Origin of the sequence: Caulobacter endophyticus, assembly GCF_003116815.1 — a bacterium.
GTDB classification, from domain to species: domain Bacteria; phylum Pseudomonadota; class Alphaproteobacteria; order Caulobacterales; family Caulobacteraceae; genus Caulobacter; species Caulobacter endophyticus.
On the sequence record NZ_QDKQ01000074.1, the window covers coordinates 1 to 54,438 of the forward strand.

The 54,438-nt window shown below is 67.5% G+C and carries 59 protein-coding genes (1 of these 59 only partly in view); 48 read left to right on the forward strand and 11 right to left on the reverse strand.

Features of this window, described 5'->3' with window-relative positions; translation table 11 throughout:
- The first annotated feature begins 171 nt into the window (after positions 1-171).
- A complete protein-coding gene (locus DDF67_RS22770; RefSeq protein WP_109455071.1) occupies positions 172-1,584 on the forward strand; it encodes a helix-turn-helix domain-containing protein in 1,413 nt (470 codons plus the stop codon).
- 53 nt (positions 1,585-1,637) lie between these two features.
- Here the strand turns inward: DDF67_RS22770 and DDF67_RS22775 are convergent, their stop codons facing one another.
- From DDF67_RS22775 to DDF67_RS22790, 4 genes are all read right to left on the reverse strand, one after another.
- Positions 1,638-3,308: an MFS transporter gene (locus DDF67_RS22775; RefSeq protein WP_109455072.1), complete on the reverse strand. Its 1,671-nt coding sequence runs from the start codon at positions 3,306-3,308 to the stop codon at positions 1,638-1,640.
- Between the two features lie 181 nt (positions 3,309-3,489).
- A complete protein-coding gene (locus tag DDF67_RS22780; protein ID WP_332888341.1) occupies positions 3,490-3,630 on the reverse strand; it encodes a gamma-glutamylcyclotransferase family protein in 141 nt (46 codons plus the stop codon).
- Positions 3,631-3,658: 28 nt separating this feature from the next.
- Positions 3,659-4,366, reverse strand: a complete 708-nt coding sequence (locus DDF67_RS22785; RefSeq protein ID WP_109455074.1) for an alpha/beta fold hydrolase — start codon at positions 4,364-4,366, stop codon at positions 3,659-3,661.
- On the reverse strand, positions 4,363-5,571 hold the full coding sequence (locus tag DDF67_RS22790) for an MFS transporter (protein WP_109455075.1): 1,209 nt from the start codon (positions 5,569-5,571) through the stop codon (positions 4,363-4,365). Before DDF67_RS22790 ends, DDF67_RS22785 begins: the two co-directional genes overlap by 4 nt.
- A gap of 75 nt (positions 5,572-5,646) precedes the next feature.
- Here DDF67_RS22790 and DDF67_RS22795 point away from each other — a divergent pair, with 75 nt between their 5' ends.
- The 5 genes from DDF67_RS22795 to DDF67_RS22815 all read left to right on the forward strand — a co-directional run bounded on the left by DDF67_RS22795 (position 5,647) and on the right by DDF67_RS22815 (position 15,734).
- Entirely contained in the window at positions 5,647-6,531 is an 885-nt protein-coding gene (locus tag DDF67_RS22795; protein WP_109455076.1) for a LysR family transcriptional regulator, read from the forward strand.
- 88 nt (positions 6,532-6,619) lie between these two features.
- On the forward strand, positions 6,620-7,981 hold the full coding sequence (locus DDF67_RS22800; protein ID WP_109455077.1) for a glycoside hydrolase family 53 protein: 1,362 nt from the start codon (positions 6,620-6,622) through the stop codon (positions 7,979-7,981).
- 205 nt (positions 7,982-8,186) lie between these two features.
- On the forward strand, positions 8,187-10,907 hold the full coding sequence (locus tag DDF67_RS22805) for a TonB-dependent receptor (protein WP_109455078.1): 2,721 nt from the start codon (positions 8,187-8,189) through the stop codon (positions 10,905-10,907).
- A gap of 131 nt (positions 10,908-11,038) precedes the next feature.
- Positions 11,039-13,552: a beta-galactosidase GalA gene (galA, locus tag DDF67_RS22810; RefSeq protein ID WP_109455079.1), complete on the forward strand. Its 2,514-nt coding sequence runs from the start codon at positions 11,039-11,041 to the stop codon at positions 13,550-13,552.
- Positions 13,553-13,658: 106 nt separating this feature from the next.
- Positions 13,659-15,734 (forward strand): S9 family peptidase, encoded by a 2,076-nt coding sequence (locus DDF67_RS22815; RefSeq protein WP_109455080.1) that lies wholly within the window; start codon positions 13,659-13,661, stop codon positions 15,732-15,734.
- A gap of 205 nt (positions 15,735-15,939) precedes the next feature.
- On the opposite strand, the gene DDF67_RS22820 is transcribed toward DDF67_RS22815, so the two are convergent.
- A complete protein-coding gene (locus DDF67_RS22820) occupies positions 15,940-18,801 on the reverse strand; it encodes a TonB-dependent receptor plug domain-containing protein (RefSeq protein ID WP_109455081.1) in 2,862 nt (953 codons plus the stop codon).
- 345 nt (positions 18,802-19,146) lie between these two features.
- On the opposite strand from DDF67_RS22820, the gene fdhD reads away from it, so the two are divergent.
- The 5 genes from fdhD (at position 19,147) to DDF67_RS22845 (ending at position 25,333) form a co-directional block, all read left to right on the forward strand.
- Positions 19,147-19,962: a formate dehydrogenase accessory sulfurtransferase FdhD gene (gene fdhD / locus DDF67_RS22825; RefSeq protein ID WP_109455082.1), complete on the forward strand. Its 816-nt coding sequence runs from the start codon at positions 19,147-19,149 to the stop codon at positions 19,960-19,962.
- Positions 19,962-22,256: an FdhF/YdeP family oxidoreductase gene (locus tag DDF67_RS22830; RefSeq protein ID WP_109455083.1), complete on the forward strand. Its 2,295-nt coding sequence runs from the start codon at positions 19,962-19,964 to the stop codon at positions 22,254-22,256. The genes fdhD and DDF67_RS22830 overlap by 1 nt, the downstream gene beginning before the upstream one ends.
- A 51-nt stretch (positions 22,257-22,307) precedes the next feature.
- Complete coding sequence (locus DDF67_RS22835) at positions 22,308-23,471, forward strand: GNAT family N-acetyltransferase (protein ID WP_233247740.1); 1,164 nt, start codon at positions 22,308-22,310, stop codon at positions 23,469-23,471.
- Positions 23,472-23,484: 13 nt separating this feature from the next.
- Complete coding sequence (locus DDF67_RS22840; protein ID WP_233247741.1) at positions 23,485-24,390, forward strand: transcriptional regulator; 906 nt, start codon at positions 23,485-23,487, stop codon at positions 24,388-24,390.
- Positions 24,391-24,493: 103 nt separating this feature from the next.
- Positions 24,494-25,333, forward strand: a complete 840-nt coding sequence (locus DDF67_RS22845; protein ID WP_109455084.1) for a GIN domain-containing protein — start codon at positions 24,494-24,496, stop codon at positions 25,331-25,333.
- Positions 25,334-25,527: 194 nt separating this feature from the next.
- Here DDF67_RS22845 and DDF67_RS26290 read toward each other — a convergent pair whose 3' ends face one another.
- Complete coding sequence (locus DDF67_RS26290; protein ID WP_109455085.1) at positions 25,528-26,283, reverse strand: hypothetical protein; 756 nt, start codon at positions 26,281-26,283, stop codon at positions 25,528-25,530.
- Positions 26,284-26,909: 626 nt separating this feature from the next.
- Here DDF67_RS26290 and rpsJ point away from each other — a divergent pair.
- The 27 genes from rpsJ (at position 26,910) to rplQ (ending at position 41,374) form a co-directional block, all read left to right on the forward strand.
- Positions 26,910-27,218, forward strand: coding sequence for a 30S ribosomal protein S10 (gene rpsJ, locus DDF67_RS22855; protein WP_004616952.1), 309 nt, complete (start codon positions 26,910-26,912; stop codon positions 27,216-27,218).
- A gap of 14 nt (positions 27,219-27,232) precedes the next feature.
- Positions 27,233-27,997, forward strand: a complete 765-nt coding sequence (gene rplC / locus DDF67_RS22860; protein WP_058348431.1) for a 50S ribosomal protein L3 — start codon at positions 27,233-27,235, stop codon at positions 27,995-27,997.
- Positions 27,997-28,635, forward strand: a complete 639-nt coding sequence (rplD, locus tag DDF67_RS22865) for a 50S ribosomal protein L4 (protein WP_109455086.1) — start codon at positions 27,997-27,999, stop codon at positions 28,633-28,635. Before rplC ends, rplD begins: the two co-directional genes overlap by 1 nt.
- A complete protein-coding gene (locus tag DDF67_RS22870) occupies positions 28,635-28,931 on the forward strand; it encodes a 50S ribosomal protein L23 (protein ID WP_058348433.1) in 297 nt (98 codons plus the stop codon). The genes rplD and DDF67_RS22870 overlap by 1 nt, the downstream gene beginning before the upstream one ends.
- Positions 28,932-28,934: 3 nt before the next feature.
- The gene (gene rplB / locus DDF67_RS22875) at positions 28,935-29,771 is read left to right on the forward strand and encodes a 50S ribosomal protein L2 (protein WP_109455087.1); all 837 of its coding nucleotides are present in this window, start codon (positions 28,935-28,937) and stop codon (positions 29,769-29,771) included.
- Between the two features lie 3 nt (positions 29,772-29,774).
- On the forward strand, positions 29,775-30,053 hold the full coding sequence (gene rpsS, locus DDF67_RS22880) for a 30S ribosomal protein S19 (protein WP_029912294.1): 279 nt from the start codon (positions 29,775-29,777) through the stop codon (positions 30,051-30,053).
- Positions 30,054-30,055: 2 nt separating this feature from the next.
- Positions 30,056-30,436, forward strand: coding sequence for a 50S ribosomal protein L22 (rplV, locus tag DDF67_RS22885; protein ID WP_058348435.1), 381 nt, complete (start codon positions 30,056-30,058; stop codon positions 30,434-30,436).
- A complete protein-coding gene (rpsC, locus tag DDF67_RS22890) occupies positions 30,436-31,185 on the forward strand; it encodes a 30S ribosomal protein S3 (protein ID WP_058348436.1) in 750 nt (249 codons plus the stop codon). Before rplV ends, rpsC begins: the two co-directional genes overlap by 1 nt.
- A gap of 12 nt (positions 31,186-31,197) precedes the next feature.
- Entirely contained in the window at positions 31,198-31,629 is a 432-nt protein-coding gene (gene rplP / locus DDF67_RS22895) for a 50S ribosomal protein L16 (RefSeq protein ID WP_109455088.1), read from the forward strand.
- A gap of 5 nt (positions 31,630-31,634) precedes the next feature.
- Positions 31,635-31,826 (forward strand): 50S ribosomal protein L29, encoded by a 192-nt coding sequence (gene rpmC / locus DDF67_RS22900; RefSeq protein ID WP_058348438.1) that lies wholly within the window; start codon positions 31,635-31,637, stop codon positions 31,824-31,826.
- A 10-nt stretch (positions 31,827-31,836) separates the two neighbouring features.
- Positions 31,837-32,076 (forward strand): 30S ribosomal protein S17, encoded by a 240-nt coding sequence (gene rpsQ, locus DDF67_RS22905; protein WP_058348439.1) that lies wholly within the window; start codon positions 31,837-31,839, stop codon positions 32,074-32,076.
- 18 nt (positions 32,077-32,094) lie between these two features.
- Entirely contained in the window at positions 32,095-32,463 is a 369-nt protein-coding gene (rplN, locus tag DDF67_RS22910; protein ID WP_058348440.1) for a 50S ribosomal protein L14, read from the forward strand.
- Positions 32,463-32,777, forward strand: coding sequence for a 50S ribosomal protein L24 (gene rplX, locus DDF67_RS22915; protein ID WP_101719241.1), 315 nt, complete (start codon positions 32,463-32,465; stop codon positions 32,775-32,777). The genes rplN and rplX overlap by 1 nt, the downstream gene beginning before the upstream one ends.
- A complete protein-coding gene (gene rplE / locus DDF67_RS22920) occupies positions 32,770-33,327 on the forward strand; it encodes a 50S ribosomal protein L5 (RefSeq protein ID WP_109455089.1) in 558 nt (185 codons plus the stop codon). The genes rplX and rplE overlap by 8 nt, the downstream gene beginning before the upstream one ends.
- A gap of 23 nt (positions 33,328-33,350) precedes the next feature.
- On the forward strand, positions 33,351-33,656 hold the full coding sequence (rpsN, locus tag DDF67_RS22925) for a 30S ribosomal protein S14 (RefSeq protein ID WP_101715816.1): 306 nt from the start codon (positions 33,351-33,353) through the stop codon (positions 33,654-33,656).
- A gap of 10 nt (positions 33,657-33,666) precedes the next feature.
- Complete coding sequence (rpsH, locus tag DDF67_RS22930) at positions 33,667-34,065, forward strand: 30S ribosomal protein S8 (RefSeq protein ID WP_058348444.1); 399 nt, start codon at positions 33,667-33,669, stop codon at positions 34,063-34,065.
- Between the two features lie 18 nt (positions 34,066-34,083).
- Entirely contained in the window at positions 34,084-34,617 is a 534-nt protein-coding gene (gene rplF, locus DDF67_RS22935) for a 50S ribosomal protein L6 (protein ID WP_101719243.1), read from the forward strand.
- A 3-nt stretch (positions 34,618-34,620) separates the two neighbouring features.
- A complete protein-coding gene (rplR, locus tag DDF67_RS22940) occupies positions 34,621-34,971 on the forward strand; it encodes a 50S ribosomal protein L18 (RefSeq protein WP_101715818.1) in 351 nt (116 codons plus the stop codon).
- A 10-nt stretch (positions 34,972-34,981) separates the two neighbouring features.
- Positions 34,982-35,587 (forward strand): 30S ribosomal protein S5, encoded by a 606-nt coding sequence (rpsE, locus tag DDF67_RS22945; protein ID WP_058348447.1) that lies wholly within the window; start codon positions 34,982-34,984, stop codon positions 35,585-35,587.
- Between the two features lie 3 nt (positions 35,588-35,590).
- The gene (gene rpmD, locus DDF67_RS22950) at positions 35,591-35,776 is read left to right on the forward strand and encodes a 50S ribosomal protein L30 (RefSeq protein ID WP_058348448.1); all 186 of its coding nucleotides are present in this window, start codon (positions 35,591-35,593) and stop codon (positions 35,774-35,776) included.
- A 128-nt stretch (positions 35,777-35,904) separates the two neighbouring features.
- On the forward strand, positions 35,905-36,390 hold the full coding sequence (gene rplO, locus DDF67_RS22955; RefSeq protein WP_109455090.1) for a 50S ribosomal protein L15: 486 nt from the start codon (positions 35,905-35,907) through the stop codon (positions 36,388-36,390).
- Between the two features lie 294 nt (positions 36,391-36,684).
- On the forward strand, positions 36,685-38,043 hold the full coding sequence (secY, locus tag DDF67_RS22960; RefSeq protein WP_109455091.1) for a preprotein translocase subunit SecY: 1,359 nt from the start codon (positions 36,685-36,687) through the stop codon (positions 38,041-38,043).
- 123 nt (positions 38,044-38,166) lie between these two features.
- The gene (locus DDF67_RS22965) at positions 38,167-38,736 is read left to right on the forward strand and encodes an adenylate kinase (protein WP_058348451.1); all 570 of its coding nucleotides are present in this window, start codon (positions 38,167-38,169) and stop codon (positions 38,734-38,736) included.
- 172 nt (positions 38,737-38,908) lie between these two features.
- Positions 38,909-39,277 (forward strand): 30S ribosomal protein S13, encoded by a 369-nt coding sequence (gene rpsM / locus DDF67_RS22970; protein WP_058348452.1) that lies wholly within the window; start codon positions 38,909-38,911, stop codon positions 39,275-39,277.
- A gap of 13 nt (positions 39,278-39,290) precedes the next feature.
- Positions 39,291-39,680: a 30S ribosomal protein S11 gene (gene rpsK / locus DDF67_RS22975; RefSeq protein ID WP_058348453.1), complete on the forward strand. Its 390-nt coding sequence runs from the start codon at positions 39,291-39,293 to the stop codon at positions 39,678-39,680.
- 73 nt (positions 39,681-39,753) lie between these two features.
- Positions 39,754-40,770, forward strand: a complete 1,017-nt coding sequence (locus DDF67_RS22980) for a DNA-directed RNA polymerase subunit alpha (protein ID WP_101719247.1) — start codon at positions 39,754-39,756, stop codon at positions 40,768-40,770.
- Positions 40,771-40,960: 190 nt separating this feature from the next.
- Positions 40,961-41,374 carry a 50S ribosomal protein L17 gene (gene rplQ, locus DDF67_RS22985; RefSeq protein WP_101715823.1) on the forward strand — a complete coding sequence of 138 codons (414 nt, stop codon included), beginning with the start codon at positions 40,961-40,963 and terminating at the stop codon, positions 41,372-41,374.
- Positions 41,375-41,461: 87 nt separating this feature from the next.
- On the opposite strand, the gene DDF67_RS22990 is transcribed toward rplQ, so the two are convergent.
- The 3 genes from DDF67_RS22990 to DDF67_RS23000 are packed head-to-tail and all read right to left on the reverse strand — an operon-like array spanning position 41,462 to position 43,828.
- Entirely contained in the window at positions 41,462-42,133 is a 672-nt protein-coding gene (locus DDF67_RS22990; protein ID WP_146198075.1) for a hypothetical protein, read from the reverse strand.
- Entirely contained in the window at positions 42,130-42,936 is an 807-nt protein-coding gene (locus tag DDF67_RS22995) for an ABC transporter permease subunit (protein WP_109455093.1), read from the reverse strand. The genes DDF67_RS22990 and DDF67_RS22995 overlap by 4 nt, the downstream gene beginning before the upstream one ends.
- A complete protein-coding gene (locus DDF67_RS23000) occupies positions 42,926-43,828 on the reverse strand; it encodes an ABC transporter ATP-binding protein (protein ID WP_109455094.1) in 903 nt (300 codons plus the stop codon). The genes DDF67_RS22995 and DDF67_RS23000 overlap by 11 nt, the downstream gene beginning before the upstream one ends.
- Positions 43,829-43,988: 160 nt before the next feature.
- Here DDF67_RS23000 and DDF67_RS23005 point away from each other — a divergent pair, with 160 nt between their 5' ends.
- The 10 genes from DDF67_RS23005 (at position 43,989) to DDF67_RS23050 (ending at position 52,602) form a co-directional block, all read left to right on the forward strand.
- The gene (locus DDF67_RS23005; RefSeq protein ID WP_109455095.1) at positions 43,989-45,254 is read left to right on the forward strand and encodes an alkaline phosphatase family protein; all 1,266 of its coding nucleotides are present in this window, start codon (positions 43,989-43,991) and stop codon (positions 45,252-45,254) included.
- Positions 45,255-45,367: 113 nt separating this feature from the next.
- Positions 45,368-45,811, forward strand: coding sequence for a VOC family protein (locus DDF67_RS23010; protein ID WP_109455096.1), 444 nt, complete (start codon positions 45,368-45,370; stop codon positions 45,809-45,811).
- Positions 45,808-46,149: an MmcQ/YjbR family DNA-binding protein gene (locus tag DDF67_RS23015; RefSeq protein ID WP_109455097.1), complete on the forward strand. Its 342-nt coding sequence runs from the start codon at positions 45,808-45,810 to the stop codon at positions 46,147-46,149. Before DDF67_RS23010 ends, DDF67_RS23015 begins: the two co-directional genes overlap by 4 nt.
- The gene (locus DDF67_RS23020; protein WP_109455098.1) at positions 46,146-46,469 is read left to right on the forward strand and encodes an ArsR/SmtB family transcription factor; all 324 of its coding nucleotides are present in this window, start codon (positions 46,146-46,148) and stop codon (positions 46,467-46,469) included. Before DDF67_RS23015 ends, DDF67_RS23020 begins: the two co-directional genes overlap by 4 nt.
- Positions 46,466-46,936, forward strand: a complete 471-nt coding sequence (locus DDF67_RS23025) for an SRPBCC domain-containing protein (RefSeq protein ID WP_109455099.1) — start codon at positions 46,466-46,468, stop codon at positions 46,934-46,936. Before DDF67_RS23020 ends, DDF67_RS23025 begins: the two co-directional genes overlap by 4 nt.
- Positions 46,937-47,103: 167 nt before the next feature.
- Positions 47,104-48,369: a TCR/Tet family MFS transporter gene (locus DDF67_RS23030; RefSeq protein WP_109455100.1), complete on the forward strand. Its 1,266-nt coding sequence runs from the start codon at positions 47,104-47,106 to the stop codon at positions 48,367-48,369.
- Positions 48,370-48,470: 101 nt separating this feature from the next.
- Positions 48,471-49,907, forward strand: a complete 1,437-nt coding sequence (locus DDF67_RS23035; RefSeq protein WP_109455101.1) for a Do family serine endopeptidase — start codon at positions 48,471-48,473, stop codon at positions 49,905-49,907.
- Positions 49,908-49,973: 66 nt separating this feature from the next.
- Positions 49,974-51,275, forward strand: a complete 1,302-nt coding sequence (locus DDF67_RS23040; protein ID WP_109455102.1) for a replication-associated recombination protein A — start codon at positions 49,974-49,976, stop codon at positions 51,273-51,275.
- Between the two features lie 5 nt (positions 51,276-51,280).
- Entirely contained in the window at positions 51,281-52,066 is a 786-nt protein-coding gene (locus tag DDF67_RS23045; protein WP_109455103.1) for an RluA family pseudouridine synthase, read from the forward strand.
- 38 nt (positions 52,067-52,104) lie between these two features.
- The gene (locus DDF67_RS23050) at positions 52,105-52,602 is read left to right on the forward strand and encodes a CC0125/CC1285 family lipoprotein (RefSeq protein WP_109455104.1); all 498 of its coding nucleotides are present in this window, start codon (positions 52,105-52,107) and stop codon (positions 52,600-52,602) included.
- A 27-nt stretch (positions 52,603-52,629) separates the two neighbouring features.
- Here DDF67_RS23050 and DDF67_RS23055 read toward each other — a convergent pair whose 3' ends face one another.
- Positions 52,630-53,862: a hypothetical protein gene (locus DDF67_RS23055; protein WP_109455105.1), complete on the reverse strand. Its 1,233-nt coding sequence runs from the start codon at positions 53,860-53,862 to the stop codon at positions 52,630-52,632.
- A 135-nt stretch (positions 53,863-53,997) separates the two neighbouring features.
- Positions 53,998-54,438, reverse strand: partial view of an energy transducer TonB gene (locus DDF67_RS23060; protein ID WP_109455106.1) — the end only. It continues 759 nt past the right edge of the window; only the last 441 of its 1,200 coding nucleotides appear in the window; the start codon falls outside the window, past its right edge; its stop codon occupies positions 53,998-54,000.

Consider the following 54,438-nt stretch of genomic DNA (forward strand, 5'->3'; position numbering starts at 1 on the left):
GATCCGGCGGCGTTCGAGTTCTTCGAGAATGTGCTGCAAGGAAGACTCCAGCCCGATGTGCGAACGTCGCAAAGAGCGTTTTTTGCGTGGTGTCGGCCGTTCTTCTCAAGGGAATTGAGGTTTTGGCGAGAGCTTGCGAAATTGCATTTTGTGAAATAGCAAAGTTGCGAAATGGGAGAGAAGCTGTTCATCGGGCCGCGCCTGCGGCTGCTGCGCCAGTCCAGGGGCTGGAAGCTGGAGGCCTGCGCCGCCCAGCTGGGCCTGTCGGCCAGCTACCTGTCGCAGATCGAGGCCAACCAGCGGCCGGTCACCGCCCGGGTGCTGATCGACGTCATGCGGGTGTTCGAGGTGGACGCCGCCTCGCTGGACGCCGCCGACGACCAGCGGCTGATCGCCGATCTGCGCGAGGCGACGGCGGACGCGCCCGTCGGCGGACCAATGGGGAGCGATCCGCCAGCCCTGTCGGAGATCAAGGCGGCGGTGGCCAACACGCCCAATCTCGCCAAGGCGTACCTCGATCTGCACCGCGCCTATCGCCGCCTCGACGAGCGGCTGAAGGCGACCGAGGAGGCGGTCTCGCTGGACGAGCGCGGGGCGGCCAGCGCGCTGTTGCCCTATGAAGAGGTCCGCGACTTCTTCCACTACAAGAACAACTACATCCATAGCCTCGACGTCGCCGCGGAGACCCTTGCGACCGAGATCGGCGGGGGCGGCGAGCGGGCGCTGGAGGCGTATCTGGCCGATCGCCTGGGCGTGCGGGTGGTGCGCGGCGACGAGCCCGACCTGCTGCGCCACTGGGACGCCGCCAGCCGGACGGTGACCATCGGCGCGGCCCATCCGGAGGCGACGCGCAGCTTCCAACTGGCCTATCAGATCGCCGCGCTCACCTTGCCCGACATCGTCGAGGCCGAGCTGTCGGCGGCGGGCTTTCGCAGCGACAGCGCCGCCAAGGTCTGCCGTACAGGTCTGCTGAACTACGCCGCCGGCGCGCTCGTCTTGCCCTACGAGCGGTTCCGCGAGGCGGCGCGGGCGGCGCGGCACGATATCGAGCGCCTGGCGCTCTCGTTCCAGACCAGCCTGGAGCAGGTGTTCCATCGCCTGTCGACACTGCAGCGGCCGGGCGCGCGGGGCGTGCCTTTCTACTTCGTGCGACTGGACCGGGCCGGCAACATCACCAAGCGCCACAGCGCCACGCGCCTGCAGTTCGCCCGCTTTGGCGGGGCCTGCCCGCTGTGGAACGTCCACGACGCCTTTGCGCGGCCCGACGCCTGGCTGGTGCAACTGGCGCAGATGCCCGACGCCGTCCGCTATGTCTGCATCGCCCGCGGGGTGGTGAAGCCTTCGGGCGCCTATCGCCAGGCCGAGCGGCGCTACGCCCTGGGCCTGGGCTGCGAGGCGGCTTACGCCGACCAGCTGGTCTATGCTGACGGACTGGACCTTGCGGGGCCGTCGGCGCCGATCGGGGTCAGCTGCCGGATCTGCGAGCGGGACGACTGCTCCCAGCGCGCCTTCCCGCCGGTGGACCGGGCCTTCGAGGTGTTCGAGGACGACCGCCGCTGGGTGCCCTTCTCGCTTAGGCCCTGAAACGAAGAAGGGGGCGCTCGCGGCGCCCCCTTCGGGAAGTTCGTCGAAGCCGATCAGGCCTCGATGTCGACGTCCTTGGTTTCCTTCAGGAACAGCATGCCGATGATCGCCGTCACGGCGGCCACCACGATCGGATACCAGAGGCCGTAGTAGATGTTGCCCGTGGCCGCGACCATGGCGAAGGCCGTGGTCGGCAGGAAGCCGCCGAACCAGCCGTTGCCGATATGGTAGGGCAGGCTCATCGAGGTGTAGCGGATGTTGGTGGGGAACAGCTCGACCAGCATGGCCGCCACCGGGCCGTAGACCATGGTCACGTAGATCACCAGCAGGGTCAGGACGAAGATCACCAGCGGCTTGTTGATCTTGGCCGGGTCGGCCTTCTCGGGATAGCCGGCGGTCTTCAGGGCTTCGCCGAGCTTGGCCTCCCAGGCCTTCTTCTCGACGGCGAACTGTTCCTTCGACAGGGTCTCGCCACGGAACGAGGGCAGGGTGGTCTCGCCGATGCGGACCTCGGCCACCTCGCCGGCGGCGACCGGCTGGTTCTCGTAGCTGACGCCGGCCTTGGCCAGGTACGACTTGGCAAGATCGCAGGAGGTGTTGAACACCGTCTTGCCGACGGGGTCGAACTGGAACGAGCAGTCGGCCGGATCGGCGATCACCGTGACCGGGGCCGAGGCCGTGGCGGCGGCCAGTTGCGGGTTGGCCGCGGCGGTGAGGGTTTTGAACAGCGGGAAGTAGGTGAGGGCGGCCAGCGCACAGCCCAGCATGATGATCGGCTTGCGGCCGATCTTGTCCGACAGCCAGCCGCAGACCACGAAGAACGGCGTGCCGATCAGCAGGGCGATGGCCACGAGGGTGTTGGCCGTGGCGCCGTCGACCTTGAGCATCTTCTCGATGAAGAACAGGGCGTAGAACTGACCGGTGTACCAGACCACGGCCTGGCCGGCGGTCAGGCCCACCAGGGCCAGGATGACGATCTTCAGGTTGCCCCAGCGGGCGAAGCTGTCCTTCAGGGGCTGCTTGGAGCCCTTGCCTTCGTCGACCATCTTCTGGAACGACGGGCTTTCGGAAAGTTGCAGGCGGATCCACAGCGACACGCCGAGCAGGGCGATCGAGATCAGGAACGGAATGCGCCAGCCGAAAGCCTGGAAGGCGTCCTCGCCGACGGTCGAGCGGGTGGCCAGGATCACCACCAGGCTCAGGAACAGGCCGAAGGTCGCGGTGATCTGGATGAAGCTGGTGTAGAAGCCGCGCCGTCCGTGCGGTGCGTGCTCGGCGACATAGGTCGCCGCGCCGCCGTACTCGCCGCCCAGCGCCAGGCCCTGGATCAGGCGCATCAGGACGAGCGCTATGGGCGCGGCGACGCCGATCTGCTCGTAGCTGGGCAGCAGGCCGACGACGAAGGTCGACAGGCCCATCAGCAGCATGGTGACGAGGAAGGTGTTCTTGCGGCCCCAGAGGTCGCCCAGGCGCCCGAACACCAATGCCCCGAACGGCCGCACCGCGAATCCTGCGGCGAAGGCCAGCAGGGCGAAGATGTAGCCCGTGGTCTCGTTCACGCCCGAGAAGAAGTGGTGGGTGATGTAGGTGGCCAGGGAGCCGTACAGGTAGAAGTCGTACCACTCGAAGACCGTGCCCACCGACGCCGCGCCGATGACCAATGCGTCCTTGCGCTGAACGGTCTCTCCGTTCTTGGCGCCTGACGTCGCTACGGCGTCAGCCATACTCGTATCCTCCTCGAAAAGCGTCGCCGCTTCGCGCGGCTGATCGTTGCGGGGATGATGGCAGGCGCCTCGCGGCTTCCGTAAAGGGGAACTTTCGTGGAACGTGGGGCTGCGAACGACGATTTTCGGGGATTGGCCGGGTCGGTGCTGCCACCGGTGGCATGACGAACCCGCCAGGAGGTCAGGCCAGGGCGTAGATCCAGGCCTCGAACGGACCAGCCCCGGTTTCGACCGTGACGCTTACCCTGCGGTAGCCGGCGCCCTCGAAGGCGTCCAGACGCGGCCAGTGCGTTTCCAAGGCTTCGCTTTCCAGCACCTGCACCGCGATCGCTTCGTCTTGCGAGACGTCGTCATCTGGAGGCCTCCGTCAGCCAGGCGCGCAGCAGGGCGGTGGTTTCCTCGGGGCGCTCCATGGCCGGCAGGTGGCCGCAGTCTTCGAAGACGTGCAGCCGCGAGCCGGGGATGGCGGCATGGATCGCCTGAGACTCGGCCGGCGGGGTCAGTTGGTCGCTGTCGCCGACCGCCACCAGGGTCGGGATCGTGATCGACGGCAGCAGCGGGAAGGAGTCCGGCCGGCCGAGGATGGCGCGCTGCTGGCGCAGGAAGGCCGGGCCGCCGACGCGCGCGGCCATGGCCTTGACCTCGGCGCCCAGCGGCTCGTCCAGGCGCGAGACGTGGAGGAGTTGGGGCAGCATGCGCTGGGTGACCCCCAGGAAGCGGCCGACTTCCAGCGCTGCCATGGCGCGGCGGCGGCTCTCGGCGCGGGCGGGCGTGTCGGGGGCGGCGCTGGTGGCCAGCAGGGCCAGGCGCTCCACGCGGTGCGGCGCCTGGCGCAGGATCTCGAAGGCGACGTAGCCGCCCATGGACAGGCCGGCCAGGGCGAAGGTCGGCGGCGCGGCCGCGAGCACGCGCTGGGCCATGGCCGTGACGCTGTCGTCCAAGGTCAGGTCGGCGATGATCGGCTCGGCGATATCGGCGAGGCCGTCGGCCTGGTCGCGCCACAGGCGGGCGTCGCATAGCAGGCCGGGCAGGAAGACAAGGGCTTGGCGGTCGGTCATGACGGGTCTTCCGAGGGAATGCGCAGGGCCAGGACGACGCCGGCCAGGGCGAGCATGGCGGTGAAGCCGGCGACGGCGGGCCAGGCCCCATGGCGCCAGAACCAGCCGCCGACCGCGCCGGCCAGGCTGGAGCCGGCATAGTAGAACAGCAGGTACAACGCCGCCGACTGGCCCTTGGCCGGACCGGCCAGCCGCCCGACCCAGCCGCTGGCCACCGCGTGGGCGATGAAGAAGCCGGTGGTCACAAGGGCGATGCCGGCGATGACGCTGACGAGGCTGGTCGGCAGGGTCAGGGCGATCCCAGCTAGCATGACGGCGAGGCCGGTCAGCAGCAGTCGGCGGCGGCCGTCGCGCTCGGCCAGGCGTCCGGCGGTCGAGGATGACCATACCCCGAAGGCGTAGACCAGGAAGATCAGGCCGACCTGGGTCTGGCTAAGATGATAGGGCGCGCCTTCCAGCCGGAATTCGACGTAGTTGAACAAGGCCACGAACACGCCGGTCAGGCAGAAGCCGAGGGTAAACAGCGCCAGCAGGCCGGGCCGCCGCCAGGCCTCGTTCCAGGTACGCAGGCGGTCGGACAGCCGCTCGGGCGCGGGCGCACGGACATGGCGGGGCTTGGGCAGCAGGGCGAAGAAGGCTAGGGCGGCCACCAGGTCGATGACCCCGATGGCGGCCATGGCCATGCGCCAGTCGAAGCTCGCCAGCAGCAGGCCCATGCCGACCCGCCCGGCCATGCCGCCAAAGGCGGTGCCGGCGACGTAGAGGCCCATTGCCGCGGCCAGGTCAGAGGCTTGCGTCTCCTCGGCCAGATAGGTCATGGCCACGGCGGGCACGCCGCCCAGCAGCAGGCCCTCGGCGGCGCGGGCGAGGAGCAGCAGCGGCCAGGTCGGGGCCAGGGCGGCCGCCATGTTGCAGGCCGCCGCCAGCACCATCGAGCCGAACATCAGGGTCTTGAGGTTCAACCGCTGGGCCGCGCCCCCGGCCAAGAGGATGGCGACGGCGAGCGTCGCGGTGCTCAGCGAGAGGGCCAGGGCGCTATGGGCGGGCGACAGCTCGAAGGTGTGCGCGAAGGTCGGCAGCAGCGGCTGCACGCAGTAGAGCAGGCTGAAGGTCGAGAAGCCGCCGAGGAACAGGGCCAGCGACATCCGGCGCAGGCGGCCGGCGTCCCGGGCGGGAGAAGCGGCGAGGATGGCGGCGGCGGTCATGGGGTTGATCTAGAACTCCGCCCTCCGACAGTCCAATATATGGCGATCGGATTTTCGATAGCTTTTGGAGATGACGTGGAACTGCGTCACATCCGCTACTTCCTGGCCGTGGCCGAGGAGGGGCATTTCACGCGGGCCGCCGCCCGGATCGGCATCGGCCAGCCGCCGCTGAGCCAGCAGATCAAGGATCTGGAGGCCGAGCTCGGCGTGACCCTGTTCAGGCGGCTGCCGACCGGGGCGCAATTGACCGAGGCGGGCAGGGCGTTCCAAGCCGCTGTCCGCAATATGCCAGACCAGGCCAAGCTGGCGGCCCTGCAGGCCCAGAAGGCGGCGCGAGGCGAGAGCGGCTCGCTGCGTCTGGGCTTCACCGGCTCGGCTGTGCTGAACCGCGCGGTCCAGGCCTCGGTGCGGGCCTATCGCCGACGCTATCCGGACGTGGAGCTGTCGCTGACCGAGACCAACAGCACCCATCTGGCGGCCGAGGTCGCCGAGGGGGCGCTGGACGCGGCCTTCCTCCGCCCGGGAGCGGTCGAGCTGGAGGGCCTGCGGATCCACGACCTGGACGGCGAGGAGATGGTCGCGGTGCTGCCGGTCTCGCATCCGGCGGCGGCCGGCGAGGCGGTGGACCTGCACGACCTGCGGGCCGAGGCGTTCATCCTGACGCCGCGGGGCCTGGGACCCACGGTCTATGACGCGGCCGTCGAGGCCTGTCGCCGCAGCGGCTTCGAACCGACCTTAGGCCAGCCGGCGCCGCAGATGCTGTCGCTGGTGGCGCTGGTCGCGGCCGAGCTGGGAGTGTCGATCGTGCCGGTGTCGATGGCCCGGCTGGCGCTGGACGGGGTGGTCTTCCGCCCCATCGCCGGGAGAACGCCGATCGCGCAACTCAGCCTAGTGACTGGGAAAACGCCGTCACCCGCCCTGCAAAACTTTGTCAGGATCGCGCTCGGTTCCGAGGGTTGATTTGTAATATCAATACGAAGATATTCCGCGCCGAAATCCCGGCCGGGCCTTCATCGTGGCCGGGGAACACAGAACGGGAGCATTCGCCATGTCGGGACATCTTCGGAAGCTGGGCTTGGGTCTAATCGCCGGCCTGATGGCCTCCACCGCCGCGGTCGCTGCTGAACCGAAGACCTATCTCGGCGTCGACATCTCCTACGCCAACGAGATGGACGATTGCGGCGCGGTCTACCGCTCGGGCGACAAGACCGTCGAGCAGTACCAGTTCTTCAAGGACGCCGGCTCGAACATCGCCCGCATCCGTCTGTGGAACGACCCGCAGTGGACGAACTATTCGAACATCGCCGACGTCACCAAGAGCATCAAGCGCGCCAAGGCCGCCGGTCTGCAGGTGCTGCTCGACTTCCACTATTCGGACGACTGGGCCGACGGTGAGAAGCAGCTGGCTCCCAAGGCCTGGGAAAAGCTGTCGACGCCGGAACAGGCCAAGGCCCTCTACGCCTTCACCTACGACACCCTGACCAAGCTGGACGCCCAGGGCCTGATGCCCGACCTGGTGCAGGTGGGCAACGAGACCAACGGCGAGATCGTCTCGAGCCTGGCCAAGGCCAAGGACCCGATCAACTGGGAGCGCAACGCGCTGCTGTTCAACGCCGGCATCAAGGCCGTGCGTGACGCCGGCGCCAAGGGCTCGAAGAACCCGCGGGTGATGCTGCACATCGCCCAGCCCGACACGGTCGAGGACTGGTTCGCGGCCGCGGCCAAGGCCGGCGTCACCGACTACGACATGATCGGCATCAGCTACTACAGCAAGTGGTCCAAGCGCTCGATGGCCCAACTGGGCGAGTCCATCAACCGCCTGCGCCACACCTATGCGGCCGACGTGGTGGTGGTCGAGACGTCCTATCCCTTCACCACCGAGGGCGCCGACAGCTCGCCCAATCTGCTGGGCGAGGATTCCCTGATCCCCGGCTATCCGGCCACTCAGGAAGGCCAGAAGAAGTACCTGATCGACCTGACCCAGCTGGTCTTCGCCAGCGGCGGCACGGGCGTCTTCTACTGGGAGCCGTCCTGGGTCTCGACCAAGTGCAAGACGCGCTGGGGCACGGGCTCGAACTGGGAGAACTCGACCCTGTTCGACTTCAGGGGGCAGCCGGTCCAGGGGATCAAGTGGCTGTCCTCGACCTACGTCATGCCCGTCGAGACGACCTTCAAGGTGACGGCGGGCGACAAGCCGGCGGCCTTCATCGACGGCGACTTCCTGGGCGGGGTGGGTCCGCGCCCGATGGTTCGCGAAGGCGCCGATTTCGTCTATCGCACGCGCCTGATGCCGGGCGCCTCGGTGACCGTCGCCACCGCTCCGACGGCGGAAGCGGTGGAGGCGGCTTCGGCTGTTACCGCGACCATCTCGACCAAGCCCAGCGCCGTGCGGTTGCCCGCCCAGCCCTGACGGCTTGTCAGATGTGATTGATATGATAAATAGCACTGGCGCGCCGGTCCGCAGAGCCGGCGCGTCAGCGTCCGTCAGAGACGTGGTTTCCTTCGGCGCGGACCGTCGCGCCCCACTGATCCGGCCGTTGGACGCCGGTCCTCTCCGCAAAACCAGAAGACAGCCACGCCCGCAGAAGGCGTCGCGTCCTAATTGGGGGAACTAGATGACCCGACAATCCATGCTGCTCGCCGCCGCCAGCGGTCTGAGCCTGCTCGCCGTTTCGTCCGCCGCCTGGGCGCAGGACGCGGCTCCCGCTTCCGACACCCAGGTCGAGGAAGTCGTCGTCACCGGCGTGCGCAAGAGCCTGCGCGACGCTCTGGGCGTCAAGCAAGGCTCCGACAAGGTGGTCGAGGCGATCTCGGCCAAGGACATCGGCCAACTGCCCGACGTGACGATCGCCGAGTCGATCGCCCGCCTTCCCGGCGTGAACGCCACCCGCGACCGCGGCAACGACAGCCAGGCGGTGGTCCGCGGCCTGGGCGCCCGCCTTGTGCTGGGCACCATCAACAACCGTGAAGTCGCCTCGTCCGAGCCCGACCGCAACGTCCGCTGGGAAGTCTATCCCTCGGAAGTCGTTCAGGGCGTGCAGGTCTACAAGTCGCAGTCGGCCGACCTGATCGCCGGCGGCGTCGCGGCCACCATCAACATCCAGACGATCGACCCGCTGGACTACCGCGGCCCGTCGGTCGTGCTGCGCGCCGGCCCCGTCTATTATGACGGCGGCAAGGACATTCCGAACTACGGCCAGACCGGCTACCGCGCCAGCGGCTCGTTCGTGCACAAGTTCAACGACGACCTTGCCATGGTGCTGGGTCTGACCTCGCAGAAGCAGAAGAACGGCTACGTGTCGTTCCAAGGCTGGGGCTGGAACGATTCCAACATCCGCACTCCCGTCGGCGCCAGCGACTCCAGCGGCGACCTGAACAACGACGGCGTGGCCGACGCCACTCCGTGGGGCCTGCAACTGGAGGTCAAGAAGCTCGAGCAGAAGCGTGACGGCGTCTCTACTGGCCTGCAGTGGAAGCCGACCGACAGCTTCGAGCTGAAGTTCGACGCCCTCTACTCGAACATCAAGATCCGCGAAGACCAGGATCAGGCCGTCTACGCCCGCAACCGCGGCAACTGGGGCAACGGCAACCAGTGGGACTACACCCAGGCTCCTGGCGCCTCCTATATCCTGGTCAACAACGCCGTGGTCGCCGCGACCCTGCCAGGCGCGAGCCTGACCTCGATCCTGGCGCGCTACACCGAGGACAAGACCCTGTTCGCCACCGGCCTGAACGGCAAGTGGAACAAGGACCAGTGGACCATCGTCGGCGACCTCTCGTACTCGAAGGCCGAGCGCGAGAACAACTGGCGCGCCGTCCGCATGGACGCCTCGCCGGTCACGCCGTTCGTGCTGAGCTATGACGTTCGCGCCGGCCGCAAGCCGACCGTGACCACGAACCAAGACACCCTGTCGATGGCTCAGACCTCGTGGAACGGCAAGGCCAGCGACAACGGCGGCCAGAACGACGGTCTGGAGCATCTGAACGACGAACTCGTCGCCGGCGCGCTGGACTTCACCCGCGACCTGCAGGGCACGTTCAAGAGCCTGCAATTCGGCTTCCGCGTGTCGGACCGCACCAAGGACCACAGCCAGGGCCAGTGGTTCGTCTGCGCCAACCCGGGCAACCTGAGCAACATCTACGACCCGTCGGTGCAGGACCAGTGGGGCAACTGCCAGCAGTCCAAGGTCGTGCCGACCAACCTGCTCAGCTCGTACACGGTCGGGGGCTTCAACGTTCCGGGCGTCATCACCGGCGATCTGGACGCCGTCGCGCGCTCGCTCTACGGCGACAACGCCTTCAACTACGCCAACGCCCGCGACAACCTGGCCCAGCGCTGGAAGGTCAACGAGAAGGTCGGCGAGGCCTACGCCAAGCTGAACTTCGCCACCGACAGCTTCGCCGGTTCGTGGCTGACGGGTAACGTCGGCGTGCGCGTGGTCACGACCAAGACCAGCAGCGACGGCTATCGTCAGGACGCCGGCGCCGACACGTTCACCGCCGTGACGGTCGACAACGACTACACCGACGTCCTGCCCTCGGCGAACGCCAAGTTCGACTTCGGCGACGGCAAGGTGGTGCGCCTGGGCCTGTCGCAGGTCGTGGCCCGTCCGCCGCTGGACGAACTGCGCGCCAGCAAGACCCTGACCACCTGGGCGCCGTACACCGGCGCGGGCGGCAACCCGGACCTGAAGCCGTTCAAGGCCGTCCAGTTCGACCTGTCGGGCGAGTGGTACTTCCGTCCTGAAGCCCTGGTGGCCCTGGCCTACTACTACAAGGACGTCGACACCTACATCGGCTGGACCCAGACGCCCGAGACCTACAACGGCACGACCTATGCCGTTGCGACCCCGGTCAACGGCGGCGGCGGTTACATCCAGGGCGTCGAGGCGACCTTCCAGACGCCGTTCTTCTTCCTCCCCTCGGGCCTGGACAAGTTCGGCATCTACTCGAACTACGCCTATGTCGACTCCGACCTGAACGAGATGACGCCGTCGACCAAGCCGCTGTCCCTGACGGGCCTTGCCAAGCACACCGCGACGGTCGACCTCTGGTACTCCAACGGTCCGATCGAAGCCCGCCTGGGCTACAAGTACCATAGCCCGATGACCGTGATTTACGGTTGGAACGGTTCGGAACTGCAGACCCTGGGCACCGAGAAGACCCTGGACTTCAGCACCTCCTACCAGGTCAACGAGATGGTGCAGGTTCGTTTCCAGGCCAACAACCTGACCAACCGCGCCATGCGCACCTATCGCGATGGCGACGAGAACCGTCTGGGCCGCTACGACATCTATGGTCGTCGCTTCCTGATGGACGTCACGGTCAAGTTCTAAGTCCGTCCATCCTTCCCCTCGCCTCGGCGAGGGGACTTCATTCCAGGACGTCATTCCTCCCCGACGATCCTTTGCTAGGGGAGGGAGCCTCGCCGCTTCCTCCCCTTTCTTTTGCTTACGAGAGGTCCCCGATGGTCGAGTTCAGCCGCCGGCAAGCCCTGGCCGCCACCGCAGGCGTCGCCGCCTTCGCCGCCGCGTCTTCCACCAACGCCGCCAAGCCCGCCGCCGCGCCCGCCCGGAAGGCGGCGCCGGTCGTCGTCGATCTTGGCCCGCGCGAACGCACCAGCCTGGACTTCGACTGGAAGTTCCACCTGGGCCACGCCCAGGATCCGGCCCGCGACTTCGGCTACGGCGCCAACCAGCGCACCTATGCCAAGGCCGGCGCCGATGCGCCGAACTGGTGGGTGGCCGCCGCCGCCCAGAAGGACTTCGACGACAGCGCCTGGACCCCGGTGACCGTGCCCCACGACTGGGCCGTGACCCTGCCGTTCGAGAACAACCCCGACTACAAGCCCAGCGGCAAGCCCGATGACGAGGACCTGCGCGCCGCCCACGGCTACAAGGCCATCGGCCGCGAGTTCCCGCAGAACAGCATCGGCTGGTACCGCAAGAAGTTCACCCTGCCGGCGGTCGAGACCGGCACGCGCTTGTCGATCGAGTTCGACGGCGTCATGCGCGACGCCGTGGTGATGGTGAACGGCTACGTCCTCGAGAGCGAGGAAAGCGGTTACGCCAGCTTCCGCGTCGACATCACCGACGTCGCCAATATCGGCGGCGAGAACCTGATCACCGTGCGCGTCGACGCCAGCCTGGGCGAAGGCTGGTTCTACGAGGGCGCGGGCATCTATCGCCACGTCTGGCTGGTGAAGACCGCCCCGGTGCACGTGCCCCAGTGGGGCGTGTTCGTGAAGGCCAAGGTCGACGGCACGCTGGAGATCGAGACCGACCTGATCAACGAAGGCGACCAGGCCGTCGAGTTCAGCCTGGTCCACACCGTGCTCGACGGCGCCGGAAAGCCGGCTCTGGCCGTGGCGCCCGCCGCCGGCCGCCTGCCGGGCTGGCAGCGCCAGTCGCTGTCGCAGACCGTGACCCTGGCCAATCCGGTGCTGTGGTCGCTGGAGAACCCGCACCTCTATACCCTGCTCACCGAGGTGAAGCTGGGCGGCGCGGTGGTCGACCGCTACGCCACGACCTTCGGCGTGCGCTCGGTGCGGTTCGACCCGAAGGAAGGCCTGTTCCTCAACGACAAGCACGTCAAGCTGCAGGGGACCTGCAACCACCAGGACCACGCCGGCGTCGGCGCTGGCATCCCCGACACCCTGCAGGTCTGGCGGATCGAGCAGCTGCAGTCGATGGGCTGCAACGCCTATCGCGCCTCGCACAACCCGGCCACGCCCGAGCTGATGGACGCCTGCGATCGCCTGGGCATGCTGTTCATCGCCGAGACCCGCCGCATGTCCAGCGATCCGACCTCGCTGGACGAGATGGAACGGCTGATCCGCCGCGACCGTAACCACCCCTGCATCATCCTATGGTCGATCGGCAACGAAGAGCCGCAGCAGGGAACGGCGCGCGGCCGCAAGGTGGCCAAGACCATGAAGCGTCTGGTCAACCGCCTGGATCCGACCCGCGGCGTCACCGCCGCCATGGACACGGGCTTCGGCGAGGGCATCACCAGCGAGCTGGACGTCATCGGCTTCAACTACCGCCACGAGAAGATGGACGACTTCCACGCCCGCTTCCCGAACCTGCCGATCATCGGCAGCGAGAGCGGCAGCACGGTCACCACGCGCGGCGAATACCTGCGCAGCGACGCCAAGAGCTACGTCCCGGCCTACGACACCGACCACCCCTGGTGGGCGACCACGGCCGAGAAGTGGTGGAGCCACGCGGCCGACCGTCCGTGGATGGCCGGCGGCTTCATCTGGACCGGCTTCGACTATCGCGGCGAGCCGACGCCCTTCAACCGCTGGCCCAGCATCAGCTCGCACTTCGGCGCGCTCGACACCTGCGGCTTCCCGAAGGACAACTATTATTACTACCGCGCCTGGTGGAAGAAGGAGCCGCTGCTGCACCTGTTCCCTCACTGGAACTGGGAGGGCCAGGAAGGCAAGCCCGTTCCGGTCTGGGTTCACAGCAACTGCGACAAGGTCGAGCTCTTCTTGAACGGCAAGAGCCAAGGCGTGCGCGAGGTGAAGGCCAACCACCACGTCGAATGGTCGGTGCCCTACGCCCCGGGCGTGATCGAGGCCCACGGCTACAAGAACGGCAAGGTGATCCTGCGCCAGCGCCGCGAGACCGCCGGTCCCGCCGCCGCCGTGCGCCTGACCACCGACCGCTCGGCGCTGGCCGCCGACGGCCAGGACGTCGGCATCCTCAAGGTCGAGGTCGTGGACGCCAAGGGCCGCGTCGTGCCCAAGGCCGAAGATCTGGTCACCTTCGCGGTGGCGGGCCCCGGCGAGGTGATCGGCGTCGGCAACGGCAACCCGACCAGTCACGAAAGCGACGTCGCCAGCCAGCGCAAGGTCTTCAACGGCCTGGCGCAGGTAATCGTCCGCACCAGGCGCGGTCAGGCCGGTGAGGTCCGGGTCCTGGCCTCTGCTCCGGGCCTCAAGTCGGCCTCGCTGGCGCTGAAGGCCGGCTAAGGGCTCCGCGCAAGATCCTTGCGCGAGGCCTGCAATTAGGGGTGGACGCTGGCCGCGAGCGCGGCAGTATCCACCCCTTCTTTCGAAAGCTTCGCCAGGATCGTCCATGCGCCGCCCCAAAAAATTGCTGCTCGTTTCGCTGCTGGCCCTGGCGGCGGCGAGCCCGATGGCCAGCGCCGCCGCCGTTCGCGAGGCGCCCCAGGCGCTGTTCACCGGCCGTGACCTGTTCGGCCTGGAAGTCGCTTCCGATCCGCAGATCCGTCCCGACGGCGACCTGATCGCCTATGTCCGGGCCTCCAACGACATCATGGTCGACCGCGCCGTGCGCTCGATCTGGCTGGTCGATACGAAGACCGGCGCCCAGACGCCGCTGGTGGCGGGGCAAGGCTCGGCCATGTCGCCGCGCTGGTCGCCCGATGGCCAGCGCCTGGCCTATGTGCTGGTGACGCCCGACGCCGGCGCGCAGCTCTACGTGCAGTGGGTCGCCACGGGACGCACCGCGCGCCTGGCGACCCTGGTCGAGGCGCCCAGCGACCTGACCTGGTCGCCCGACGGCAAGACCATCGCCTTCACCATGCTGACCGCCGACGACGGCGCCAAGCTGGGCTCGGCCCCCGAGGGCAAGCCGGAGAACGCCAAGTGGGCCCCGCCGCTGACCGTCGAGACCCGCGTCACCTTCCGGGGCGACGGCGAGGGCACGCTGAAGGCGGGTTTCTCGAAAATCTACACTGTCTCGGCCGAGGGCGGGGCGCCGCGCCAGCTGACCTTCGGCAAGTTCGACGACCGTGGTCCGCTGTCCTTCACCAAGGACGGCCGCTACCTGCTGTTCTCGGCCAACCGCGCCGAGGGCTGGGAGCGCAACCCGGCCGAGGCCGAGATCTGGCGCCTGACCCTCGCCGACGGTTCGCTGAAGGCCCTGACCACCCGCGTCGGCCCCGACGCCAATCCGGTGGTGTCGCCCGACGGCCGGCAGGTGGCCTATGTCGGTTATGACGACGCCCGCCGCCGGGGCTACGAGAACACCCGCCTCTACGTGATGGACATCGACGGCGGGAACAGCCGCGTCCTGACCGGCGATCTGGACCGCTCGATCGACAACCCGGTCTGGTCGGCTGACGGTCGCAGCCTGTACGTCTCCTATGACGAGAACGGCTCGGTCCGCGTCGCCCGCGCGGACCTGTCGGGCAAGATCGAGACGGTGGTCACCGGCCTGACCGGCGCGGGCCTGGACCGCCCTTACAGCGGCGGCGCGTTCAGCGTCGCGCGCGACGGGACCGTGGCCTTCACCCAAGGCTCGACCAGCCGTCCCTCCGACGTCGCGATCGCCCGCAAGGGCGGCGAGGCCAGGCGGCTGACCGCGCTCAACGCCGACCTGCTGGGCGCCAAGACCCTGGGCAAGGTCGAGGCCCTCCCAGTCAAGTCGTCGTTCGACGGCAAGGACATCGGCGCCTGGATCGTCACCCCGCCCAATTTCGACCCGGCCAGAAAGTATCCGCTGATCCTCGAGATCCACGGCGGCCCGTTCTCGGCCTATGGTCCCAGCTTCTCGACCGACAACCAGCTCTATGCGGCGGCCGGCTACGTGGTGGTCTACGCCAACCCGCGCGGCTCGACGTCTTACGGCGAGGCCTTCGCCAACGAGATCGACCGCAACTATCCCAGCCACGACTACGATGACCTGATGAGCGCGGTGGACGCGGCCATCGCCAAGGGCTTCGTCGACACCGACCGCCTCTACGTCACCGGCGGTTCGGGCGGCGGCGCCCTGACGGCCTGGATCGTCGGCAAGACCAACCGCTTCGCCGCGGCGGCCACCCAGAAGCCGGTGATCAACTGGTCGAGCCAGGTCCTGACCACCGACGCCTACAGCTTCATGGCCTCCTACTGGTTCGGCAAGATGCCGTGGGAGGACCCGCAGGGCTACTGGGCGCGCTCGCCGCTGTCGCTGGTCGGCAACGTCAAGACGCCGACGCTCGTCGTGGTCGGAGACCAGGACCTGCGCACGCCGGTGGCCGAGTCCGAGCAGTACTACCAGGCCCTGCAGCTGCGCGGCGTGCCCACGGCCCTGGTCAAGGTTCCGGGCGCCAGCCACGGCGGCCTGGCCGTTCGGCCCTCGCAATCGGCGGCCAAGGCCTCGGCCATCCTGGCCTGGTTCGAGAAGTTCCAATCGCCGCCGAAATAGAAGAACCTCCCCCTGTGGGGGAGGCGGCCGAAGGCCGGTGGGGGGCCGTTTTCAGCTGCCGCTGTGTCAGCCGATCGCGCACCAACTCCCCCCACCGATCGCTGCGCGATCACCTCCCCCACAGGGGGAGGTTTCTGAGAAATCAAAGAAAAGGCGGCGGGTCCTTTCGAACCCGCCGCCCGGTCTTCGCTTGCAGCCTTAGGCCTTAGAACTTGGCCTTCACCGCCACGTAGAAGCGGCGACCGAGCACGTCGTAGGTCGACGGATCGGTGTTGGCCTGCACGTAAGAGGTGAAGTACGGCGGCTGCTTGTCGGTCAGGTTGGTGACGCCGCCCCGGATCGAGTAGGTATCGCTGATCTGCCAGCTGCCGTTCAGGTCGAGGTAGTCGACGGCGCCGATCTTCTCGGAGGCGTCGGCGGCGTCGACCATGTCGCCGATGTGGCGCCAGCGCACGCCCAGGTCCACCGGACCAAGCACCCAGCTGGCCGAGGCCGCGAACTTCCACTCGGGGTGGGAGACGGCGACCGAGCTGATCGAGGTGTTGCCGATGGTGCCCTTCAGTTCCTGGAACTCTTCGCCGGCCAGGCTCTGGACCTTGAAGCTGTCGAGGTAGTTGCCCACCAGGTTGAACTTCAGCGAACCGTACTTGTCGTCGAGGCCGACCGCGCCCAGGCCGAAGGCCCAGTCCGCCTGGAAGTCGACGCCCGTGGTCTTGTAGCGGGCCAGGTTCAGGTTGGTCAGGGTGAGAGTGTCGATCTCGCCCGTCGAGCTGTTGCGCGAGAACAGGCTGCAATAGTAGGCGCTGTTGGCGTCGCCATTGTAGCACTTGTCCAGCACGGTCGAGGCGTCGATGGTGCCGATCGCGTCCTTGATGTCGATCGAGTAGTAGTCGACCGACAGCGACAGGCGCTCGAACAGCGGGTTTTCGAAGCGCGGGGTCCAGACGAAGCCGACGTTGTAGGTGTTGGCCGTCTCTTCCTTAAGGTCCGGGTTGCCGCCGGTGAGGGCGTTCACCTGGCTGTTGGTGTAGGTGTAGCTGTCGATGATCGCCGACGGCACGCCTTGCGCCAGGCATTGCGTGCGCACGGCGGCGGCGTTGGCGCCGGTCGTCCGGTAGCTGCTGTTGTAGGCGCAGGGGTCTTCGCTGATCGACGGATAGTCCTGGTTCTGCGGCGAGTAGAGTTCGCCGATCGACGGGGCGCGGACGGCGCGCTGGTAGCCGCCGCGGATGCGGAAGCCGTCGACCACCTCCCAGTCGCCGTCGACCTTGTAGGCGCCGACGGTGCCGATGGTCTCGTAGTCCGACATGCGGTAGCCGGCGTCGAGGTTCAGCGACTTGACGAACGGCAGGTCCTTGAGGACCGGCACCAGGATTTCGCCGTACAGTTCGTAAACGTCGCTCGAGGCGTTGATGGCGTCGGAAGCGTTGAAGCCGACGACGTCGCCGGTCGAGAGCAGGCTGTCAGGCACGTACTGGAAGCTGTCGAACTTGTAGTCCGCGCCCCAGGCGCCGCGCACTTCACCGGCCGGCAGGTTGAAAAGGCCGCCCTGGAAGTTCAGCTCGACCATGCGCTGTTCGGCGGCGGTCCAGTTCTTGGTCGTGCGCGAGATATACGAGCGGCACGAGTCCGAAAGGGCGTTGTTGCCAAAGGGATCGTAACCGCCGTCGCAGATGCTGGCGCCGCCGTCGGCCGCGTCCAGCAGGGTCTGCACCGCCGAGTGGCTGACGTTGCCCGACTGGGTCTCGTTCTGCTCCGAGCGGCCGAACGAGGCGTAGAGGTCGTAGGTCCAGTCCTTGAAGCCGGTCGCGCCGCGCACGCCGCCGGCCAGCTGGAAGACGTTGAAGGTCGTTTCCGACAGACGGGCGCCGACGTCGGTGAAGCGCTTACGCAGCAGGAAGTCGGCGGTCGGGTCCGCGCGGCTCGCCAGGATGCTCGACAGGTCTTCGGGGATGAAGGGGTTGGTCACCGGCACGCTGAAGCCTGTCGAGGTCGCGGCGGGCGCCGGCGCCAGGATGGTGCGCGAGTCGTAGTGGGTGAAGTTGAACGAGCCGTAGACCTCGGCGTGCTCGTTGATCTCGTACTCGGTGGCCGCATAGGCCGAGTAGCGGGTCAGGGGCAGCTGCAGCAGGTTCAGGGCGCCGGTGTTGTAGGTGCCGTTGACCGGGATCGTCGAGTAGTCGATCGCGTCCGAGCCGGTGTAGTTGACGCCGTTGTAGAACAGCGTGCCGTCGTTGTTGAAGCCGAGGTTCGACGAGGCGCTGACCGTGCCGTTGGCGTAGCCGTACTTGGAGAACACGGCGTCGATGGCCGCTTGGGTCGGCAGGTTCGTGCCGGTGGCGTCATAGCGGCCGTACGGGGTGGTCGACGAGGCGCCCGAGATTTTCGCGAAATCGCGGGCGGCGTTGTAGACCTCGCCGCGCTGCGAATAGCTGACCGAGAACACGGCGTGGCCCTTGTCCTCGGCGTACTTGCCGCCGGCGGTCAGGCTGAGCGAGCTTTCCTTGCCGTCGCCCTGCTCGGTGACGCCGTACTGGGCGTCCATCTGCAGGCCGGTGAAGTTCCTGTTGAGCTTGAAGTTGACCACGCCCGACAGGGCGTCCGAGCCGTAGGTCGCCGAAGCGCCGCCCGAGATCACCTCGATGTTCTGGATCAGGGCCGAGGGGATGATGTTGACGTCGACCGTGCCGTCCGAGTTGGACGGAACCACGCGATGGCCGTCGATCAGCACCATGGTGCGCTGGGTCCCCAGACCGCGCAGGTCGATGTTGGCCTGGCCGCCGTTCGACGGGTTGTTCGAGGTCGACGACACCGCCGGCACGAACTGCGGCATCTGGTTGAGCAGGGTGTCGACCGTGACCGAACCGGTCTTCTCGATCGCTTCCTGGCCCATCGTGACGATCGGGCTGTTGGAGACGTAGTCGCGGCGCGCGATGCGCGAGCCGGTGACAACCACTTCCTCCACGGCGGCCGCGTCGTCGGTCGTCTGGGCCTGCGCCAGCACCGGCGCGGCCGTCAGGGCGATGACGAGCGCGGAGGCGCTCAGCAGATAGGTATTTCTAGCCATTCATAGTCCCCAGTATTCGCCAAGGCTTCGCAGCCAAGGCCATTGAGGCGGAATAAAATTTCGCCGTGGGGCAGGGATGGGCGGGGTTTGTTTCGTGATTGTGAGGTGAAAGTTCTGTAACGTTCCGATGAATTACAAGAGCGGCGGAATGCGAGTTGCGTCAAACCGTATGCCGGCGACTTTCAGTGAAATCGGATATCGGCAGGAAATCTGGCGCGCTGCTTTTGAAGCAAATCGCCGTTTTGTGTTGACCTTGTCGCAAACTGACCGCGTGGCCGGGGGGACACACCCCGTGTTCGTCTTTCGCCATGGCGGCGGCGGCGCCCAAACTGTAGTCTTCCGGCCATGTCCGATGCTTCCGCCCGCCTCCGATCCGCCCTGGAATGGCGCGCGCCGGGGCGCGCTGCGCCGACCGACCGCTGGACCCCCCAGGAAACAGCCGTCGGTCTGTCGTTCGATGGTCGTCCCCACACCGTGCTGATGGCTACGCCGGCCCAGGTCGAGGACCTGGCGCGGGGCTTCACCATCACCGAGGGCGTCGCCCGCGCCGATGAGATCGTCTCGGTCGAGGCGCGTACCGAGGATCTGGGCATCCTGGTCGACGTGCGCCTTTCCGAAGGCGTGGTCCGCCGCAAGGCCCGTCCGCGCAATCTCGAAGGCCGCTCCAGCTGCGGGCTGTGCGGCGTGCAGCGTCTGGCCGACGCCGTGCGGCCCCTGCCGCCGGCCGTCGAGGGCGTGCGCGTCGGCCACGCGGCGGTGCCGGCCGCGCTGGCCAATCTCGAAGCCGCCCAGGCCCTGGGCCGCAGCACCCGCGCCACCCACGCGGCGGCCTTCTGCGACGCGGACGGCCGGGTATTGCTGCTGACCGAGGACGTCGGCCGCCACAACGCACTCGACAAGTTGGCCGGGGCCATGGCCCGCGAGCGTCGCGACGCCGGCGACGGCTTCGTGCTGGTGACCAGTCGCTGCTCGTTCGAGATGGTCGAGAAGGCCGTGCGCATGGGCGCCGGCATGATAGTCGCCGTCTCAGCCCCTACCGACCTGGCCGTGCGGAGGGCCGAGGAAGCGGGCCTGACCCTGGTGGCCCTGGCCCGGGCCGACGGCCACATGGTGTTTTCCCGTCCCGACCGCCTGGTCGAGGCGGCGCTGGAGGTAGCGTAATGGCCGATGACGGCAAGATCCCGGGCGTAAAGCCCTACGATGCGCCCGCCGGCGGCTGGGGCGCTCTGAAGGCCGTGGCCGGCGCCCTGGCCGACCAGGAGACCATCGTCGAGGGCGGCAAGACCCTGATGCGGGCCAACCAGCCCGAGGGCTTCGACTGCCCCGGCTGCGCCTGGCCCGATCCCAAGCACACCTCCTCGTTCGAGTTCTGCGAGAACGGGGCCAAGGCGGTTGCCTGGGAGGCGACGGCCAAGCGCGCCAGCCCCGAGGTGTTCGCCGCCCACACCCTCAGCGAGATGCTGACCTGGAGCGACCACGCCATCGAGGACCTGGGCCGCCTGACCCACCCCATGGCCTATGACGCCGCCAGCGATCGCTACCTGCCCATAGAATGGAGCGAGGCCTTCGCCCGCACGGGCGCGGCGATCCAGGCGCTGGAAAGCCCGCACCAGGCCGAGTTCTACGCCTCGGGTCGGGCCAGCAACGAAGCGGCGTTCCTGTTCCAGCTGCTGGGCCGCAAGGTCGGCACCAACAACTTCCCCGACTGCTCGAACATGTGCCACGAGCCGACCAGCGTCGGCCTGCCGGACTCGATCGGCATGGGCAAGGGATCGGTCAGCCTGGAGGACTTCGACTACGCCGACCTGATCCTGTGCTTCGGCCACAACCCCGGCACCAACCATCCCCGAATGATGGCGACCCTGCGTGAAGCCTCGCGCCGGGGGGCGACGATCATGGCCTTCAATCCGCTGGTCGAGCGGGCGCTGGAGCGGTTCGCCTCGCCCCAGGACCCGGTCGAGATGGCGACGCTGTCTTCGACCCCGATCGCCTCGCGCTACTATCAGGTCAAGGTCGGCGGCGACGCGGCCGTGGTGCAAGGCCTGATGAAGGCGGTGCTAGCCTTCGACCGCGCCGCGCGCGGCGCCGACGAGCCGGCCGTCCTCGACGACGACTTCATCGCCGAGCATACGGCGGGTTTCGACACCCTGGCGGCGCACCTGGACGCCCTGTCCTGGGACGAGATCGTCGGCGTCGGCGGACTGTCGCGCGCCGAGATCGAGGAGGCCGCGGCCATCTACGCCCGGTCCAGCGCCACGATCCTCTGCTACGGCATGGGCCTGACCCAACACCGCAATTCGTCCAGCACCGTGCAGCAGCTGGTGAACCTGCTGCTGCTGCGCGGAAACATCGGCCGGGCGGGGGCGGGAATCTGTCCGCTGCGGGGCCACTCCAACGTCCAGGGCGACCGTACGGTCGGCATCTGGGAGAAGCCCTCGGCGGCGCTGCTCGACTCCCTGGCCAAGGTGTTCGGCTTCGAACCGCCGCGCGACCACGGCCACACGGTGGTGGAGGCCATCGAGGCCATGGAAGCGGGGCAGACCAAGGTGTTCGTCGGCCTGGGCGGCAACTTCGCCGTCGCCGCGCCCGATCCGGTCCGCACTCACGCGGCCATGCGCAGGGTCGACTTCGTCGCCCACATCGCCACCAAGCCCAACCGCACCCATCTGCTGGTCGGACGCGAGGCGCTGCTGCTGCCGTGCCTGGGCCGCACCGAGATAGACCTGCAGGGCGGGGTGCGCCAGTCGGTGACGGTCGAGGACTCGATGTCGATGGTCCACGCCTCGCGCGGCCTCAATGCGCCCGCCTCCGAGCACCTGATGTCCGAGCCGGCCATCGTCGCCGGCATCGCCCGGGCGGCGCTGGGCTCGGCGGATAGCGTCGACTGGGAAGGACTGACGGCCGACTATGACCGCATTCGCGACCTGATCGAACAGGTCTTTCCGACCCAGTTCGCCGACTACAACACCCGCATTCGCCAGCCGGGCGGCTTCCGCCTGCCGGTCCCGCCGGCCGAGCGCAAGTGGACCACGCCGTCGGGCAAGGCCAACTTCCTGTCGCATACGGGCCTGGACGATCCGCGCCGCGGCGACGCCTCGGTGATGCTGCTGACCACCCTGCGCAGCCACGATCAGTACAACACCACCATCTATGGCGAGAACGACCGCTATCGCGGCGTGTTCGGCCGCCGCGACGTGGTGTTCGTCAATCCCGAAGACCTGGCCGCGCTGGGCGTCGAGGAGGGGCAGCGCATCGATCTGGCGGCGGCATTCGATGAAACCGGCGCGCGAGTCGTGCGCGGGTTCACCGCCGTCGCGCGAAAAATTCCGCGTGGGTGCGTGGCCGCATACTATCCGGAAACCAATGCTCTAGTAGCACTGGAGGATCACGACCGGCGTAGTGGTACGCCGGCCTACAAGTCGGCGCCGGTGCGGTTAACCCTGCACGGGGCCTGACTGAGGGCCGCTGATCCACGCCCGGCGGTGTCCGCAAGGACGGGGAGCAGGGTGCTGGAACAGGGACTTCAGGCGCGGGTCGTTGAGGCCGCCGAGCTGAACGCCGCCGAGCGCGCGCGCTGGAACGCCTTGCGCGCCGCCGAGCCGGTGCTGGGCGGTCCGTACTTCGATCTCCGCTATATCGAGGCCGCCGCCGCCTGCGCGCCGGGCTCACGAATCGCCGTGCTGGAGCGCGGCGGCCGCATCGTCGGCTTCCTGCCGTTCCAGCGTCGCGGCTCGTCGATCCAGCCGCTGGGCGCGCCGATGAGCGATTTCCACGGCCTGATCGCCGAGCCCGAGGTCTGCCTGCCGGCCGTCCTGGCCCTGCTGGGCGCCGAGCGCATGCGGGTCAGCGGCCTGGTTTCGCCCCAGCCGCTTGCCGAACTTTCCGTGCGCTACGCCATGGCGGCCGACCTGACCGGCGGCTTCGAGGCCTATCAGGCCACCCGGAGCTCGGCTTTCCTGAAGGACAAGCGTCGTCGCGCCCGCGCCCTGGAGCGTGACCACGGCGAAATGGTCTTCACCTTCGAGCGTCCGGCCCTGGATCTGCTGGCCTGGCTTGTGGCCCAGAAGCGCGCCCAGATCCGCCGTACGCACCAGCACGACATCTTCGCCTGCGGCTGGACCATCGAGCTGCTGAACCGCCTGGCGGAATCCGACGCCGAGGATTTCGGCCTGCGTCTGGCCGTGCTGCGCGCCGGCGGAACGATCGTGGCGGCCGAGCTGGGCCTGACCGCCGGCGATCGCCATCACCTGTGGTTCCCGATCTACGACCCGGCCTTCGCACGCTATTCGCCTGGCGCGCTGATGACGCTGGAAACCCTGCGCGCGGCCGCCGAGCGCGGGATCGCCCGCGTCGACTTCGGACCCAGCGAGGAAGCCTACAAGGAAGACTTCGCCGTGCCGATGGAGCCGGTGCTGGAGGGCACGGTGGCCATGCGGCCGTCGCTGATGACCCACCTGCGCGGCGCGCCCGGCGCCGACCGTATCGACGAGGTCGGCAAGCGCCTGGCCCGCCGTTTGGACCGCATCGCCGCCTGCGAGCCCGGCCTTATGGGTCAGGTCAAGGGCGGCGCCAGTTTCGTCACCGGCCTGGGCCGGCGCCATCCGGCCGTCGGAGCCGGGATCGGCGTCGGCATCGGCCTTGGCTTGAGTCTCGGCCTGTTGGCCGACTGAGGGAGGACTACGCATGACCCGTCTCGTCGCGCCCTGGTCGGACGACCAGATCAAGGGCTTCCGCAAGAGCCCGATCACCTTCCGCCACAACCTGGCCGAATCCGGACTGTTCGACGACGACGCCCTGGCGCGCCTGCTCGACGCCTATCCGGCCGAACTCTACGACATCAACCTGTTCGACTTCGACGCCGACGGGCAGGCCACCATGCGCACGGGCGCTCGGGGCCGCCTGCCGGGCCGCGAGGTGCTGGAAGGTGTCAAGGAAGGCCGCATCTGGGTGCAGCTGCGCCGGGCCGAGGCCTGGTATCCGGCGCTGACCCCGCTGATGAAGCAGGCCTTCGACGAGATCGGCGGACAGGCGAGGGGCTTTTCACCTGTCCAGCTGAACGGCCAGCTGATCATGTCGGCCCCCGGCGCCAAGGTGCCGTTCCACGCCGACGCCCCGGGCGTGATCCTGTTCCACCTGCGGGGCCGCAAGCGGATCTGGATCTATCCGGTGGACGAGGCGCACATGCCCCAGCAGGGCATGGAGAACATCATGCTCAAGCAGCAGACCGAAGACCTGCCGTATCGCCGCGACATGGATGCGGCCGCGGCGGTGTTCGACCTGGAGCCCGGCATGGCGGCCAGCTGGCCGCTGCACGCGCCGCACCGGATCGAGAACCTGGGCACCTTCAACGTTTCGCTGTCGGTGGACTACCAGACCTGGGGCTCGCGCCTGACCAACGGCGCGCACTTCGCCAACGGCGTGCTGCGCCGCTGGGGCCTGCCGGTCGCGGCCATGGACAAGACGCCGATGACCGCGCGCGCGGCCCTGTGGGCGGCTTCGCTCGGCCTCAAGCGGATGCGGCTGGTCGAGGATCGGATCAAGGACTTCGAGCGCAGCTTCGAGATCGGCGACACCCAGAAGGCGGCCTGACCGGGTTCGTGACAACAGCGTCATGACCTCGAATTAAGTCGTGTGGTGCGGCTCGTCCGACTAGCGTTCCCTCAACGCAACGCCATCCGAGGGGACTAAAAAGATGCGCGCACTCATCAGCCTGGCCGCCAGCGCGGCCGCTCTGGGCCTGGCCGGCGCGGCCGCCGCCGAGCCGTCCGTGAAGATCAAGGACGCCGTCGCTCGCGTCACCATCATTCCCGAAGCCCGCAGCGACGTGAAGGTCGAGTTCCTGACCACCAACGGCCGCCTGCCGCTGGAGGTCCGCAAGGTCGGCGGCCAGACGATCATCGACGGCGACCTGCGCCTCAAGCGCATCCAGAGCTGCAACGGCCGGGGCGAGGGCGCCTCTGTAAAGGTGCGTGACCTGGGCGAGGTGCGCTGGCAGGACATTCCGCAGATCGCCATCCGCGTGCCGATGAACGTCTCGGTGGGCGCCTCGGGCGCGGTCTATGGCAGCGTCGGTCGCAGCGACAGCGTGGAGCTGGCTAACGCAGGCTGCGGCGACTGGACGGTGGCCAACACCAGGGGCAAGCTGGAGATCAGCCTGGCCGGTTCGGGCGACACCAAGGCCGGCAACGCCGCCAAGGCCGAGATCAACCTGGCCGGGGCCGGCGACATCAGCCTGCAGGAAGTGTCGGACCTGGAAGTGTCGATCGCCGGTTCGGGCGACGTACGGGCCGCCGCCCTGCGCGGGGGCGACATAGACGTCAGCATCGCCGGCTCGGGCGGGGTCAAGGTCGCCGGCGGCCGCGCTCGCGACATAGACGTCAGCATCATGGGTTCGGGCGGAGTGAACTTCGGCGGCGAGGCCGACCGGGTGTCGCTGTCGGTGGCCGGCTCGGGCGATATCCGCGTCGCCAAGGTCAACGGCCCGGTCAAGAAGTCGGCCGTGGGCTCGGGCAACATCTACATCGGCCAGTGAGCCGCTAGGCCCTGGGAGTGCGGCCGCGGTTCGGCGCACACAGGTACATATATAAAGAGAACGCCCCCGGAGCTTTCGCTTCGGGGGCGTCTTGCTTTTCGTCGGGACCCGCCAGGGTAGGAGGGGGAGGGCGGGTCCCTTGAAAGGCTGCCTGCGGCCTTCCGGTGGGCGCCGGAAGGCCAGGGCTGCGGTTCTTAGCGAACCAGGAAGCCGAACAGGTCGCTGCCGGTGGCCAGGTCGGCGCCAGCGGCGTTGCGGGCCTTCAGGCTGCCACCGAAGGTGTAGCGCAGGCCAACCTTCACGGCGTCCGACTTCAGGTCGGCCAGGTCGTCGGCTTCGCTGTGGGTGTACTTGGCGAAGGTCGACCAGCCGGTGTTGGCGAACTTGTATTCGCCGCCGACGTTGATGTCCCAGATGTCGGCGTCGACGAGACCGTCAACGTTCGACCAGCCGAGGCCAGCGTCCAGACGGAAGTCGTCCGAGACGAAGTAGTTGGCGCCGGCGCGGACGGTCCACAGGTCGGCGTCCAGGTCGTTCGACTGACCGTAGGCGGCCAGACCCGTCAGGGTCACGTTGCCCAGGTACTTCTGGGCTTCGCCGCCGACGGCCCACAGGGTGTCGTTCGACGGACGGGCCAGGGCGGTGAAGCCGCCGATGCGCAGGCCGTTGCCGACGACGGTCGTGGCGTGCACGGCGCCGGTGGCGACGGTGCGTTGCGAGACGTCGCTGTCGGCGATCGAGACGTCGGCGGCGCCGGTGATCGTCCACGAACCGGTCGGGATGGCGACCGAGCCGTCGATGACGACCGAGGTGCCGTCGGCGTCGCCGACGTTGGTGTCGAGGTTGGTGTAGTCAACGGCGGCGCCGACCGAACCGATGTTCTGGGCGAAGGCGGGAGCCGAGACGGCGAAGGCCAGCACGGCGGCGGCGGCGAACAGTTGGGTCTTCATAGTGGGTAATCCCCTTACTCATGTGGTCTCGACGACGGGCGGTCGTTTTGGGGAGGGCCTCCCTTTCGTCGAGCGGGGCGGATCTATGAAGGTTCGATGACGGCCGCAAGGCTCTGCCGGAGCGTTAGAGGCTGCATGGTGCGCAAATACTACACTTGCAGGAACGAATTCGGTGTCTATACGCGCGGGTCGCGCACAAAGATTGTGTCGAACTAGCGTCTTGCGGTGAACATTGCTCTTTGAAGACGTGTTTCGGCCACATCTGTTAAGGGCTGCTTGCCGGCCGGCGCGGGGCGTTAAGCGCCGTTAAGGATGCCTCAACGAAACCCCGCCCGAACCGCTTGACGAAACCGATTCAGATACGTAAAAGCGCCCTTCTGTTGGACCGGCTGTGAGCTCTAGGGCTCAAACGCGGTTCGCAAGCGACCCGTAACCAGGCGTCCTTCTCATCCAGAGGAGGGTTCTCCTCGGAGGACGGCGTGGTTGCGGATCACCGGCCCTCGCAGGCGACTGCGTGGGCCAATTTGTTTTGCGGACGCTGCGTTCGGAGTTCTCGAAAGAGGAGTCCGGGTTGGTCTTTGAAATGGTTCGAGACGCGGGCGCAGCCCACTAGGAAACCGAGCGATATGGATCGTCAGAACATCCGCATCCGGCTCAAGGCCTTCGATCACCGCGTGTTGGATCATTCCACGCGCGAGATCGTGAACACGGCCAAGCGCACGGGTGCGACGGTGCGGGGCCCCATCCCCCTGCCCACGCTTATCGAAAAATTCACCGTCAACCGTTCGCCGCACGTCGACAAGAAGTCGCGCGAGCAGTTCGAGATCCGTACGCACAAGCGCGTCCTCGACATCGTTGACCCGACTCCGCAGACCGTGGACGCGCTGATGAAGCTCGACCTCTCGGCCGGCGTTGACGTCGAAATCAAGCTGTAAGGAGGGCCGAACTGATGACTCTCCCCGCTAACCGCACCGGCCTGATCGCCAAGAAGCTCGGCATGACCCGCTTCTTCGACGAAGCTGGCCAGCACGTGCCGGTCACCGTCCTGTCGCTCGACGGTTGCCAGGTCGTGGCTCAGCGCACTGTCGAGAAGGACGGTTACACCGCCCTGCAGCTCGGCGCCGGCGCCAAGAAGCCCAAGAACACCTCGAAGGCCGAGCGCGGCCACTTCGGCAAGAACTCGGTCGAGCCCAAGCGGGTCGTCGCCGAATTCCGCGTCGATGAAGCTGCTCTGATCGAAGTGGGCGCGGAATTCACCGCCGACCACTACGTCGCCGGCCAGAAGGTCGACATCCAGGGCGTCACCGTCGGTAAGGGTTTTGCCGGCGCCATGAAGCGCTGGAACTTCGGTGGTCTCCGCGCCACCCACGGTGTCTCGGTCTCGCACCGTTCGCACGGTTCGACCGGTAACCGCCAGGATCCGGGCCGTACGTTCCCGGGCAAGAAGATGGCTGGTCACCTCGGTCAGGAAACCGTCACCACCCTCAACGTCACCGTCTGGAAGGTGGACGTCGAGCGCGGCCTGATCCTGGTCAAGGGCGCTGTCCCGGGCCACGAAGGCAGCTACGTGAAGATCCGCGACGCCGTGAAGAAGGCCGCTCCGGCCGATCTGCCGCGTCCGGGCGCTTTCCGTAAGGCTGGCGAGGCTGCTCCGGCTGCTGAAACCCCCGCTGAAGAGGCCCCCGCGGCGACGACCGAAGAGGGCGAAGGCTAATGAAACTCGACGTCATCAAACTTGACGGCGCCAAGGCCGGTTCCGTGGATCTCGACGACGCCATCTTCGGCATCGAAGACATTCGCGGCGACATCCTGCAGCGTGTCGTCACCTGGCAGCTGGCCAAGCGCCGCTCGGGCAACCACAAGATTCAGGTTCGTAACGAGGTCTCTCGTACGAGCAAGAAGATGTACAAGCAAAAGGGCACCGGCGGCGCTCGTCACGGCTCGCGTCGTGCGGCTCAGTTCGTCGGCGGCGCCAAGGCTCACGGCCCGGTCGTCCGCAGCCACGCCTTCGATCTTCCCAAGAAGATCCGGGCCATGGCTCTGCGTCACGCCCTGTCGTCGAAGGCCAAGGCCGGCTCGCTGGTCGTGCTCGACAGCGCCATTCTGACCGAAGCGAAGACGGCCGCCCTGCGCGCCAACTTCGACAAGATCGGTCTGAAGAACGCCCTGGTCATCGCCGGTCCGGAAGTGGACGCGAACTTCAAGCTCGCCGCCCGCAACATTCCGAACGTGGACGTGCTGCCGAACGCCGGCCTGAACGTCTACGACGTGCTGCGTCGTCACACCCTGGTCCTGACCAAGGACGCGGTGGAAGCGATCTCGGCCCGTTTCGCTGAGAAGGAAGCCGCGTAATGGCCGCTACCGCCCGCCACTACGACACGATCCTGTCGCCGGTGATCACCGAAAAGACGACCCTGCTCAGCGAGCAGAACAAGGTTGTCTTCAAGGTGGCCGCCGATGCGTCGAAGGACGAAATCGCCGCCGCAGTCGAAGAGCTGTTCAAGGTCAAGGTCACCAAGGTCAACACCCTGGTCGCCAAGGGCAAGACCAAGCGCTTCCGTGGCATCGTCGGTCGCCGCACCGACGTCAAGAAAGCGATCGTGACCCTGGCCGAAGGCCAGTCGATCGACATCACGACGGGGCTCTAAGACATGGCCTTGAAGCACTTTAACCCGACCAGCCCCGGCCAGCGCGGCCTGGTGCTGATCGATCGCAGCGAGCTCCACAAGGGTCGCCCGGAAAAGAAGCTCGTTGAGGGCCTCTCGAAGTCGGGCGGTCGTGGCGGCAACGGCCGTATCGCCGTTCGCTTCCGCGGCGGCGGCGCCAAGCGCCTCTACCGTCTGGTGGATTTCAAGCGTCGTAAGCAAGGCACGGCCACGGTCGTTCGTCTCGAGTACGATCCGAACCGCACCGCGTTCATCGCCCTGATCAAGTATCAGGACGGCGAGCTGGCCTACATCCTGGCCCCGCAACGCCTCAAGGCCGGCGACGAAGTCATCACCGCCGAGAAGGTCGACGTGAAGCCGGGCAACGCCTCGCCGCTGCGTACGCTGCCGATCGGTACGATCATCCACAACGTCGAGCTGAAGCCCGCCAAGGGCGGTCAGATCGCCCGTTCGGCTGGCGCCTACGCCCAGCTGGTCGGTCGTGACGCCGGCTACGCCCAGATCCGCCTGAACTCGGGCGAGCTGCGCATGGTCCTCGACACCTGCATGGCCACCGTCGGCGCGGTTTCGAACCCCGACCACATGAACGAAAACCTCGGCAAGGCCGGTCGTGTTCGTCACATGGGTCGTCGCCCGCACGTCCGCGGCGTCGCCATGAACCCGGTCGACCACCCCCACGGTGGTGGTGAAGGCCGCACCTCGGGCGGTCGCCACCCGGTGACCCCGGCTGGTAAGCCGACCAAGGGCGCCAAGACCCGCGTCAACAAGGCCACGGACAAGTTCATCATCCGTTCGCGCCACAAAGCGAAGAAGGGCCGCTAAGCCATGACCCGCTCCGTCTGGAAAGGCCCGTTTGTCGACGGGTACCTCCTGAAGAAGGCCGACGCCGCTCTGTCGTCGGGCCGCAAGGACGTCATCAAGACCTGGTCGCGTCGTTCGACGATCATGCCGCAATTCGTCGGCCTGACCTTCGGCGTCCACAACGGCCAGAAGCACGTCCCGGTCTCCGTGTCGGAAGACATGGTCGGCATGAAGTTCGGCGAGTTCGCTCCCACGCGTAACTTCCCGGGCCACGCCGCCGACAAGAAGGCCAAGAGGAAGTAATCATGGCCAAGCAAAAGCAAGCTCGCCGCCTTGAAGGCGTTGAGGCGATGGCCAAGGTGCGCACCCTGCGCACCAGCGCCCGCAAGCTGAACCTGGTCGCTCAGTCCATCCGTGGCCTGAACGTCCAGCGCGCTCTGAACGAGCTCGAATTCAGCCACAAGCGCATCGCCCAAGACGTCCGCAAGGCGCTGTACTCGGCGATCTCCAACGCCGAGAACAACCACAACCTCGACATCGACTCCCTGGTCGTGTCCGAGGCCTATGTGGGCAAGAACCTGGTGATGAAGCGCTTCTCGCCCCGCGCCCGCGGTCGTGCGACGCGCGTGGAAAAGCCGTTCTCCGAGATCACGATCGTGGTCCGCGAACTGGGTGAGGCCGCCTAATGGGTCAGAAAGTCAATCCGGTCGGGCTGCGGCTCGGCGTCAACCGCACCTGGGACAGCCGCTGGTTCTCCGACGGCGACCAGTACGGCAAGATGCTGCACCAGGACCTCGCGATCCGCGCCGCCCTGAAGAAGCGCCTGTATCAAGCCGGCGTTTCGCGCATCATCATCGAGCGCCCCCACAAGAAGTGCCGCATCACGATCTATGCCGCCCGTCCGGGCGTCATCATCGGCAAGAAGGGCGCTGACATCGAGAAGCTCCGCAAGGACCTCTCGGTGATGACCGAAGGCGAAGTCCACCTGAACATCGTCGAGATCCGCAAGCCGGAAACCGACGCTCAGCTGGTCGCCGAGTCCATCGCTCAGCAACTCGAGCGCCGGATCGCCTTCCGTCGCGCGATGAAGCGTTCGATCCAGTCGGCCGTGCGTCTCGGCGCCAAGGGCGTCCGGATCAACGTCTCGGGCCGCCTCGGCGGCGCCGAAATCGCCCGCATGGAATGGTACCGCGAAGGTCGCGTGCCGCTGCACACGCTGCGCGCCGACATCGACTACGGTTTCGCGGAAGCCAAGACCACCTACGGCATCATCGGCGTGAAGACCTGGATCTTCAAAGGCGAAGTGCTGGAGCATGACCCGATGGCGCTGGACAAGCGTCTCGCTTCCGAATCCGGCCCGGCCGGTGAAGGCGGTGGACGTGAGCGCGGCGATCGCCCGGACCGCGGCGACCGCGGCCGCCGCAATCGGGACTAAGGATAGAGCGCTATGCTGTCACCGAAGAAAACCAAGTTCCGCAAGCAGTTCAAGGGCCGCATCCACGGCGCCTCGAAGGGCGGCACCCTGCTGAACTTCGGCTCCTACGGCCTCAAGGCCGTTGAGCCGGAGCGCATCACGGCTCGCCAGATCGAAGCTGCTCGTCGCGCCATCACCCGCCAGATGAAGCGTCAAGGCCGCGTCTGGATCCGCATCTTCCCCGACGTGCCGGTCACCGGCAAGCCGGCCGAAGTCCGGATGGGTAAGGGCAAGGGCGCCGTCGACTACTGGGCCGCTCGCGTGGCCCCCGGCCGCATCATGTTCGAAATCGACGGCGTGCCGGACGATGTCGCGCGTGAAGCGCTGCGCCTCGGCGCGGCCAAGCTGCCGATCCGCACTCGTGTGGTCACCCGCCTCGACGCGGGCGTGGCCGTGGAGGCTTGAGGCTCATGAAGATCGCCGACATCCGGGGCATGACCCCCGATCAACTCGCCGACACCCTGCTGACCCTGAAGAAGGAGCAGTTCAACCTGCGCTTCCAGGCCGCCACGGGTCAGGTCGAGAAGACCCACCGCGTGAACGAAATCCGCAAGGATATCGCGCGGATCAAGACCGTGCTGCGCGCCAAGGCCGCGGCGTAAGGAGAACGATATGCCCAAGCGTATCCTCGAAGGGGTCGTCGTCTCCGATAAGGGTGACAAGACCGTGGTGGTGAAGGTGGAACGTACCATCGTTCACCCCCTTCTGAAGAAGATCGTGCGCCGCTCTAAGAAGTACCACGCGCACGACGAAGCCAATGTGTACAAGACGGGCGAAACCATTCGCATCGTCGAGTGCGCTCCGAAGTCCAAGCTGAAGACCTGGGAAGCACTTCCCAAGGCTTCGGCCTAAGTCTGGAAGGTCTAAACCATGATCCAGATGCAAACTAACCTGGACGTCGCCGACAACTCTGGCGCTCGCCGGGTCATGTGCATCAAGGTGTTGGGCGGCGCTGGCCGTCGCTACGCCAGCGTTGGCGACGTCATCGTCGTCTCCGTCAAGGAAGCCATCCCGCGCGGTCGCGTGAAGAAGGGCGACGTTCTGCGCGCCGTCGTGGTTCGCGTGAACCAGGGCCTGAAGCGCAAAGACGGTTCGATGATCCGCTTCGACAAGAACGCGGCCGTCATCGTCAACAAGCAGAGCGAGCCGGTCGGCACGCGGATCTTCGGCCCGGTTCCCCGCGAACTGCGCGCCAAGAACCACATGAAGATCATCTCCCTCGCGCCGGAGGTGCTGTAATGGCTGCTAAGATCAAGAAGGGCGACCGCGTCGTCGTTCTCGCCGGCAAGGACAAGGGCAAGCAAGGCGCTGTGACCCAAGTCCTGCCGAAGGAAAACCGGGTTGTCGTGGAGGGCGTGAACATGGTCGCCCGCCACACCAAGCCGACCCAGGCCGACCCCCAGGGCGGCATCAAGCACAAGGAAGCCGCGCTGCACGTCTCGAACGTCGCCGTCGTGGATTCCAACGGCAAGCCCACCCGCGTCGGCTTCAAGATCGAAGGCGACAAGAAGGTGCGCGTCGCCAAGACGACCGGCGAGGTGATCAATGGCTGATCAAGCTTACGAGCCCCGGCTGAAGACCGTCTATCGCGAGCGCATCCGCGCCGCGATGAAGGAGCAGTTCGGCTACACCAACGAGATGCAGATCCCCAAGCTGGACAAGATCGTCCTGAACATGGGTATCGGCGAAGCCGTGGCCGACTCCAAGAAGGCCCAGCTGGCTCTGAAGGAACTGGAAGCGATCGCCGGCCAAAAGCCCGTCGCGACCCGCGCCCGCAAGTCCATCGCCGGCTTCAAGCTGCGCGAAGGCATGGTGGTCGGCGCGAAGGTCACCCTTCGCAAGGACCGGATGTTTGAATTCCTCGACCGCCTGGTCACGATCGCGCTGCCGCGCGTGAAGGACTTCCGTGGTCTGAACGGCAAGAGCTTCGACGGCCGTGGCAACTACGCCATGGGCCTGAAGGAGCACCTGGTGTTCCCGGAAATCAACTATGACCAGATCGAGCAGATCTGGGGCATGGACATCATCGTCTGCACCACTGCGAAGTCCGACCAGGAAGCCAAGGCTCTCCTGAAGGAATTCCAGTTCCCGTTCGTCAACTAAGAGAGCGGGAAGGGAAAGAAACCATGGCCAAGAAAAGCGCCGTCAACCGCAACGAAGCCGTCAAGGCTCTCGTCAAGCAATACGCCGAAAAGCGCGCCGCGCTGAAGGCGATCGCCAACGACGAGACCCTGCCGCTCGAGGAACGCTTCGAGGCTCGCCTCAAGCTGGCGAAACTGCCCCGCAGCAGCTCGCCCATCCGCATTCGCAACCGCTGCGAAGTCACGGGCCGTCCGCGCGCCTACTACCGCAAGCTTAAGATGAGCCGTCTGGCCCTCCGCGAACTCGGTTCGCAAGGCCTGATCCCCGGCCTCGTCAAGTCGAGCTGGTGAGGACGATCAGATGTCGATGAACGACCCCCTGAGCGACATGATCGCTCGCATCAAGAACGCCGCCCTGCGCAAGCGCAACAAGGTCTCGACGCCGGCTTCCAAGCTGCGCGCCCGCGTCCTCGACGTGCTGGCCGACGAGGGCTACATCCGCGGCTACTCGCTGGTCGAGAAGCCCGGTGCGTTCCCCGAATTCGAGATCGAGCTCAAGTACTTCGACGGTGAGCCCGTGATCGCCGAGATCAGCCGCGTGTCCAAGCCTGGCCGTCGCGTCTATTCGTCGATCAAGGACCTCAAGCCGATCAAGAACGGCCTGGGCATCTCGATCCTTTCGACGCCGAAGGGCGTCATGTCGGACACCGCTGCACGCGACGCTAACGTCGGCGGCGAAGTCCTCTGCCGCGTCTACTAGGCGCGGGAGGGAAAGAGCATGTCACGTATCGGTAAGAAAGCCGTCGCAATCCCCTCGGGCGTGCAAGTCACGCTCGCGGGTCAGACGGTCACGGTGAAGGGCCCGAAGGGTCAGCTGTCGTGGACGATCGCCGACGAAGTCGAAGTCAAGCAAGAGGGCGCTGAGCTCCTGCTGACTCCGCGCGTCGACACCAAGCGCGCCAAGGGCATGTGGGGTCTGTCCCGCACTCTGGTGGCCAACATGGTGCACGGCGTCACCGCCGGCTTCGAGGAAAGCCTCGAGCTGGTCGGCGTCGGTTACCGCGCCGCCATGAAGGGCACCGCCCTGAGCCTCCAACTCGGTTTCAGCCACGACGTGGACGTTGAGGCTCCGGCCGGCGTCACCTTCGCTGTGCCGAAGCAAACCGAAATCAAGATCGCCGGCATCGACAAGCAGGCGGTCGGCGAGATTGCCGCGAAGATCCGCCGCATCCGTCCGCCTGAGCCCTACAAGGGCAAGGGCGTGCGCTATGCCGGCGAGAAGGTTCGTCGCAAGGAAGGCAAGAAGAAGTAAGCCATGGCGCTCTCTCCTCGTGAATCGGCGGCCAAGCGCGCTCAGCGCAACCGGACCCGCCTCAAGTCGCTGGCCAACGGCCGTCCGCGCCTGTCGGTCTTCCGCTCGTCCAAGAACATCTACGCCCAGATCATCGATGATGAACGCGGCGTGACCCTGGCGTCGGCTTCCACTCTGGAAGCCGAAGGCAAGGGCGCGGATAAGGACGCTGCGGCCGCCGTCGGCAAGCTCGTCGCCGAGCGCGCGATCGAAAAAGGCGTCAAGGACGTCGTCTTCGATCGTGGCGGCTACATCTTCCACGGACGGGTGAAAGCCCTGGCCGACGCCGCGCGCGAAGCCGGCCTGAACTTCTAAGGGAAACACAATGGCTCGTGGTGACCAACAGCGCGGTGAAGGCGGTCAACGCCGTGACCGTCGCGACCGCAACGCCCCCGAAGAGCGGGTCGACAGCGACATCGTCGAAAAGCTCGTCCACATCAACCGCGTCGCCGCCACCGTTAAGGGCGGCCGTCGCTTCAGCTTCGCTGCTCTGATGGTCGTTGGCGACCAAAAGGGCCGCGTCGGCTTCGGTCATGGCAAGGCGCGTGAAGTGCCGGAAGCCATCCGCAAGGCGACCGAAGAAGCCAAGAAGACCATGATCCGCGTCCCGCTCCGCGAGTCGCGCACCCTGCACCACGACGGCGCTGGCCGTTGGGGCGCTGGCAAGGTCATGATGCGCGCTGCCCCTCCCGGCACGGGCGTCATCGCCGGTGGTCCGATGCGCGCGGTTCTCGAAACCCTGGGCGTCCAGGACGTCGTGGCCAAGTCGACGGGTTCCTCGAACCCGTACAACATGGTTCGCGCCACGTTCGAAGCCCTGAAGGTCCAGTCGTCGCCCCGCCAGATCGCCGCCAAGCGCGGCAAGAAGGTTGGCGACATCCTCGGCCGTCGCGCCGACGGCGCTTCGTCGCCGGAAGCCATCGAGGGCTAAGTCATGGCTGAAGCTAAGCAAGTCACGGTCCGCCAAACCGGCAGCCCGATCCGTCGCGAAAAGGACCAGCGCGCCACGCTCGCCGGTCTGGGTCTCAACAAGCTGGGCCGCGTGTCCACGCTGGAAGACACCCCGTCGGTCCGCGGCATGATCCGCAAGGTCGCGCACCTGCTGGAAATCGTCGAGTAAGTCTGTTACACGACGACCCAAGATCGCCACCCCGGTGAAAGCCGGGGTGGCTTTCGTTTGAAGTTTCTATCGTTTCCAAAGCCGAGTCTGGCCGCCGGCCAGGCGCAGATCTCCAAGGAGAGGCACATATGACCAAGCTGAACGAACTGGCTCCGGCTCCCGGCTCCACCAAGGGCCGCATGCGCGTCGGTCGCGGCCCGGGTTCGGGCAAGGGCAAGACCGCCGGTCGCGGTGTGAAGGGCCAGAAGGCGCGCTCGGGCGTCGCCATCAACGGCTTCGAAGGCGGTCAGATGCCGCTGCACATGCGCATGCCGAAGCGCGGCTTCAACAACCCCTTCCGCCTGCAGTTCGCCGAAGTGAACCTGTGGCGCCTGGAGCAGGCCGTCGAAGCCGGCAAGCTGAAGGCCGGCGCTGACGTCAGCGTCGCCGACCTGGTCGCCGCCGGCGTCATCCGTCGCGAGCTCGACGGCGTGAAGTTGCTGGGCAAGGGCGAAATCAAGTCGGCCCTGAAGCTGACCGTCTACTCGGCCACCGAAGCCGCCATCAAGGCCGTCGAGGCCGCTGGTGGTTCGGTCACCGTGACCAAGAAGGCCAAGGCTGAAGCCGAAGCCTAAGACCACAGTGTCATCCCGAGCCGCCCTGGATTTCTGATCCAGGCCGGCGCGGGAGCCGGGCAGGGTAGGGGCCTTTGCGCACCAGCTCGCCATAAAGCCCCATCGGGATGACGTTCTTTCGAGGCTCGCCGTGACATCACGGCGAGCCTCACCTATGTGTGGCTCCGCACTGGGGCCTAAGCCACGAGCGTCGGCGATTCCGTCGATCTCCGGCCAGGCCCCGTACAATACTTGGAGCGCGCTCCGCCTCGTCGCCTTCGACGATCCGGCCGCGCTCTCGTCGTGGGGAATTGAATGGCCTCGGCCGCCGAACAGCTCGCAGCCAACATGAACTTCGGGTCCTTCCAGAAGGCCTCCGAACTTCACAAGCGCATCTGGTTTACGCTCATCGCCCTGGTGGTGTTCCGCCTCGGCACCTACGTGCCGATTCCGGGCATCAACCCGGAAGCCTTCGCCAGCGCCTTCGCCGGCCAGTCGAAGGGCATCCTGGGCATGTTCAACATGTTCTCGGGCGGGGCCGTCGAGCGCATGGCGATCTTCTCGCTGAACGTGATGCCCTACATCAGCGCCTCGATCATCGTGCAGCTGATGGGTTCGGTGTATCCGCCGTGGGAAAAGCTGAAGAAGGAAGGCGGCGAAGCCGGCCGCAAGACCCTCAACCAGTACACCCGCTACCTGGCCGTCATCCTGGCCCTGGTGCAGTCGTTCTCGATCGCCGTCGGCCTGCAGACGCAGCCGAACCTGGTCTATTCGGAACTGCCCGGCTGGTTCTTCGTCCTGTCGACCGTCGTCTCGCTGACCGGCGGCACCCTGTTCCTGATGTGGCTGGGCGAGCAGATCACCAGCCGCGGCGTGGGCAACGGCGTGTCCCTGATCATCTTCGCCGGCATCGTAGCGGCGCTGCCGCGCGGTCTTGGCCAACTGTTCGTGACCGCCCAGAACACCGGCAACTACTTCCCGCTGATGGTGATCTTCGTGCTGGCCGTGGCGGTGATCTTCGCCATCGTGTTCATGGAGCGCTCGCAGCGCCGCCTGCTGGTGCACTATCCCAAGCGCCAGCAAGGCAACCGCATGGTCGGCGGCGACAGCTCGTTCCTGCCGCTGAAGATCAACACCGCGGGCGTCATCCCGCCGATCTTCGCTTCGTCGCTGCTCCTGCTGCCGACGACCGCCATGCAGTTCCTGAACCCGGCCAACCTGCCCAACTGGGCCCAGTGGCTGCCGCCCGTGGTCGGCGCCATGCAGCACGGCCAGCCGCTGTTCATGGCCTGCTACGCCGGCCTGATCATCTTCTTCTCGTTCTTCTACACCTCGGTGGTGTTCAATCCGGACGAGACGGCCGAGAACCTGCGCAAGTACGGCGGCTTCCTGCCGGGCATCCGTCCGGGCAAGCGCACGGCCGAGTATCTCGACTACGTGCTGACCCGCCTGACCGTGATCGGCGCGGCGTACATCACCGCCGTCTGTCTGTTCCCGGAAATCCTGATGGGCGCTCTTGGCAACAAGAACTTCGCCCTGGGCGGCACCTCGATCCTGATCGTGGTGACCGTGACCATGGACACCGTGGCTCAGATCCAGTCCCACCTGCTGGCGCACCAGTACGAGGGCCTGATCAAGAAGTCGAAGTTGCGCGGCGGCCGCGGCGGCCGCTGACGCAAGCGTGAAACCACCCGGAAGCCGGATTGTCACAATCCGGCTTCCGTTTTCTTTGAACGCATTCTAGGTCTGCCCTCGGTGAGGGGCGTCAGACCCTGGGAAACGCGTGAAGGGGCTTTTATGAACTTGATCCTGTTTGGCCCTCCCGGGGCTGGCAAGGGCACCCAGGCCAAGCGGCTGGTCGAGCAACGCGGCATGGTCCAGTTGTCGACTGGAGACATGCTGCGCGCCGCCATCGCCTCGGGCTCCGAGCTCGGCCAGAAGGTGAAGGGCGTGCTGGATCGCGGCGACCTGGTCACCGACGAAATCGTCATCGCGCTGATCGAGGAGCGCCTGCCCGAGGCCGAGGCCGCCGGCGGCGCCATCTTCGACGGCTTCCCGCGTACGGTCGCCCAGGCCCAGGCGCTGGACGTCATGCTGGCCAAGCGTGGCCAGAAGATCGACTCCGTCGTGCGACTCGAAGTAGACGAGCCGGCCTTGATCGAGCGGATCACCAAGCGATACGCGGAGCAGGGGCGGTCGGACGACAACCCCGAGACCTTCGTGAACCGTCTGGCCCGCTACAACGCCGACACCGCGCCGCTGCTTCCGTACTATCGTGAGCAGGGCAAGCTGGTGGAAGTGGACGGCATGGGGGCGGTGGAAGCCGTCGCCGCTTCGATCGACGCGACCCTGACGGTCGTGGCGTAGGTTTTAATGGAATCCGTTCCCAGAACGGATTCCGCCATTGACGGATGCGCAACGATCCCTATAACGGGGCGCTTCCGCGAAAGGGCGCGATCTGTGCGCGTCGGTCTGGGTCTTCGGATCGGGCCGGGCACGCCGTTCGCGTCTTTGGTGCGTGACTAGGAGAACATTAGACGTGGCCCGTATCGCAGGCGTCAACATCCCGACGAACAAGCGCGTTGTCATCGCGCTTCAGTACATTCACGGCATCGGCCCGAAGTCCGCGCGTGACATCGTCACGACCGTGGGTATCGAGGACGCCCGTCGCGTCAATCAACTGACCGACGCGGAAGTGCTTCAGATCCGTGAAACGATCGACCGTGATTTCACCGTGGAAGGCGACCTGCGTCGCGAAAACTCGATGAACATCAAGCGTCTGATGGACCTGGCCTGCTACCGCGGCCTGCGTCACCGCAAGGGCCTGCCGGTCCGCGGCCAGCGCACCCACACGAACGCTCGTACCCGCAAGGGTCCGGCCAAGCCGATCGCCGGCAAGAAGAAGTAAGGTAGCCTGACCGATGGCCAAGGAACCGGGTCGCGTTAAAAAGCGCGAACGCAAGAACATCACCTCGGGCGTGGCGCATGTGAACGCCTCGTTCAACAACACCATGATCACCATCACCGACGCGCAGGGGAACACCATCTCCTGGTCGAGCGCCGGCATGATGGGCTTCAAGGGCTCGCGCAAGTCGACCCCGTACGCCGCTCAGATGGCCGCCGAAGATGCGGGCAAGAAGGCTGCGGAACACGGCGTGAAGACCCTGGAAGTCAACGTTTCGGGTCCGGGTTCGGGTCGTGAATCGGCTCTGCGCGCTCTGCAGGCGGTCGGCATGACCATCACGACGATCCGCGACGTCACGCCGATCCCGCACAACGGCTGCCGTCCGCCCAAGCGCCGTCGCGTCTAGTATTTTTTAGATCCAATTCTCCTTCGCCGGCTGCGTCAAACGCGGCCGGCGAGTCGCGTTCAAGGGACACCACGTGATCGAAAGAAACTGGAACGAGCTGATCCGTCCTGAGAAGCCGCAGATCGAAACCGGCGCCGACGCGACCCGCAAGGCTCGCATCGTCGCTGAACCGCTCGAGCGTGGTTTCGGTGTGACGCTCGGCAACGCCCTGCGTCGCGTTCTCCTCTCGTCGCTGCAAGGCGCCGCCGTCACCGCCATCCAGATCGATGGCGTGGTGCACGAATTCTCTTCGCTTGAAGGCGTTCGTGAAGACGTTGTCGACATCGTTCTGAACATCAAGCAACTCGCCGTGCGCATGCACGCCGAGGGGCCCAAGCGCATGACCCTGCGCGCCTCGGGCGCCGGTCCGGTCACCGCTGGCCAGATCGAAACCCCGGCCGACATCGAGATCCTCAACCCCGACCACGTGCTCTGCACGCTGGACGAGGGCGGCTCGGTGCGCATGGAATTCACGGTCAACACCGGCAAGGGCTATGTCCCGGCCGACCAGAACCGTCCGGAAGACGCGCCGATCGGCCTGATCGCCGTCGACGCCCTGTACTCGCCGGTCAAGCGCGTGGCCTACAAGGTCGAGCCGACCCGCGAAGGCCAGCGTCTGGACCGTGACAAGCTGACCCTGGAAGTCGAGACCAACGGCGCCGTCACCCCGGTGGACGCCGTGGCCTACGCCGCTCGCATCCTGCAAGACCAGCTGCAGATCTTCATCACCTTCGAAGAGCCCAAGGCCAAGGCCGCGGACGAAACGAAGCCCGAGCTGCCGTTCAACCCGGCCCTGCTCAAGAAGGTCGACGAGCTGGAACTGTCGGTCCGTTCGGCCAACTGCCTGAAGAACGACAACATCGTCTATATCGGCGACCTGATCCAGAAGACCGAAGCCGAGATGCTCCGCACCCCGAACTTCGGTCGCAAGTCGCTGAACGAGATCAAGGAAGTTCTCGCCGGCATGGGTCTGCACCTCGGCATGGACGTGCCGAACTGGCCGCCGGAAAACATCGAAGATCTGGCCAAGAAGTTCGACGACCAGATCTAAGACGACTATCGCGCTGAATCCGGGCCGTCTTTCGATCCTCCGGGACCGGAAGGCGGCCTGGGCCTTTTGAAGCCGCTACGCGGTGGAAGGCCCCGGCGCTCCGTTCTGACCCGGCCGGGATGCGAGCTGGGACTGGTGACAACAGGCGCTTCTTTCGCGCCGCTCGGGCCAAGAGCCCAGGAGATACAAAATGCGTCACGGTTACGCCCACCGCAAACTCGGCCGCACCTCGGCTCACCGCACCGCCATGTTCGCCAACATGTCGGCCTCGCTGATCAAGCACGAGCAGATCGTCACCACCCTGCCGAAGGCCAAGGAACTGCGTCCGATCGTCGAAAAGCTGGTCACCCTGGCCAAGCGCGGCGACCTGCACGCTCGTCGTCAGGCCATCAGCTCGGTCCGCGACGTCGAACAGGTCGGCAAGCTCTTCGCCGTCCTCGGCCCGCGCTACAAGGATCGTCAGGGCGGCTACATCCGCGTCCTGAAGGCCGGTTTCCGCTACGGCGACAACGCCCCGATGGCCGTGATCGAGTTCGTCGATCGCGACGTCTCGGAAAAGGGCAAGGACTCGGGTCCGGTCTACGCCAACGAAGCCGAAGACTGATCTTCAGCTTAGGCTGAAACGAAAAGGCCCCGGAGCGATCCGGGGCCTTTTTGCTGTCTGGGATGGACCGTGCGTCCTTCGAGGCCCTCAGCGGCTGACGATGATGCCGTCGAATTCGGGCAGAGCCAGCTTCAGCTTTTCGCGCGCGAAGGCGCTGGCCGTCAGCGGGCCGTGCACCTTGCCCGCGCTGTCGGGCTGGGCCTCCACGTAGTAGAAGCGCGGCGTCTCGTCCGGGGCGTCATGGCGGGTGATGACGACGTAGCGCTCGTCGCCGCCGTACTGGTCGATGCGCGGACCCAGCACCGTCTCGCAGGTCAGCGCGTCACGCTCCCAGCACAGGCGCAGGGCCTCGCCACGGGCGTCCGACGCCAAGCGATAGCGGCCGGCGACGATCTCATAGGTTCCCTGGAAATCGAGCCAGCCGACGCCGCCGGCGCCCTGCACGTAGCGCACGTCGCGCTCGACCCACTTGCCCTGCAGCCGCACCTTCTCGTGGCACAGCGCGACCTCGGGGATCGAGGTCATGCGGCAGGCGGCCGGCTTGCGCTCGGTCGGAAGCGGCGCGGGTAGGGGAGGCGGCAGCCTGCGGGCCTCGGCCAGGGCCGCCTCGCGGGCGATGGCCGCCTTCTCGATCGTCGTCTGCTCGGCGGGCGACAGCACGAAATCGGCCTGGGCGGCCGCAGCGCTGGTCGCCACGGCCAGAGCGACCGCCGTCCAGCAGGGCCGGGCGGCGGGTCCTGAGAGAACCGACGCCGTCATTCGCGGGTCAGATCCTGGCGTTGGAAGAGAGCCAGAGCCGCCGCCGACAAGCCGACGAGCCAGGCCAGCAGGAAGGCGAGGGCCAGGCCCCAGGGCGCCGGTGTGTCGACGACGCTGCGCGGGGTCAGGATCACGGTCTTCAGCAGGTCGCCCGAGAAGGCGGGAATGGCCAGGGCCTTCAGGCTGGGCTCGTGCAACTGGCTGGCCACGATCGACTGGAGGGCGGCCAGGACCAGACCGACGATCAGCGCGCCCATGGTCGAGCGGGTGGTCACACCCACCACGGCCGACAAGGCGACTAGGATCATCAACTGCAGCCAGCTCACCGCGAAGGTTCCGAGCAGGTCGGTCGCCGCCGAGCCGCGATAGGTCACCAGCGGCGCCCCGCTGGTCAGCGCGCTGAACAGGCCGCCCAGAGCGGCGGCCAGGGCGTAGAGCACCAGGCTCACCGCCACCGCTCCGGCGACCGTGGCCAGCTTGGCCAGCAGCAGGTTGACCCGGCCGTTGCGCGGGGTCAGCAGGCGCCAGGTCTCCCAGCGGTAGTCGCCGGCCAGCACGGCCGTCGACAGGATCAGCACGAACAGCCCAACGACTGGCGAAGCGCCGCCGGCCAGGGCCTTGACCATGCGCCCGACCAGGTCGACCGGGATCGGCGGCATGCCCTTCATCATTCCGCGGGCGAAGAGCTCGCCACCGACGCCCATGACGAGGCCGGCGATGGGCGAGAACAGCACGCCCCAGAACAGCGTGCCGCGGTCCTTGAGCAGGCGGAACCGCTCGGCGGAGATGGCGTCAGCGAGCACTGGCCGGCTCCTTGGCTTGCAGGATGTCGAGATAGGCGCTTTCCAGGTCGGCCTCGCGCCAGCGGGCCTCGTGGATGTCGACGCCGGCATTGACCAGGGCGCGGATCAGGGCAGGGGCCTCGTGGCGTTCGATCTGGGCGAGGACGGCGTCGGGGCCGTCTAGCGCGCCCTGGTCGCCCAGCAGTTCCAGCACCTGGGCCACGGGGCTGGCGACGAGACGCAGGGCGGGCTTGCGTCCGGCCAGGGTCTCCACCTGGCCTTCCGCCACCAGCTTGCCCTTGGCCAGGATCGCCACCCGGTCGCAGACGCGCCGCACCTCGTCCAGCTGGTGGCTGGCCAGGATGATGGTCGCGCCTTCCTCGGCGGCGAGGCGACGGATCAGCTCGCGGATCTCCTGGATGCCGGCCGGGTCCATGCCGCTGGTGGGCTCGTCCAGGATCGCCAGGGTGGGGCGGGTGAAGAACACCGCCGCCAGGCCCAGGCGCTGCTTCATGCCCACCGAGTAAGTCGAGGTCTTGCGGTCGGCCGCGCCCGACAGGCCCACGCGGTCCAGCCAGAGGTCGATGTCGACGTCGCGGGCGCCGCTCTGCAGGGCCAGCATCTTCAGGGTGTCGCGGGCGGTCAGGTAGGGCGGATAGCGCGGCGTCTCGATCATCGCGCCCACCTGGCGCAGCGACGAGGCGTGGCCGGCCGGCGACCCCGACAGCCGGGCGACGCCCGAGGTCGGCCGCACCAGGCCCATGGCGATGCGGAACAGCGTGCTCTTGCCCGCGCCGTTGGGGCCCAGCACGCCGAATACGCCGCCCGCGGGGATCTTGAGGGTCAGGTCGTCCAGCGCCCTGACGGCGCCGTAGGTCTTGGTCAGCCCTTCGGCCTCGAGCGCGAAACTCATGCGGCGCTAGCCTGGCGCGGCGACATCGAACGACTCCCTTATGAACTTGCCGCGACTATGGGCGATGGAACGCAGGTCGGCCAAGTTGTTTGGCGACTGCAATACGAATTGTCGCCGAGCTGTCCTATAGGGGCGGGACTCTCTGCTTCTGGGCCCGGCCATGACCGTTCTTCCCCGCTTCGCCGCCTTTCTGGCGATCGCCGTCCTCTCGGGTTGCGCGACCGCGCCGCGACCCGTCTCCGAAGTCGCGCCCGCGCAGGCTTCCAGGACCAAGGCGCCGCTGACCATCCTGGTCTCGATCGACGGCTTCCGCGCCGATTACCTGGACCGCGGCGACACCCCGACCATGAAGGCCCTGGCCGACGACGGCGTACGCGCGGCCATGCGCCCGTCGTTTCCGTCGCTGACCTTCCCCAACCACTACACCCTGGTCACCGGCAAGCGCCCCGATCACAACGGCATCGTCGGCAACACGATGGAGGATCCGCAGATCCCCGGCGTGACCTTCACCCTGGGCAATCGCGACGCCGTGACCGACAGCCGCTGGTGGGAGATGGCCAAGCCGATCTGGGTCAGCGCCGAGCAGCAGGGCGTCAAGACCGGCACGATGTTCTGGCCGGGCTCGGAAGCCGAGATCGACGGCGTGCGCCCGACCAGGTGGGCCGTGTTCGACCAGAAGAAGCCTTCGAACGACCGCGTAGACACCCTGCTGTCGTGGATCGACGACAGCAAGGACGCCCCGCTGGGCCTGGCGACCCTGTATTTCGACATCGTCGACAGCGCCGGCCACCGCTACGGCCCGGACTCGGCCGAGGTGCGCAAGGCCGCCGCCGACGTTGACGCCGCCATCGCCCGACTGGTCGAAGGCCTGAAGGCGCGCGGCCTCTATGAGACCACCAACATCGTCATCGTCGCCGATCACGGCATGGCCCCGCTGCCGGGCAAGCAGCGCGTGGTGCTGGACGAGGCGGTCGATGTCGGCAAGCTGCGCTATGTGGGCCTCGGCGCCATCGCCGGCATCTATCCCAACAAGGGCGAGGAGGCCGCCGTCACCGCCGCCCTGACCAAGCCGCAGGCCCACATGACCTGCTGGGAGAAGGCCAGGATCCCGGCCCGTCTGCATTACGGCTCCAACCGCCGCATCGCCCCGATCGTCTGCTCGGCTCAGACCGGCTGGTACATCACCACCGCCGAGTCCCAGGCCAAGCGCACCAGCCCCGAGCGCGACGGCGGCGCCCACGGCTTCGACAACGCCGATCCCCTGATGCAGGCGGTGTTCGTCGCCCATGGCCCGTCATTCCTATCGGGCAAGACCCTGCCGGTGTTCGACAATGTTGACGTCTATCCGCTGCTGGCCAAGATCACCGGCGTGCGTCCCGAGAAGGTCGACGGCCAGCTGGCCCCGGTGGCCGGCGCTCTGCGCTGATCGCCTAGGACGGTTCGAAAGAAGAGGGCGGGGCTTCGGCTCCGCCCTTTTTGCTTGCTCATATATTTGCGTTATGCGTTAAATATTGTGTCCTGACGCAATAGGAGGCGCTTATGGCCCGCTTGACTTCGGCCCTCTGCTACAAGGATCCCAAGGCCGCCCTGAAATGGCTGGAGGCCGCGTTCGGCTTCGAGCTGGTGCTGCTGATCGAGGACGGCGAGGGCAATCTGGCCCACTCGCAGATGGCGCTGGGCGAGGCCCACGTGATGGTCGGCAACGAATGGAGCGCAGACCACGCCAGCCCCGCCTCGCTGGGCGGCAAGAACACCCAGACGGTGCACATCCATATCGACGAGGACGTCGACGCCCATTGCGAGCGCGCCCGCGCCGCCGGGGCCGAGATCCTGGCGGAGCCGGACACCCAGTTCTACGGCGACCGCACCTATCGCTGCCGCGACCTGGAGGGCCACATCTGGACGGTGGGCCAGACGGTCAAGGCCGTCACCCGCGAAGAGGCGGAGGCCGCCACGGGGCTGAAGATCCAGGGCTGGGCGTGAGCCCCGACGACTTCCGCCGGCTGGCCCTGGCCCTGCCGGGCGTGGTCGAGGGCGCGCACATGGGCGCGAGCGATTTCCGCGTCGGGCGGATTTTCGCCACCCTGGGCTATCCCGACGCCCGCTTCGGCATGGTGCAGCTGACCCGCGACCTGCAGGAGGTGCTGGTGGCCGCCGAGCCGGCCGCCTTCGTTCCGGTCAAGGGCGGCTGGGGCCTGAAGGGGGCGACCAACGTCGTGCTCGACGCCGTCGATGAACCAACTCTCAAGAGCGCCCTGGAGCAGGCCTGGCGGCTGAAGGCCGGCAAGCGCCTTCTCGCCGAACTGGACGCCCGGACATGAGCCTCGACCGCACCCTGGCGGCCCTGGCCGAGCCGCATCGTCGGCGGACGGTCGAGCTGCTGGCGGATGGTCCGCGCCGGGCCGGCGAGCTGGCCGAGGCGCTTGGCCTGTCGCCGCCGGCCATGAGCCGCCACCTGCGGGCGCTTCGGGAGGCGCGGCTGGTCGAGGAGAGCCACCCGCCGTTCGACGCCCGGGTGCGGGTCTACGCCCTGCGGCCGCAGCCGATGGCCGAGCTGAAGGCCTGGGCCGCCGCCGCAGAGACGCTGTGGAGCGACCAGTTGCTGGCGCTGAAGGTCCATGTCGAGGCGGAGGGCGAATGAGCGCCCGGATCCTCGTGGCCCTGCGCATCAAGGCGCCGCCCACGCGGGTGTTCGACGCCTTCGTCGGCGAGATCGGCGCCTGGTGGCGGCCCGATCCTTTGTTCTCGTTCACGCCGCGCTCGCCGGGCGTACTGGCCTTCGAGGGGGAAGGGGAGGGCGCGCGTCTGGTCGAGCGCCTGGCTTCGGGCAAGACGTTCGAGATCGGCCGGGTGCGCGCCTGGGCCCGCGGCGAGCGGCTGGTGTTCGGCTGGCGCCAGGCGGCGTTCGCGCCCGATATGGACACCGAGGTCGAGGTTACCTTCGAAGCCGTCGGCGGGGAGACGCGGGTCACCGTCCAGCATCGCGGCTGGGAGACCGTGCCCGCCGAGCACGTGGCGCGGCACGGCTTCCCGGATCAGCTGTTCCTGCTGCGCCACGGTCAGTGGTGGACGGGGCTGCTGGAGGGATTGGCCCAGCACTTGGGCTGACAGGCCATGCGTTCTTCGAGGCCCGAGGCGCGGGCGTCTCAGGACGAGGACGCCAGCGCAAGAAGTTCCTCATCCTGAGGTGTGAGCCGAAGGCGAGCCTCGAAGGACGCAACGCCCTTGCCGACTATCCGACTGGCGGTCAAACATCCCGCTCCCCGGGAGGTCCCATGTCCGAACCCATCGCCCATCCGGCCCGCAAGGCGGCGCTGGGCTTCATCTTCGTCACCGCCCTGATGGACGTTCTGTCGCTCGGCCTGATGATCCCCGTGCTGCCCAGCCTGGTGAAGGAGATGGCCGGCGGCCACACCGACGACGCCGCCCAATGGACCGCCGCCTTCGGCATGGTGTGGGGGACGATGCAGTTCTTCTGCTCGCCGATCCTGGGCATGATGTCCGACCGCTTCGGACGGCGGCCGGTGATCCTGATCTCGATCTTCGGCCTCGGGATCGACTACATCTTCATGGCCCTGGCCCCGACCCTGTGGTGGCTGTTCGTCGGCCGCATCATCCACGGGGCCACGGCCGCCAGCTTCTCGGCGGCGGGCGCCTACATCGCCGACGTCACGCCCGAGAAGGGCAGGGCCAAGGCCTTCGGCCTGATCGGCGCGGCCTGGAGCGTCGGCTTCATCGCCGGCCCGGCGCTGGGCGGCCTGCTGGGCAAGATCGACCTGCACCTGCCGTTCTGGGTGGCCGCGGCCATGGCCCTGCTGAACTGGCTGTACGGCCTGCTGGTGCTGCCGGAATCCCTGCCGCCCGAGAAGCGCATCACCCGCTTCGACTGGAAGAAGGCCAATCCGGTCGGCTCGCTGAAGCTTCTGGGCTCGCACCCCGACCTGCCGCGCCTGGGCGTCGTCAGCTTCCTGATGCAGCTGGCCCACAACGCCTATCCCAGCGTCTTTGTGCTCTACACCGGCTATCGCTACGGCTGGGACACCGCCCAGATCGGCCTTCTGATGATGCTGTCGGGCGTGCTGGGCGTGATCGTCCAGGCTCTGCTGATCGGGCCGATCGTCGACCGGCTGAAGGAGCGCGGGGCGGTGATCGTCGGCCTCGTCTGCTTCGTCGTGTCGTTCGCGGTCTTCGCCTTCGCGCCCAACGGCTGGATCTTCGCCTCGGGCCTCGCCGTCAGCGCCTTCGCCGCCCTGATCCAGCCCGGCCTGATGGGCATGATGACCAGGCGCGTGGGTCCCAGCGAGCAGGGCCAGTTGCAGGGCGCCAACTCGGCGATCATGGGGCTGACGGCGATCATCGGCCCGGCGCTCTACGGCCTGTCGCTGGCCTTCGCCGTACGCCACGAGCAGACCCTGCAACTGCCGGGGCTGCCGCTGGTCATCGCCGGCCTGCTGGCCCTGGGCGGCCTGATGGTGATCCTCAGCACCCGCCGCGCCCGTCCGGCGGCGGTCGCGGAACCGGGCCTTGATCCCGCGCGCTGAACGCCTTGATTGCGCCCGAAAACTTCGCTGTTTAAGGGGCGAGAGCGCGTGCCTGGCTCTCGCAGGCCGGGCGCGCCGCAAGATCTGACGGAGCCATCGACTTGTCCAAGCCCGCCCTTCGCGTCCTGCTTCCGACCCTGGCCCTCCTGGCCGCCTGCTCGGATCCGGCCTCGCGCAGCCAGGCCCAGTCCATCCCGGAACTCGCCCAGCCCACCCGCAAGGCGCCCACCGATCCGGGCTCCATGAAGTCGTCCTTCGCCCCGGTGGTGAAGAAGACGGCCCCGGCCATCGTCAACGTCGCCAGCCGCCGCGTGGTGCAGCGCCAGCAGTCGCGCGACCCGTTCTGGGACTTCTTCATGGGCGGCGCCGGCGGCACGCCCCGCGCCCAGGTGCAGGGTTCGCTGGGTTCGGGCGCCATCGTCCGCGCCGACGGGGTGATCATCACCAATCACCACAATATCGAGAACATGAGCGACATCACCGTGCAGCTCGCCGACCGGCGCGAGTTCCCGGCCACGGTGCTGCTCGACGATCCGCGCTCGGATCTGGCGGTCCTGAAGATCGACACCAAGGGCGAGCGCCTGCCGACCATCGCCATCGACGACCAGGAGCAGCTGGAGGTCGGCGACCTGGTTCTGGCCATGGGCAATCCGTTCGGCGTCGGCCAGACCGTCACCAACGGCATCGTCTCGGCCCTGGCCCGCACCGATGTGGGCGCGGCCGAGTTCGGCAGCTACATCCAGACCGACGCGGCCATCAACCCAGGCAATTCCGGCGGCCCGCTGGTCGACATGGACGGCGACCTGATCGGGGTGAACACCTTCATCATCTCGCGCTCGGGCTCGTCCAGCGGCGTCGGCTTCGCCATCCCGGCGGCCGTGGTCAAGCAGGTGGTGTCGACGGCCTTGGGCGGCGCCCACAGCGTCGTGCGGCCCTGGCTGGGCGTGCGCGGCCAGCCAGTCACCGGCGACCTGGCCAGAAGCCTGGGCATGACCACGCCGCGCGGCGTGCTGGTGTCCGACGTCTATCCCGGCGCCTCGGCCGACAAGGGCGGCATCCGCGAAGGCGACGTCATCCTGTCGATCGACGGCCAGGCGGTGAACGACGAGGGCGGCGGCGCCTTCGCCATCGGCACCCACAAGGTCGGCGACCGCGTGCCGGTGCAGATCCGCCGCGGCGACCGCGAGCAGACCCTGACCGTCCGCGCCGAGGCCGCGCCGGAGGTCCCCGCCAAGGACGAGCGCACGATCAGCGGCCGCAACCCCTTCGATGGCGCGACGGTCATGAACCTTTCGCCCGCCTCGGCCCAGGAGATCGGCGCTGACGCCTTCGCGGGCAAGGGCGTGCTGGTCACCAAGGTCGGCCAGGGCTTCGCACTGAATGCGAACCTTCGCCCAGGCGACTTCGTGCGTGAGGTCAACGGCAAGACCATCAACACAACCGCCGATCTCGCCGCCGCAACACGTAGCGACGCAGCGACCTGGACGGTCGTCATCGAGCGCAACGGCCAGCGCATCTCGGCTCGCTTCCGGACCTGACGCCTCGACCCTCTCCCTTCGGGGAGAGGGTTTCCGCTGACCGCGGAACCCCTTAAATCTCCTCCCATGTCCGATCTCTTCCAAGCCGCCGGCATGGCGCCTCACGCGCCCGCGCCGCTGGCCGACCGCCTGCGTCCGCAAAGTCTCGACGAGGTCGTGGGCCAGGAGCATCTGCTCGGTCCCGACGGCCCCATCGGCCGGATGGCGGCCGCCCATCGCCTGGCCTCGATGATCCTGTGGGGGCCGCCCGGCACCGGCAAGACCACCATCGCCCGCCTGCTGGCCAAGGCGGGGGGCTACGAGTTCATGCAGATCTCGGCCGTCTTTTCCGGCGTCGCCGACCTGAAGAAGGCCTTCGAGCAGGCCCGCATGCGCCGCCAGTCCGGCCAGAGCACCCTGCTGTTCGTCGACGAAATCCACCGCTTCAACCGGGCCCAGCAGGACGGCTTCCTGCCGTTCGTGGAGGAGGGGATCGTCACACTCGTCGGCGCCACCACCGAGAACCCGTCGTTCGAACTCAACGGCGCGCTCCTGTCGCGCTGCCAGGTGTTCGTGCTCAAGCGCCTGGACGAGACCTCGCTCGAGGCCCTGCTGGCCAAGGCCGAGGGGACCGAGAACCGCAAGCTGCCGGTCGACGCCGAGGCCCGCCAGATGTTGATCGCCATGGCCGACGGCGATGGCCGCTACCTGCTGACCCTGACCGAGACCCTGCTGTCGATCGGCACGGACACGCCGCTCAATCCGACCCAGCTTGGCCAACTGCTCCAGAAGCGCCGCCCGGCCTACGACAAGGATCGCGAGGAGCACTACAATCTCATCTCGGCCCTGCATAAGTCGGTGCGCGGATCCGACCCCGATGCGGCCCTCTACTGGCTGGCGCGGATGCTGGAGGGCGGGGAAGACCCGCTGTTCATCGCCCGCCGCCTGGTGCGCATGGCCAGCGAGGATATCGGCGCGGCCGATCCGCTTTCCTTGCTGCTGACCACGGCCGCCAAGGACGCCTACGACTTCCTGGGCAGCCCGGAAGGCGAGCTGGCCCTGGCCCAGGCCGTGGTGCACATGGCCAGCGCGCCCAAGTCCAACGCCGTCTACACCGCCTACAAGGCCGCCCGCCGCGCCGCAAAGGAGACCGGCAGCCTGATGCCGCCCTCCCACATCCTCAACGCGCCGACCAAGCTGATGAAGACCCTCGGCTATGGCGACGGCTACGCCTATGACCACGACGTCGAGGGCGGGGTCTCGGGCCAGAACTACTTCCCCGACGGCATGGCCCGCCCGAAGTTCTACGAGCCCAAGCACATCGGCGCCGAGGCCAAGGTCAAGGAACGCCTGGACCACTGGAGCCAGCTGCGCAGGGGCGGTAAGTGACGGCGATGTCCAAGCCGCCCCGCCGTCCCCCCGCCCAGCCCAAGCCCAAGGCCTCCGACACCCCGATCGAGCTGACGCCCGACGAGATCGGCTTTACGCGCTCGCTGGTGATCCATGAGGACGACAGCGTCTTCGTTCTGAACAAGCCCGCGGGCCTGTCCAGCCAGGGCGGCCGGATCAGGGCCCACACGCTGGACGACCTGCTCTGGGCCCTGGCCCGCCGGGATCGTCCGCGTCCGCGCCTGATCCATCGCCTCGACCGCGACACCTCGGGCGTGATCCTCACCGCGCGCACCAAGCCGGCGGCGACCTTCCTGGGCAAGGCCCTGATGGGCAAGCGCTTTCGCAAGACCTACCTGGCCATCGTCGCCCCCGGCGCGCCCGAGCCGCGCGGCGGCCAGATCGACAAGGCGCTGCGCCGCGAATCGATCGGCCGCGAGGCCTACATGCGCGTCTGCGAGGACGACCATCCCGACGCCGAGACCGCTCGCAGCCGCTATCGCACCCTGGCCGCCAACGCCCAGGCCGCGCTGGTGGAGCTTTCCCCCGACACAGGCCGCATGCACCAGCTGCGCGTCCACATGGCCTCGATCGGCCGTCCGATCGCCGGCGACAGCCGCTATGGCGGGGCGCTGATGCTGGCCGGCGCCCCCGTGCCGCGGTTGATGCTGCATGCGGCCCGGCTTGTGTTCCCGCACCCCGAGGGCGGGGAGCGGCGCATTGAGGCCCCGCTGCCCGACGACTTCAGGGCCGTGCTGGAAAAGCTGGACTTGGCGCTTCCGGAACGCTGAACTCGGCCGGGCCGTTTGAGAGGCAAGGGAGAAACGCCATGAAAACTCCGCTCGCTCTTGTCGCCAGCGCTCTCGTCCTCGGGGCCTGCGCCACCGCTCAGCCCACCGTCTACCGTCCTCAGGCCAGCGCCACAGACGTCGGTTTCACCCAGTACAGGCTGGAGGACGGTCGATACCGCGTGACCTTCCGGGGCGGTTCCGGCGCGCCGGTGGGGCAGGTGACCGATTACGCCCTGCTGCGCGCTGCAGAACTGGCCCTGGCCGACGGCTATTCCTGGTTCAGGGTCGCCGACCGCGTCACCCAGTCGACCGGCGGCGGGGGCGGCCCCACCTTTTCGGTCGGCGGCGGTTCGGGCAGCTACGGCCGTCGCTCGGCCGTGGGCCTTGGCGTGGGCACGAGCTTCAACCTCGGCCCCAAGCCTGCGCTCAGCACCACGCTGGAAGTCGTGTTCGGCAAGGGACCGCGCCCGCCGGGCGAGGCCTATGACGCCCAGAGCGTCGTCAACACCATCGGCAAGGGCATGGGCCGCATCTGAGACCGCGGGCCGGTCTCAGCGGGCCTGCTAGGCCGCGTTGCGCGCGGCGTAGGGATGGGTGGCCCGCAGCGAGGCATGGCTGAGGCCGGCGGTCTCGGCGGCGGCGAAGTAGCCTTCCGCCGGCAGGCCCTGCAGGCTGACCATCGGCGCCAGGCCGCGCGCCTCGCGGCCGAAGGCCATGATGTCCATGGCGATCTTCTCGGCCGGGCCGCCCAGGTCGCAGGCGTCCAGCGTCAGGCCGGCCAGGCGGGCGTCGCGCAGGTGCTTGAAGGCTTCCTTGTCGGGCGGCACGCGGGCGATGACGCCGCGGGTCAGGGCCTTCAGCAGCCCCACGACTTCCAGCAGGCGGCCGGCGGGCGTACCGCGGGTGACGTCCACCAGTTCGATCATCACGCCGCCGCGCAGCAGGGCCAGCGACAGGCCCGAGGTCCCGGTCAGCAGGTCACGGCCGCGCTGGGTGCCCAGGGTGCGGAACGAGGCTGGCAGGATCAGGTCGGGCTTTTCGTTGCCTTGGGCCGCCTTGGCGAAAGCCGCGCCGTAGCGCAGCGTGGCCTCGTCGATGAAGGCGATGTCCTTGTCGGCCAGCTTGGTGATCGCCCGGCCGCTGATCGAGCGGCCCGTGCCCAGGTGGGTGACGATTGGTTCGACGCGGATCGCCGTGGTGACGTTGCGGCGCAGGCCGATCACGTGCTCCAGCGCGAAGTCGACGCGCAGGGCCGCGCCGCCGCTGGTCGTGAAGGCCACCGGAGTGCGGCGCATCTCGTCGCTGACGTCGATCTCGGTGCGGAAAGGCGAGCGTTCGGAGTCGCGGCGGGCGCGGGCGGCCAGCACGACGGCCGGGTCGATCGGACGGCAGACGACGCCGCCGGCCTCGATGCCGATCACCGAGCGCACCCCGATGTCGCGCAGTTCAGCCGCGCCCAGCAGGTGGCTCAGCACGTCCTCGAGGATGCGGACGCTGGCGGCCTGGGCCGACAGGCCCTGGTCGTTGTGCGTGGCGATCAGGAAGTCGTCCTCGCTGACCCGGCCGCGCAGGTCGGCCCGGTCCAGATGTTCGTTCAGCTTGCGCTCGACATAGGTCCAGACGTCGGTGCGCTTCTGGTCCCACCAGTCGCCGGCCCATCGGCGTACGGCCTTGATGCTGATGACGTTCACCGCGCCGCGGCCGACCAGGTCGGACCCGGCCAGGCGGTTCAGCATCGCCGGCGGCAGCGCCAGGCGTTCGGTGATGTCGTCCTTGGGGGGCAGGGAGGCGGGCATCTGACCGTGGGATTCGCGAGTGGAGCCCAGAGGTTGCACTCACTGCCGTTAATCCGCCGTGCAGGAAAAGGGTTGAGCGTACGTTTACCCTGTCGCAAAGCCTTGCCGCATAAGGGCCTTTTTGGTTTCGAGGCGTTAATCCTCGGCGACGCTCTTCACCGCGAAACTGATCGGGATCACGCAGCCCTTGGCCCCCTCCGCCGAGGGGGCGGGACGGGCCCTGCGCAGCATGGTCGCCGCGGCCGCGCCGAAGGCGTCGACTGGCTGGGCGGCCAGGATCTGGACCGCCTCGACCCGGCCCTCCGGCAGGACGTCGAAGCGCAGGCTGGCCCAGCCTTCCACCCGCTCGCGCGCCAGCGAGGGCGGATAGGCGGTCTCGGTCGACAGGTTCAGGGTCTCCCGGGCGGCGACGCAGGCATTGTTGCTGGCGGGGGGCTCGGTCTTCACCGAGCGCGCGGGCAGGGCCGACGATGAGGTCGGACGCCCCGCCGATGCGCGCAGGGGCGCGCCAGAGGCCTTGGGGCGGGCGGCGAAGGTGACGTAGCAGCCGTTGACCGGCCGCCCCGGATGGAAGCG

What these genes read in the sequence shown, in the direction of transcription:
- DDF67_RS22840 (WP_233247741.1), top strand. Translation starts at nt 23,485, where the DNA reads ATGACCCGTCTCGTCGCGCCCTGGTCGGACGACCAGATCAAGGGCTTC.
- rpsS (WP_029912294.1), top strand. Translation starts at nt 29,775, where the DNA reads ATGACCCGCTCCGTCTGGAAAGGCCCGTTTGTCGACGGGTACCTCCTG.
- DDF67_RS23025 (WP_109455099.1), top strand. Translation starts at nt 46,466, where the DNA reads ATGAGCGCCCGGATCCTCGTGGCCCTGCGCATCAAGGCGCCGCCCACG.
- DDF67_RS23055 (WP_109455105.1), bottom strand. Translation starts at nt 53,862, where the DNA reads ATGCCCGCCTCCCTGCCCCCCAAGGACGACATCACCGAACGCCTGGCG.
- DDF67_RS22990 (WP_146198075.1), bottom strand. Translation starts at nt 42,133, where the DNA reads ATGACGGCGTCGGTTCTCTCAGGACCCGCCGCCCGGCCCTGCTGGACG.
- DDF67_RS22845 (WP_109455084.1), top strand. Translation starts at nt 24,494, where the DNA reads ATGCGCGCACTCATCAGCCTGGCCGCCAGCGCGGCCGCTCTGGGCCTG.
- rpmC (WP_058348438.1), top strand. Translation starts at nt 31,635, where the DNA reads ATGAAGATCGCCGACATCCGGGGCATGACCCCCGATCAACTCGCCGAC.
- DDF67_RS23010 (WP_109455096.1), top strand. Translation starts at nt 45,368, where the DNA reads ATGGCCCGCTTGACTTCGGCCCTCTGCTACAAGGATCCCAAGGCCGCC.
- rpsN (WP_101715816.1), top strand. Translation starts at nt 33,351, where the DNA reads ATGGCCAAGAAAAGCGCCGTCAACCGCAACGAAGCCGTCAAGGCTCTC.
- fdhD (WP_109455082.1), top strand. Translation starts at nt 19,147, where the DNA reads ATGTCCGATGCTTCCGCCCGCCTCCGATCCGCCCTGGAATGGCGCGCG.
- DDF67_RS23005 (WP_109455095.1), top strand. Translation starts at nt 43,989, where the DNA reads ATGACCGTTCTTCCCCGCTTCGCCGCCTTTCTGGCGATCGCCGTCCTC.
- rplR (WP_101715818.1), top strand. Translation starts at nt 34,621, where the DNA reads ATGGCGCTCTCTCCTCGTGAATCGGCGGCCAAGCGCGCTCAGCGCAAC.
- DDF67_RS22775 (WP_109455072.1), bottom strand. Translation starts at nt 3,308, where the DNA reads ATGGCTGACGCCGTAGCGACGTCAGGCGCCAAGAACGGAGAGACCGTT.
- DDF67_RS22790 (WP_109455075.1), bottom strand. Translation starts at nt 5,571, where the DNA reads ATGACCGCCGCCGCCATCCTCGCCGCTTCTCCCGCCCGGGACGCCGGC.
- rpmD (WP_058348448.1), top strand. Translation starts at nt 35,591, where the DNA reads ATGGCTGAAGCTAAGCAAGTCACGGTCCGCCAAACCGGCAGCCCGATC.
- rpsK (WP_058348453.1), top strand. Translation starts at nt 39,291, where the DNA reads ATGGCCAAGGAACCGGGTCGCGTTAAAAAGCGCGAACGCAAGAACATC.
- rplC (WP_058348431.1), top strand. Translation starts at nt 27,233, where the DNA reads ATGACTCTCCCCGCTAACCGCACCGGCCTGATCGCCAAGAAGCTCGGC.
- rplE (WP_109455089.1), top strand. Translation starts at nt 32,770, where the DNA reads ATGGCTGATCAAGCTTACGAGCCCCGGCTGAAGACCGTCTATCGCGAG.
- DDF67_RS23020 (WP_109455098.1), top strand. Translation starts at nt 46,146, where the DNA reads ATGAGCCTCGACCGCACCCTGGCGGCCCTGGCCGAGCCGCATCGTCGG.
- rplV (WP_058348435.1), top strand. Translation starts at nt 30,056, where the DNA reads ATGGCCAAGCAAAAGCAAGCTCGCCGCCTTGAAGGCGTTGAGGCGATG.
- galA (WP_109455079.1), top strand. Translation starts at nt 11,039, where the DNA reads ATGGTCGAGTTCAGCCGCCGGCAAGCCCTGGCCGCCACCGCAGGCGTC.
- rpsH (WP_058348444.1), top strand. Translation starts at nt 33,667, where the DNA reads ATGTCGATGAACGACCCCCTGAGCGACATGATCGCTCGCATCAAGAAC.
- DDF67_RS26290 (WP_109455085.1), bottom strand. Translation starts at nt 26,283, where the DNA reads ATGAAGACCCAACTGTTCGCCGCCGCCGCCGTGCTGGCCTTCGCCGTC.
- DDF67_RS22815 (WP_109455080.1), top strand. Translation starts at nt 13,659, where the DNA reads ATGCGCCGCCCCAAAAAATTGCTGCTCGTTTCGCTGCTGGCCCTGGCG.
- secY (WP_109455091.1), top strand. Translation starts at nt 36,685, where the DNA reads ATGGCCTCGGCCGCCGAACAGCTCGCAGCCAACATGAACTTCGGGTCC.
- rplN (WP_058348440.1), top strand. Translation starts at nt 32,095, where the DNA reads ATGATCCAGATGCAAACTAACCTGGACGTCGCCGACAACTCTGGCGCT.
- DDF67_RS23040 (WP_109455102.1), top strand. Translation starts at nt 49,974, where the DNA reads ATGTCCGATCTCTTCCAAGCCGCCGGCATGGCGCCTCACGCGCCCGCG.
- rplB (WP_109455087.1), top strand. Translation starts at nt 28,935, where the DNA reads ATGGCCTTGAAGCACTTTAACCCGACCAGCCCCGGCCAGCGCGGCCTG.
- rpsQ (WP_058348439.1), top strand. Translation starts at nt 31,837, where the DNA reads ATGCCCAAGCGTATCCTCGAAGGGGTCGTCGTCTCCGATAAGGGTGAC.
- rplD (WP_109455086.1), top strand. Translation starts at nt 27,997, where the DNA reads ATGAAACTCGACGTCATCAAACTTGACGGCGCCAAGGCCGGTTCCGTG.
- rplF (WP_101719243.1), top strand. Translation starts at nt 34,084, where the DNA reads ATGTCACGTATCGGTAAGAAAGCCGTCGCAATCCCCTCGGGCGTGCAA.
- rplQ (WP_101715823.1), top strand. Translation starts at nt 40,961, where the DNA reads ATGCGTCACGGTTACGCCCACCGCAAACTCGGCCGCACCTCGGCTCAC.
- DDF67_RS22770 (WP_109455071.1), top strand. Translation starts at nt 172, where the DNA reads ATGGGAGAGAAGCTGTTCATCGGGCCGCGCCTGCGGCTGCTGCGCCAG.
- DDF67_RS22800 (WP_109455077.1), top strand. Translation starts at nt 6,620, where the DNA reads ATGTCGGGACATCTTCGGAAGCTGGGCTTGGGTCTAATCGCCGGCCTG.
- DDF67_RS23030 (WP_109455100.1), top strand. Translation starts at nt 47,104, where the DNA reads ATGTCCGAACCCATCGCCCATCCGGCCCGCAAGGCGGCGCTGGGCTTC.
- rplX (WP_101719241.1), top strand. Translation starts at nt 32,463, where the DNA reads ATGGCTGCTAAGATCAAGAAGGGCGACCGCGTCGTCGTTCTCGCCGGC.
- rpsJ (WP_004616952.1), top strand. Translation starts at nt 26,910, where the DNA reads ATGGATCGTCAGAACATCCGCATCCGGCTCAAGGCCTTCGATCACCGC.
- DDF67_RS23000 (WP_109455094.1), bottom strand. Translation starts at nt 43,828, where the DNA reads ATGAGTTTCGCGCTCGAGGCCGAAGGGCTGACCAAGACCTACGGCGCC.
- rplO (WP_109455090.1), top strand. Translation starts at nt 35,905, where the DNA reads ATGACCAAGCTGAACGAACTGGCTCCGGCTCCCGGCTCCACCAAGGGC.
- DDF67_RS22965 (WP_058348451.1), top strand. Translation starts at nt 38,167, where the DNA reads ATGAACTTGATCCTGTTTGGCCCTCCCGGGGCTGGCAAGGGCACCCAG.
- rpsE (WP_058348447.1), top strand. Translation starts at nt 34,982, where the DNA reads ATGGCTCGTGGTGACCAACAGCGCGGTGAAGGCGGTCAACGCCGTGAC.
- rplP (WP_109455088.1), top strand. Translation starts at nt 31,198, where the DNA reads ATGCTGTCACCGAAGAAAACCAAGTTCCGCAAGCAGTTCAAGGGCCGC.
- DDF67_RS22870 (WP_058348433.1), top strand. Translation starts at nt 28,635, where the DNA reads ATGGCCGCTACCGCCCGCCACTACGACACGATCCTGTCGCCGGTGATC.
- DDF67_RS23050 (WP_109455104.1), top strand. Translation starts at nt 52,105, where the DNA reads ATGAAAACTCCGCTCGCTCTTGTCGCCAGCGCTCTCGTCCTCGGGGCC.
- DDF67_RS22785 (WP_109455074.1), bottom strand. Translation starts at nt 4,366, where the DNA reads ATGACCGACCGCCAAGCCCTTGTCTTCCTGCCCGGCCTGCTATGCGAC.
- rpsC (WP_058348436.1), top strand. Translation starts at nt 30,436, where the DNA reads ATGGGTCAGAAAGTCAATCCGGTCGGGCTGCGGCTCGGCGTCAACCGC.
- DDF67_RS22820 (WP_109455081.1), bottom strand. Translation starts at nt 18,801, where the DNA reads ATGGCTAGAAATACCTATCTGCTGAGCGCCTCCGCGCTCGTCATCGCC.
- DDF67_RS22805 (WP_109455078.1), top strand. Translation starts at nt 8,187, where the DNA reads ATGACCCGACAATCCATGCTGCTCGCCGCCGCCAGCGGTCTGAGCCTG.
- DDF67_RS23045 (WP_109455103.1), top strand. Translation starts at nt 51,281, where the DNA reads ATGTCCAAGCCGCCCCGCCGTCCCCCCGCCCAGCCCAAGCCCAAGGCC.
- DDF67_RS22830 (WP_109455083.1), top strand. Translation starts at nt 19,962, where the DNA reads ATGGCCGATGACGGCAAGATCCCGGGCGTAAAGCCCTACGATGCGCCC.